The following is a 57671-nucleotide window of genomic DNA, read 5'->3' on the forward strand; positions in this document are numbered from 1 at the left end:
CGAAGATTGCTAGACCCTACACATTTGATTTGTCGAAACTTTGTTCAGTTTTCAAAGGTCTAATTTGTTGGTTGATTACCTCAACGCAACTTATTCATCATAGCATCTGAAGCACTTACTGTCAAATACTTTTTTCAAAGAATTCAACCGGCCTTTTCAACTATCGTTGCCGTTGCGGCAACAGAAACTATCATATCAATTACTGAAGAAGTTGTCAACAACTAATTTCAATAATCTTTTTCGTTTCATCAGCACTAAGCTGACCTGCCGTAGCAGCAACGTGTACTAATATACCAATTTGAAATGAAAGTGTCAACGTTTTTCAACATATTTTTTCACAATTATGAAATTCAGTGTAAAACTGAGTCAAAAGTTGCAATAGCTAAAAGCGGCCTAAATCCCTGCTGCTACTGACTTGATCGTTTAATTAAGTGTTCAAGGTCAATCGATTTCTTCTATTATAAAAAGCAATCCATCATCAACGACAGATTGCTTTATCTTTAAATTACTAGCTTCAGCTAAACTGTGTTTTAACACGATCCTTTAATTGCAAAACAGCCGGGAAGGCAATTACGCCTCCAATAACCGCTTGGACAAAGTTCATTGGAATACCAATTAGTCCAGTCGGTATCGCATATAGAATTGAATCGGAAACAAAGTAGCCCACCACCATCACGACACTACCAATCACTAATGCTATAATCTGTTGTCCTTTTGACTTATTAGCCCCAAACTGTCCCACTAGGAAGCCCTCTAAACCGTGAACAATTAATGAAAAGAACATGTACTGTGAATAGCCCAGAATCATATCCAACAAAAAGCCACTTGCACCGCCAACAATCGCACCGCCACGACGGCCGAATAATAATGCGGCAATAAAGATTCCTGCATCACAAAGATTCACATAACCGTGTGTCAATGGCACCGGAATATGTACAAACATTGAAAGTGCAACATCGACAGCAATTAATAATCCTAATGCAGCGACCATCCGCGTTGAAAAATGTGGTGATTGTTTACCTGCCATTGTGAATCACTACTCCTCTAATCTTTTTACGATTAACTGTCATGAACAACACCCCTGTTGGAATGATTTTACACCAATTTTCTGAAAACACCCAGAACTTAGGCACGAAAAAACTGACAGACGATAACGTCTGCCAGTTCGTTTGGTTACTGACTATTTAACCCGTGCTAAGAAGTACTTCTTTTTACCACGACGGACAATGACAAACTTGCCATCAAATGCCGCTTTAGGATCAATTTCAGCATCAACATCTGTGATCTTCTCACCGTTAATCCGAATGGCACCATTTTTAATATCTTCACGTGCTTGACGACGTGACCCTTCAAATTTAGTGGCATCAACCAACCATAACACAATGTTTTGTGTTTCAGCCGAGACATCCGCAGAAGGCACCCCTTTGAAACCTTGTTCGATTTCGTCCGCATTCAAGCTTTGAACTTCACCCGTGAATAAGGCTTTAGTAATATTTTCAGCTTCAACAACCGCATCCTTACCATGGACGAATTCAGTGACTTCTTCAGCTAAACACCGTTGGGCTTCCCGCTTCTCAGGAGCAGTCTTAACGGTTTCTGCCAATGTATCAATTTCTTCATGACTTAAGAATGTAAAGTATTTCAAATATTTGACCACATCACGGTCATCTTGGTTAATCCAGAATTGATAGAATTCGTAAGGTGACGTCTTTTCTGGGTTCAGCCAAACAGCACCACCTGCAGTCTTACCAAACTTCGTCCCATCAGCCTTCAATAATAATGGAATCGTTAGGCCATAAGCTTTGGCTTCATTACCTTCCAAACGATGAATTAAATCGGTTCCGGCAGTGATGTTCCCCCATTGATCGGCACCACCAATTTGCAATTGAACATGTTCTGCACGGTATAAATGCAAGAAATCAATTGACTGTAAAATTTGGTAAGTGAATTCCGTGTAGGAAATTCCAACTTCCAAACGACTGGCCACGACTTCTTTATTTAACATCGTGTTCACACTGAACAACTTCCCGTAATCACGTAAGAATTCTAACAATGACAGCTTTGATAACCAGTCATAGTTGTTCACAATTGAAAAGTTCTCATCTGAACCGAACAGCTTATGCATCTGCGCATTCAAGCCGTCTTCATTATGTTTAACTTGAGCCATCGTTTGTAAAACCCGTTCCGAATTTTTACCAGAAGGATCACCGATCGCTCCGGTCCCGCCACCAACAACCACGTATGGATGATGACCAGCTAATTGGAATCGTTTCAAGATCATGAAGGGAATCAAATGACCAATATGCATACTGTCACCAGTTGGGTCAATCCCACAGTACAATGACACAGACTGCTTTTCAGTCAATTCTTTCAAGCCGGCTTCATCAGTTTGCTGATTGATTGCACCGCGCCACTTTAAATCATCAATAATGTTCATCTATAGTCCTCCTAAGTTAAGGTCCGAGAAAATAAAAAGAACTCACCCCTGCTATTAACAGGGACGAGTTCTCGCGTTACCACCCAAGTTACCACTCTAAAAAAGAATGATCTCTCATTTATTGATAACGAAATAATCCGGCCGAATGGCAGTTCACTTCATGTAATTCATCATTGATCACAGCTCGGTTCACACCAACCACCGAGTCGCTTAACTGTTGGATCAATCACTACTAGTTAAAGGTCACTACTTTTAATTGTTTGTTAATATCATAAGCACTCGGCACCGAAATGTCAATCTCGTTTCCGAGTTCGCATTGCCAATGTCAGGACCACCAAATTAATCAGAATTAAAACCAGTAAAAAGCCAAAGCCCACTGTTGACCCTAAGGCCGTCCGCTGTGCTAAGGTGCCACTGGTGTGCGTCTGTACAAGTGTAATCAATACAGAAACAATTGACGTTCCGGTCGCGCCAGCAAATTGTTGCAAAGTATTAAACACCGCATTGCCATCCGCCTGTTGGTCCAAACTCAGCTGACTCAAGCCACTGGTCATCGTATTTCCCATGGTTAGCCCCATTCCAATCATTAACAAAATGTAAAACCACAAAATTAACATCCCAGTCAATCGTAGTCCAAACGCCGTAAATAACGCGATGGCAATTGCTAAAATGGTTGCTCCCGTCAAAATTGGCTTTACGGCACCAAAACGATCTAAGAGTCGACCACCTAATGGCGCAAAAGCTGCCCCAATTGCCGCCCCTGGTAGGACAAATAAGCCAGCCAAAAGCGCACTTTTTCCAGTAACAATCTGAATATAATTTGGCAGGATAAACGCCAATCCGAGTGCATTGATCTGAACTAAAAAGAACCCTAACAAATGCCAGTCAAAGGACCGCGCTTTAAAAATTCCCAGACTGATCAATGGTTGTGACGTCCGGCGCGTACGCTGCACAAACCCGATTAGCCCCAGCACACCAATGATTAATGCCCCGATGACAAGCCCAGGTTGCTGCGACAAATTTTGCAAATTGCTAAACGCTAACGTAAAGCCAACAAAAACCAGCATAATCATCAGCCAACCCAGCACATCAAAGCTCGTTTTGACAGTTGGTTCAGCCTGCCGAATCGCATAACACCCAAAGACAAGTGACACGATCAATAATGGTAAAAGTAAGATAAAGATCCAATGCCAGCCCAAGCTACTAATCACTAAACCTCCAAAAGTCGGCCCCAGTGCAGGTGCAATTGCCGTAATTAAGGTACCGACACCCATGAACATTCCTTTTTGCTGATCTGGAACCCAATCCAAGATAATATTGAACATTAGTGGTAATGCAATCCCAGTTCCTAAACCTTGAATGATTCGACCGAGTACCAAGCTATCAAAGTTAGCTGCACTAGCATCAATTAATAACCCAGCCATAAATAGCAGATTAGCCGTCACAAATAATGTTTTAGTCCGAAACCGACGTTTCAAAAATGATGAAATCGGCACAATAATTGCGACCACTAATAAATAGGCCGTTGTTAACCACTGCACGGTCGCCGTATTAATGCTAAATTGTCGCATTAATACCGGAAAGGTCACATTCATCGACGTTTCAACGATGACGCCACAAAATGAGAGCAACCCCGCGGCAATCACCGCTAAAATTAATTTTAAATCGACTTTTTTTGTCACTTAGTTAGCCTCCTAATCATATAGTTCGTATTCGAACTAACAAGTAGTTTATCACAATTCAATAGGATTTCAAATCTATATTCAAGTTGACATTTAAGACTTATTGACATAAACTGCCATTTAGTAAGAACACGAACTATTACGAGGAGGAGCTATGAAGAATTCACTTGGTATTGCCATCAAAAAAGCAAACAACGCGCTTGCTCGTGATTCAGATCGCTACGCAAAACAGCTTGGCTTAACCGGTATGCAAATCAGTGTCATTAATTTCATCGCCGGCCATGAAACCACGCAAGCAATCTTCCAGCGAGATTTAGAGCACGAATTCAATATCCGTAAGGCAACTGCCTCCAGTCTAGTTTCCACGATGGTTGAAAAACAGTTATTGATTCGGGTTCCCGCACCCAATGATGCCCGCTACAAACAACTGTTGTTAACGCCCAAAGCGCACCTGCTGGCCACGCAAATTGAGGCATTTTTCCAAGCAAGTGAACAACGAATTCAAACTATTTTGGGCAATCAGACAGCGTTAACTTATACAAGCTTAAATCAGATCAGTACCGCATTTACAGCCACCAACACGCCTAAACCATAGAAAGGACCTGAGCTAGTTCGCTCAGATCCTTTTTTGATGGCTATTATGTTGATCCTAATTCTTAACGGTTGGGCCTAACTTAGTCGGCCGCTGACTGGCTTGATGACTAGCAACCACAACGGGCCTGCCCAATGATGTTGCTGGCCGCAGGCGGTCTTGTTTTGTCAAAGCAACCGATACGGACTTTGGTACCGGACTTACCGTCGTAAATGACGCGCGAGTTGCTACCGACCGCGTTGAACGACTTTTTACTGATTTAGCCTGCTGACGAATTGCTTTGACAGTGATTGCGGTCTCAGAATTGCTAATCACGTTCACCTGGCCGTCTACTTGGTGAAAAATCTGATTCACTGACGGAGCTGCGACTAATCCTAGCGCTAGTGATCCTGTTACAATAAGAATGCCCAGTTTCATCTTCTGTTTAAAATTCATCACACCATGCCTTCCTCGTTCAACCTATTTTTTGACCCGCTTAATGTTGATCTCAGTGATCAGTCGGACCTTTAACAGTTATCATAAGCCAAATTTCTTGAAAAGCCACGGCATTCCGATTTCAATTAAGTTACAGTTTCTGGCAAGGCCGGAGTTGCTGAGGTTACCAGAAAAGCGACTGTTCAACCCATCAAAAAAGGCTCCTTAAGTCACAACTGACTCAAAGAACCTCTAGAAATTTTTAATTAACGTTTAGCAGTGAGCACAATGGCTTGTTTGCCCATCTGATTGTAGGCTCCTTGGAAATCGGACCAACTAACTGCTTGTTGTTTATAACCATAAGGATTATTAATATAAATCAGTTTCTTCGTGCGGTTGAACCCGACGATGACCACACTATGCATATCATAAGTGATCTTAACGTTACCTTGTGGCGTATGCCACGTCTTCATCGTGTCAACGGGCGCGAAAGTCCCCGTAGTAATTGTCCAAACTGGACGACCTAGTTCCAATTGCGCAATCACTTGATCAAAACTAGCCCCAGTCAAATCTTTAACCTGGCTCGTCTGAGTCTTGGCTAACTTAGCAATTGGCCCGTGATAAACGCCCAAGCCAGGATTAGCACCAGTCACATCACCGACAAAACCCACATTCGGATTACCATGTTCGCCATTCTCATCCGTCAATGGCACGCTATTCAACTTAGTGGCTAACTGATTCTTCGTCACATTGTAGTGATAATAGTTCAGCAACATGGTTAACGAGGTCACTTCACAGCCATTATAGAGCTGTGGATCTGTCATTTGATTAACCAACGGGACATCAAGTTTCACTTGATTAACTGCTTTCGCTTGAGGCGTAGCCGGTTTTGGATTAGCAGTAGTCTTTTTAGTCGTGAATGATGCTTCAGACCAATCTGAAACCTGAGTTGCAGACCACCCCACAGTTCCTAAGATGGCAATTAAAATGAGCACTTTTGGCCAGATACGCCGTCGCTTATAATGTCTTGGCACTATCCTAACTCCTTTCTTTTGCAAACTTTTTTGTTTAACTTACGCAATCAATTTAACACTTTCGTCCACCATCATACCATCAAATTATTAATAAAAACACTAAAAAAGTCACGCCACAAATGGCAATTTAAAATTGGGACTCAAATAATCGGTCAAAGCCAGTGGCCGCCGGGCTGGAACCGCTGTCGTCCATGTCTGACTCATCGCTTGATTATACACAGTAGTATCTGCAGCCGTGCTGCCCTGAATCAGGGTAAAGTTTAACTGACTTTGACCTAATAGTTGTTCGACTGTTCGAATGGCAACTAATTGCTGCCGTTGTTGGCGATGCTGATACCACTTAACCGGTTGTTGGGCAATCGTCAGCACACTCTGTGGCATGCTAAGAACCAACTGAGCCGTTGGACTTGCAGTCATTGCAGCGGTGATCGATTGAGTTTGTGCCACCAAGGCTCTAGACTCTAGTTGAACTAACACTAAATCTTGCGCCAACATCGCGGCTGCGAGACCAGCTGAATCCGTCAGCTCACCAATAATAACGTCAACCGCGGCTGGCCAAATCAACTGATCATTTGACGTATAGACCGTTAGTCGAACCGCTGGATAGTGCGCAGCGGCAGTGGTTAAGGCTTGCGCTTGTTCAGGTGTCAATCGACCTGCAACTAGAATATTTTGCATTTTTTCAGCCCACTTTCTCAATCAAAATTTTTCAATAGATTGAGTTTACTAGTTTCTAGTTACTGGAAGGCAAGCGCGATGACACATTATTTTGACAATTTTTTGATTTTTTTGTGGCATCGGTTTCAATTTGTTTTATGATAATAAGGTCAACTAACGAACTGTTTTACTCTAAAAATTATGATTATAATGAGGTGTTTAAATGGCAGCGCTATTGTACGCCCTCTCGTTACTCTCCGGAGGGTATGAAATGTTAATTATGATGATCGCATTTCGCGAATTTCTGACTTGGCGGCTCTCAACAGTATGGATCGCACTAGTCATCTTTTTCGGCGTCTTCGGTCAACTTGCGACCGCCCAATGGCCACAAGTCCCGCTCGTTTTCTTCTGGATTGTCCCAATTACCATCGTCAACACAATCATGAGTGCACGTTTACTCTATACAAAATGGCTTTTAACGTTGCCGATCGCGCTTTTCTTAAATGCCATCAAACGGTTGGTTGGCGGGATGGCTGGCAGCTTTCTAAAATGGATCATGTCCTCAGATGCGCCAATGCAACTCCGGCAAGCCATCGACATGCACAATTTATCCGCCAACATCAACCTATTCGGCGCTGTTATTATCTGTTTGCCCGTGATGTTAATTATTGGCTTAATTGCACACCATTTCATGGTTAAATCATCTGCCGCGGACTTTTTCCAACATGCCAAAATTGATCGCAGTGACTACTTACTGGTCTTGCTTTGCTACGCGTTGTATCTAGGTGCCTACGCCTATGTACTAGACTTGTCTGTCATTTCACAAACCTACGTAGCTAGTGCCTCCAGTCTGATTTTTGGTATCATTGTCTTCTATGTTGTTAGCAATAAAAACAGTCGCCTAACCGATGCTCAACTTCTGAGTGAAGTTTCTGATTACAACGAGTTACTAGGGCATCGCAACCAGCAATTACATTTGTTCAAACACGACTATCAAAATATTCTACTGAGCTTATCGCAATACATTCAAGACGAAGACCTCCCTGCCCTCAAAACTTACTTTGAAGATGAAGTCATGACCAGCGGCCAGAGTCTAAGTGTCGATGTCGGCCCAGAACAACTTCGCAACTTGCATGTTCCAGCCCTGAGTGGCTTAATCTATTCAAAATATGAAGCCGCCGCCAGTCGCCAGGTGGAACTCCAACTCACCGTCTTACAGACAATTGAATTGCCGGAAGCCGCCCGTGTCAACATTGTCCGCATTCTCGGCAACTTGTTAGACAATGCCATCGATGCCGCCGCTCAAGCTGACCGTCAAGTTCGCTTGAACGTGCAACAAACCAGTATGGGCCACGTCACATTCACGATTGAAAATAAAGTTCCGGCTGGCGAAACAATCGACCTAGCTCGGATTAAGAAAAGTCGCTTTACGACTAAACCAGGCCATTTAGGTTACGGTCTCAGTAGTATTGCCCAATTAGCTAGCAATAATGCGCAAGTCAGCTATCAGCTTCAAGAAAGCACGTTTATCGCGACATTAACCATTCATAAGGAAAACTAGCCTTTAGAAAATTTTAATTTGCTAAAATGAATTTCTTCACTACAATTAAAGTAAGACTTTGAGTGGTAGCGATTACTCACTCTTTGGAAAGGACTTGAATCCATGTCACAATCCGAAGACGAAATGGATAAACATTTACAATCAGCGATGTTTGGAACACCGGTCTTACATCCAGACGAACAACATCGCAACTTAGGCACTTTTCACGAACGCATTGATCTGGGCATTACCTTCACCCAAGCACTCTTGCGGGATTACTCTGCAGAACTGCAAACTGAGATTGCAGCTCATCCCGACTATCAACTGTTATTACACGGTTTGTTAGATCAAGATATTTTAGACCGTTATATCAAACTCGCTAATCAGACTAACCTCAAATTCGCGATTCGAACGGATTTGCTTTACCAACACGAACCAGATAGTCTCGCGATTGCACTGGCCGCGCCCAGTGCGATCAATCCAGATACGATTAACATCGATGATCGTTTCCCGTTACCACCTCTGGAAACCACGACGACCATCCCAAAGCAATTACTCGTCGAACGCATCTATCAACATTTGGAACACAATCGCCACGAGTACCATCTGCGTCACCACAATAATCAATAAACAACTAAAAAGAGTCACAAAAAAAGTCTGGTTTTTCCCCAGGCTTTTTTCGTTATTAACATACTTTTCTATAATTTTAGTGAAATAACTCCAAGATTCCAATCACAATCGGTGGGATCACTAACGACGGCAGCAAATTCAACGTATTGATCTTTTTAATGTTCAAGAGACCCAAGCCCGAACCCAAGATTAAAATTCCGCCGACAATCGTAATTTCGTTTAAAATCGGCGTACTCAACGCCCCTCGCAATACTAGCGCCAAAACATACAACGACCCCTGCCAAACAAACAACACACCTGCGGCAATCGCAATACCAAAACCAAATGTCGATGCGAGCACAATTGAAGTAATGCCGTCCAACATCCCGTTTGTGAACAAAAAGGTGTAGTCATGCTTTAGTGCGGCTTCAATTGGACCAAGAATTGAAAGCGATCCAATACAATAGAGTAAAATCGCGGTCGCTAGACCTTCCGACAAATTACCACCAGAGAAATGACCAACTAACTTGTCAAATCGACCTTGTAAATCTAGTGCTTGGCCAATTAGACCACCAACAGCCAAACTGACAATGAACAGCACGGGATATTTACTATGTGGCATCCGTTGCACGACCGCATTGATCCCAATCACAGTCGCCGCTAGTCCCAGTGCCTGCATCAAAATATTGTGATAGGCAGGCTTGATTCCCTTGCTAAATAGACTACCAATCGTGCAACCGATCAAAATCATGCCAACATTAAAAAGTGTCCCAATCATCTACTTACCCTCCAAAATTGAAAAGAGGACTGAGCTGGTCAGTCCTCTTCATGAAACTTAAGTTGTTTACTTTGTAATCGCGGCGGGATGATGACCTGCCTTAATCTCAGCCAAATAATCATCCGCCATTTTTGGATCAAATTCATGTTCCGATTTACCAATAATCACTGCTGCCAAGGAGTTCCCAACGACATTCACGACCGTTCGGCCCATATCAACTAACCGGTCAATACCGGCGATAAAGGCCAAGCCTTGGACCGGAACGCCGATTGTCGAAATCGTTGCGAGTAACACGACGAAGGATGCGCCTGGTACACCGGCAATTCCTTTAGACGTGATCATCAAGACGATTAACAACGTAATCTGTTGGCTCATCGATAAATGAATCCCGTAAGCCTGTGCTAAAAATAGCGCAGCTAATGATTGGTAAATGGCCGAACCATCTAGGTTGAACGTGTACCCCGTTGGCACAACGAAGGAAACGATCCCTTGACTGACACCATACTTTCCCATTTTATCAATAATGCGTGGTAGGGCAGCTTCAGAACTGGCAGTTGAAAAGCCGAGCACCATCTCATCACGAATCACGCGTAGTAAATGCCAAATACTCAGCCCAAACAAGCGAGCCACTAGCCCCATCACAACCACGATAAAAATCGCCATTGTCGCATAGGCCAAAATGATGAAATAACCCAATGGCGCTAAGGCTTTGAGTCCCATTTCCGCAACAGTCACCCCAATCAAGGCACAAACGCCAATCGGTGCGGTGTGCATGACCCAGTTGGTGACCTTAAACATCGCTTCAGCGACCGCATTCATGAAGTCCAAGATAATCTTACCCTGTTCCCCAATCGCAGCGGTGCCTAAGCCAAAGAATACCGCAAAGAAGATCACGGGAATCATATCCCCAGCAGCTAACGATTTGAACACGTTCGTTGGGATAATTCCCATTACCGTTGACCAAATTCCATTATGCGAGACGGTTTTCGCCGTCGCCACGTATTGACTAATATTCGACGAATGTAACTGGTGAATGTTGATGTAATCCCCAGGATGAAAAACATTCCCGATAATCAGCCCAAGGGCAATCGCAATGGTCGTCATCACTTCAAAATAAATAATCGTTTTCCCACCAATACGGCCAAGCTTCTTAAGATCGCCCATATTCGCAATCCCAGTAATCAAACAAGCCACCACAATTGGTAACACAATCATTTGAATTAAACTAATAAACATCGTCCCAATATTTTGCATCGCCGTAATAGCGGTTTGATTGCCATAGAAGACAACCCCTAAGATAATTCCTAAAACTAAGCCAACCAAGATTTGCCAACCTAGACTCAGGCGGAAATGATGCGTTGTTTTCAGTTGCGTTTCTTGCTTCAAAATCAATCGCTCCGTTCACATTTATAGCTGATTTCACTAAAATTAACACACAATATTAACATTTTAGCACAAATCATTCGTAAATGAGAAAAGAATTAGAAATCACTCATGAAATTATTGCTGAAAACGTGCCAACTTATTTCGTCGACTTTTGCTTAGCGGTTAAACGCTGATAAACCGTCGCACTGACCCAATCAGCCGTCCACATCCATAATACGTGACCAATCGCTTCTGAAATATGTTCTTCCGCTGGTTGATCCTTGGCACGTGGAATGGTCCCTAATGCTGGCAAAATCGTATGATGGAACGCCCCAAAAATACCGAGTCCAAATAAAGCACTACTACCGGCTTTAGCCTTGGGGTGCTTACGAGCCCACAAACTGTAAGCCACTGCAAAAGTTGTCGAAAAACCAAAATGCATCATATAACTCGTAATCGGTAATTCATGCCCCGAATACGTGTATGTTGCATGAGTCACACTTTCTGGGACCCCAATTTGTTGTAATAGCTGCTGTGGCGGATTCGTTTGATCCCGAGCCGCAGTCCGTGGGGGAAGAATGTTTTCCCAGCCTAACTTAACGAGTCCCGAGATAACGCCACCCGTAACACCCGCGATTAAAGCTGCACGATGATTGAAACTTTTATTTGCCATTTGTCCTAACCTGCCTCTCCATTCAATAAATTAATCATACCAGCCTTTCAGTAAGAACCGTAACGATTTAACCCAGATGCTGATATAAATAAAATAATATTAAAGCTTGCGCCGTTTTGAGTTTGATGCTATGATTTGACCATTCACTTATCACTCGATAAACGAAATTAAAAGGAGGCACCTCGCGTGTACTTAGGACTAAAAGAAATGCGTCATGAAAAACTGCGTTACAGCCTATTAAGTGGCGTTTTGTTATTAATTGCATTGGTCGTCTTCATGTTAGCTGGCCTAGCAAATGGGCTCTCCAATGGTAATCGAGAAGCCATTGATAATTGGCAAGCAACCGACGTCTATTTGAATCAGAATACCAACGAAACGTTATCCGCTTCACAACTGAAATTAGCTGATCAAAAATACATCAAGGGCGACCAGGTCACCCCGTTAGCCACGCTTTCAGGAACACTGCGTACCGATAAAAATCGGCATAAAACCACGATTAGTGCCCTTGCGACCAGTCGCAATAGCTTTATCATGCCTAAAGTTAATAGTGGGCATCGGATTAACGGTCGCAATCAGCTCCTTATTTCCGATAGCTTGAAGGCCGAGGGCTACAAACTTGGCCAAAATGTCCGCTTAGGCACGACCAAACGAACAGTTAAAATCGTTGGGACCTACACCAGTAGTACCTATATGATTTCACCAACGATTTACACCGATATTGCCACCTTGAATCGACTGAAGGACATGCCCGTGACCAGTGGCAATCAGCAAACCATTAACGGCTTTGTGACAAAAAATGGCCGCTTTAGCCATTCAAGTCACGGCAGTCTTCAGCATTTAACGATGACAACTTTCATCAACAAATTACCTGGTTACAGTGCCGAACAATTGACCTTGGATACGATGATCTATTTCTTATTCGCAATCGCGCTCGCCATTATCGGAATCTTCATGTTCGTCTTAACTTTACAAAAACAAGCCCTATTCGGCGTCTTGAAAGTTCAAGGTATCGGGACGAAACATATCCTAGCCGCCCTGCTGACCCAAAGTGTGGCGATGTCAGTCATCGGTATCGTCATTGGCCTTGGTATCACGGTCGGCCTGGCACAAATCATGCCCGCCGGCTTACCCTTTGTCATCAACTGGGGACAATTTGGCCTGTATAGTTTAGCCTTGCTGGCAGCTGCCGTTATCGGTGCGTTACTTTCATGGCGAACGGTCGCTAATATCGATCCCGCCGTTGCAATCGGCTAGAAGGAGGATAACTTATGACAGCAGTTTTAGCATTACAACAAATCAATAAACAGTTTGGTCACGGTCACACCGCCGTAACGGCCTTGAAAGACGCCAATTTTGAAGTGAGTGCCGGCCAATTTGTCGCCATCATTGGCCCCTCTGGTTCCGGCAAAAGTACCTTCTTAACGATTGCCGCTGGGCTACAGACACCCACTAGTGGTCAAGTTCTGTTAAATGGAACTGAATTAGCCACGCAATCTGAAAAGGCGCGGCTGGCATACCGTTTCAATGAAATCGGCTTTATTTTGCAAAGCTCGAATTTGATTCCATTTCTCACGGTCACGGAACAATTAAAGTTGGTCGACAAAATGTCTAAGCGTCCCTTTCAAAAAGAACGCGCCCAAACACTACTCCACGAACTTGCATTGAGTGAAGTCGCCACCGCCTATCCCAATGAATTATCTGGTGGGGAACGCCAACGCGTCGCTATTGTGCGAGCACTCTACAACGATCCAAGCGTCATTTTGGCTGATGAACCAACTGCCAGTTTAGATACGCCGCGCTCTATCGATGTGGTTAACCGCTTGGCAAAAGAAGCCCATCAACACAATAAAGCCATCGTGATGGTCACTCATGATCAGCGGTTGATTGGCAATTGCGACGTTGTTTACAAAATCGAAGATGGTGTCATGACAAAACAATAATTTAACTTGGATTGTCACCCCCTGTGCTATAAAAATAAGTACTAAAGATTGAAAATCACAACTTCTGCGCTCCGTCAGTCAAAATCGGTGTGCTGCGTGGGGACGACGCCAGCCACAGTACGGTCTGGTAGATTGGCGGTTTTGGCAAATTTTCCGGGCGAGGTTCAAGACGTTTTTGAGGCTTGAACCGGTCCCTCGTCCGCATGTTATCGGCAACAGCCGGAAGCACGTCAATAATTTTTAACTTGTAACTTTCAGATAAACACCAAAACAGCCAATAGGCACTCGTTTTGAGTGCCTATTGGCTGTTTTTTATCTATCAGTCGAATTGACTACCGCAAATTTTCTTGTCAGAACTGCCTTGTCGCTTGTCATTCCAAATACTAATTAGCAACGAGCAAAATCCGATCCTAAAAAACTCATTTAATCCTGTGCATAGTAATCGATGATTTGACAGAGCAATGCCGTTGCACCCTGTCCAGCACGATCATCATAGTAACTTTGGAATCGCTCATCCGCTTGATACATTGCCGCAAGATTACGGTGCATTGTCGCCGAAACTTTGGGCCAGTTATAACTTAGCCATTGCTTGTGAGCTTCGTAAATTCTTTTTGCGACTGGACCAGGAACAGCTGGCTGGGTCTTCAAATCTGCCAATAGTTGGGCTTCCATTGCTTGCATCGTCTGGTAATCCGTTTCAGATAAGTGTGCGAATCGCTGATTGGCCTTTTTTAGTGTTTCCGCGTCATACTTTTCCACCAATTCAGCCCCATAATTCTGTTCATTTTCAGTCAGTTTTTCCTGCTTAAATGCCGTAAATTTTTCACTATCAGTCATTTCATGTCCTCCTTGTTGCGTCTTAATCGTTGTCTTGACGAGAGCCAACAAGCCATCTAAGTGTTGCCGTTGAGCCAACAACTGTTGATACTGAGTTTGTAACGCCGTCACAACTTCTGCTGGCGATTGAGTCAACAATTGTTTGATTTCCACCAATGGGACTGACATGGCGCGGTATAAACAAATCTGTTGCAGTTGATCAACCTGCGCCGTTTCATAATACCGATACCCATTCTCACCAACATAAGCTGGTGGCAATAAGCCGATTTCATCATAATACCGTAGTGTTCGGACACTCACACCGGCTAACTCAGCCAACTGTTTAATTTGATAAGCCATATAGCTGCCTCCTTCCAACAAAATTAAGTCTAAAGGGTTACGCAACGAGAGGGTCAAGGATTAATTAAAAAAAGCGTCTCTTTTTATCGAGAACGCTTCTAAGTCTAATTTGCTTGCGGTAATTTATAGCGAATCGCCCGATAAACTAGCGCGACCACGTACACGGTTAAGAAACGATCGACATAGTCCGTCCCGATCTGAATCAGAAAGACTGCCAACGCTTTCGTCATACCGGTCCCTAACAATACTTGTACCAGCATGCTGGAACCCGACGAGGTAATACCGTGAAACAAGATGACAGTAATCATCGTACTAACGAGCGTCCCTGGGAGTGAAATTGCGAATGCCAACCACCAATTATTTTTAAAAGTTGCTGGTTTGAACCGATGATAAAGCAACCCGGCTACCAGCCCAGTTAAGAGCTGCACTGGCATGAAGAACAACGAATACAAATCTGTCGTCGCCATCAATAAGCCAGTGGCGCCCCCAGCTAGCATCCCGCCAAAGGGCCCAAAGACGGCCGCAGCTAAAACTGTCCCAATCGAATCCAAGTAAATTGGGAGTTTCAACATCAAGGCAATATTACCACCGACAACATTGAGTGCGATACAGAGTGCGAGTAACGCAACCGTACGAGTGCTGAATTTTTTCATGCGCCCACCACCAATAATTGATGCAAAACTGCTGTCAGATCAGGCTCGTTCGCACCGATCACCCGTGTCAAAAACTGGCGCCAAAAGGCCATCGTATCCACTTGTGTGGTGACAAAACTATTCGGGGCACGATGCCAGAAATCATGATCATCGACCATCGACTCACCACGGGCCAAATCATCCGTCGCAACTACCGTCGTATAAGCATCAAAACCAGTTAAAATTGTTGGATCTACAAAGTAAGCAACTGCCAACGGATCATTGATCACACAACCAATGACGCGCTCGTACTGCCAATGAAAATCGAAATAAAAGCGTGTAATTTTTTCAATAAAGCGACCCATTTCAGGGTTAATATCTTTCATATATTCTAACAAACTAGGTGTTAACACGATTTGACGTGTCACATCTAGGCCAACCATATGAATAGGAACTGGCATCAAGTCAAAAACCTGTTTAGCGGCATCTGGATCACACCAAAAGTTATATTCGGCGACTGGTGAACAGTTGCCGTGACTCTTATAATTGCCACCCATCAAAACAAATTGGTCAACCGCGGCAAACGCGGCCGTATCTCGCTGCAAGGCCTCTGCTAAATTGGTCAGCGGTCCTAATGCCAAAATCGACGTTGTCGGATCTTCATCTAGCGTCTCCAAAATAAAACTGACGGCATCTTGGGCCGGATGAACGGTAGTAACCTCAGGAATCTGACTATTGCCAAGTCCATCGTCACCATGGGTATCTTGGGCACTCACATAATCGACTTTCAATAGTCGATTGGCCCCCATATAAACTGGAACATCTAACCGATCAGCTAGTGCCAACACTTTCAGCGCATTAGCAGCGCCAATATGCGTTGGGACATTGCCACAAACGGTTGTAATACCGACCACATTTAGTTCCGGTGAATTTAACGCTAATAGCAGCGCCAAACTATCATCAATACCGGGATCACAATCGATGATGACATTTCTTGTTGCATCCATTTTCCTACCTCCGATTAATCGTGAAGTTCTTGGTTTTTTATCCTGGGAAGTTTACGAACCAGGCCAGCGGCACACCGCTGATTGCATAAATGCATGTCTAATTATAACGAACTGCCGCTTAAATTAACATCACTCACAAAAATTTCTCGTCGAAGATCCAAAAAGACGCTATAATAGGACGCATTGCAGTGTGATCACTGATTCGTTTCTGAGCATACCCAGCTATGACCCACCCAGAGTGGAGATCTCAATCAATCGAACTAATTCGCTTAGGAGGACTGTTTGTATGGCATCAAAAACCAAAGAAAAATTAGCAGCCGCCCTAGTGACTGAGCTACACCAAACCCCTGTCGATAAAATTACGATTCAGGCCATCGTTGATGACTGCGACCTCACCCGGCAAACTTTTTATAATCATTTTGCTGATATTTACGAACTCGTCGAGTGGACCGCAAAGGAAGCGACTGCCCGCGCACTCACAAATGTGGCCGATTATGACAACTGGCAACAAGGCTTCCTAAATATCATGGCAGATATTCAGGACAACCAATATTTGGTCATGAATACCTATCAGTCCGCTTACCGGGATCTATTAGAAAAATATATTTATACTGTGCTTTACGAATACATCATTAAAGTCGTCAATCGCCAAGCCATTGGCATGCGTGTCGCCGACAAACATAAACATTTCATTGCACACTTCTATACTCTGGCCTTCATTGCCTTGATTTTTGAATGGGTCAAAGACGGCTTTCAAGACGATCCCCATGAAATAGTCGAACAGACTGGTGTACTCGTTCAAGGCGATTTTCAAAAAGCTCTCAACACCTATGCCGAGTAATTTACAATTTTTGCGAACTGTCCAAATTTTGACAGTCCGCTTTTTTTGTCAATTGTTTCGTCCAAGAAACCGCTTTATTGTAATAACAAGCAATAAATCTATTTCATGAAGAAGGCCATTATTATGAACATTTATAAAACAATGTATCGCCCAGTAAAACCCGCCGGAATCGATGATCGTCGTGCTAATATCGTTGGTGGTGGGATTGCTGGTTTAGCCACTGCCGTTTTCTTAATTGATGACGCCAAGATGCCGGCTCGCAACGTCACGATTTATGAAAAGAAACCCGTCATGGGTGGTTCCATGGATGGGACCAAGCGTGCCGCTGGTTACCTTTGCCGGGCCGAACGTGAATTGGAACCTTACATGGAATGTCTCTGGTATCTCTGCAGCAAGATTCCATCATTAGAAAATGCTGGCCGTAGCGTTTTAGATGACGTGGTTGACTTCAACCGTGATGAACCAATTCACAGTGAAGCCCGGGTCATCATCAATCAAGGTGAGATCGACAGTCACTATCACGACTACAAGCTTGCGCCTCAATACGCTGAAGCAATGCGTCAAATCATCGCCTCCAGTGAGGAAGAACTGGCCGACAAGAGTTTGGATGACTTCTTCGACGCTGACTTTTTCAGAACCAACTTCTGGACTTGCTTCCACAGTCAACTAGCCTTCAAGGATTACCACAGTGTGATCGAATGTCGTCGTTACTGGCAACGCTTCACATTCATCACCCGTCATGAATATTTGGAAGGCTTTATTCATACTAAATATAACGAATATGATGCCATCATCTTACCAATCGAACGCTGGTTAATCGACCAAGGCGTCAGCTTCATCAACGACTTTGCCGTCACTGACTTGCAACTTGACGATGCCAACAACACGGTCACGGGCATCATCGCTAAACAACACGGCGAACCAACCACGGTCGGCGTCAACAGCCAAGACTTGGTCTTCGTTACCACCGGATCAATTAGTGAAAACAGTACCTTCGGCGACAATCATACGGTTGCCGAAACCAATCGTGACACCGAGGATATGGGGACTTTCACCATCTGGCAGAACCTCGCTAAAAGAGATGAAAAGTTCGGTCATCCCGAGAAATTCTTGGGTCAAATTGACAAGACTAAGTGGATTTCCTTCTTCCCAACAGTTAAAGGTTATCCAGAATTCTTCAAACGGATCGAGCGGCTCTCTGGTAGTCCTGCTGGGACTGGTGGCTTAATGACTTTCAAAGACTCTAACTGGGATCTGTCATTTGAAATTCATCACAAACCATTCTTCCCTTACCAAGCCAGCGATGAAGAAGTTGGTTGGGGCTATGGTCTCTATGGTGAAAATATCGGGAACTACATCAAGAAACGGATGTGGGATTGTACCGGTGACGAAATCATGACCGAATTGCTCTATCATTTGGGCATGCTCGATATTAAGGATGAAGTCTTGGCGCATACGTACATGTCAACCGCCATGATGCCATATTGTACCGCCCAGTTCATGCCACGTAAGCTCGGTGACCGTCCTAAGGTTATCCCAGCTGGCTGCACGAATTTAGCCTTACTTGGTCAATTCGTGGAAATTGACGATGACGTGGTCTTCACGGTTGAAACCTCTGTTCGAACTGGGATGGAAGCAGTCTATGGCCTCCTAAACTTGGAAAAGGATGTCCTTGAAGTTAATACTTCACGTTACGACATTCGCTACTTGCTCGAACGGGTTAAGCGCTTTGCTGGGATTCACGGTGAAATTAAAGCGAGTGACTTGCCACCATTGGATCCAGCAAAATTACCTGAACTTGAAGCCGGCTTGCTCAAGTTAATCAATGATGTGCCACCGTTCTATCAAATGTACCTTGGGCGCGACCAAACGATTCCAACCAAAAAGGCCGTCTTACACCCAGAAGCACCTCACAGTAAATAGTTAATCGTCCTGTTTTAACGCCTAAATATCATAATTAACTCCCCAAAAACGTGGGCTAACTTAGCAGTTGGCCTACGCTTTTTATGATAAACTAGCGCCGATTTTTCAAACTATTTTTATAATAATGATAGTATTTTGCCTTTAATGGGACTATTCTATGGATTGTAATTAGAAGTCTCGATTAGCTAAACTTAGTGTCCCAATTAATCGTTTGATATGTGACATTAAGTTAGTCCTTTCGATTCATAGGGGTGAAAAAGATGGGAAAATCTGGAATGACCACTGATGATTATGCAAAATTATCAGTTGACCAATTTTACCAAGCACTCAAGACCCAAGCGACCGGCCTGAGCGATACTGAAGCGACTAAACGTTTACAAGACGTTGGGCCTAACACGATCCAACAGACACAATCGCGGTCGCAGTTCAAAGCTTTTATCAAGAACTTCACTAGTCTGATGGCGCTATTGCTGTGGGTCAGCGGCTTCATTGCGATGTTTGTTGGCATGTTAGAACTCGGCATTGCCATTTGGGCTGTCAATATTATTAACGGTTGCTTCAGCTTTTGGCAAGAACACGCTGCTCAAAAAGCAACCGACTCCTTAAAAGAGATGTTGCCAACCTACACGCACGTTTGGCGTGATGGCAAAACCACCCAAATTAACGCAACCGACTTAGTTCCCGGCGACGTCTTCACGATTCAAGCCGGTAACAGTATCTCGGCAGATGCCCGCATCGTTCAGGGAACCGCCTTGCAAGTGGATGAATCCGCCTTAACTGGTGAATCCGTTGCCGTAGATAAAAAACCAACCTACGAAAAAGGTGACGGTCGGTTTTCGGAAGCTAACATCGTGTACGCCGGCACCGTCGCCGTCAATGGGACCGCCACCGCAGTCGCGATTCAAACTGGGATGCAGACCGAATTTGGTCAAATCGCCAGTTTAACACAGCACCAAAAAACGACGGTTTCACCATTAGCCACCGAACTGAACCACTTGACGCGGCAAATCTCCATGATTGCCATTTTGATTGGCTTGATTTTCTTTGTGGCGGCAATTTTCTTTGTCCATTATCCAATTGCGAAGTCCTTTATCTTCGCTTTAGGTATGATTGTGGCGTTTATTCCAGAAGGTCTCTTGCCGACCGTCACGTTATCGTTGGCGCAAGGAGTCACCCGGATGTCCAAGAAACACGCGCTCGTTAAAGAACTCAGCAGTGTGGAAACCTTGGGCGAAACTACGGTCATCTGTTCCGATAAAACTGGTACTTTGACCCAAAACCAAATGACGATCAACCATGTTTGGTTGCCACAACAACGGTATCAAGTTAGTGGTGAAGGCTACGTCAACAATGGCAAAGTCTTAGCTGCTAAACAGCCAGTTGTGCTAGACCAGCATCCTGATTTAGCTTTACTATTACGTATTTCTGCTCTGGACAACGATACAGAAATACAACCGGGAAAAACACCACAAGCTAAGCCAAAAATTATTGGGACACCAACCGAAGCCGCACATTTAATTTTGACAGAGAAATCCGGCCTAAATTTGGCTGACTTACGGCAATCCTATCCAAGAATCGGCGAGCTACCATTTGACTCTGATCGTAAACGGATGACCACGATCCATCAACAGCCGGACGGCAGTCAAGTCGTTTACGTCAAAGGAGCGCTTGATGGCATTTTAACCATTTGTGACACTATCCTTGATAACGGTCAAACACGACCACTCACTGATGCTGACAAAACCACTATTGATGCGGCCAATAAGCACTATGCGGCCGAAGGACTCCGTTCAATGGCGATGGCCTATCGGACTTACGCTGGCTTACCAACAGACCCAGCCGATTGTACGATTGAAAACACCGAACAACATTTAACCTTCGTGGGATTAACCGTCATGGCCGATCCTCCGCGCCCTGAAATTTACGATGCCGTTGAAAAATGTCATCGGGCGAACATCCGGATCATCATGGTTACAGGTGACAGTCCCCTGACCGCTAAGAGTGTGGCTGTTAAAATCGGGATCGATAGTGACCAGGTTCGCGTCATTACCGGTGATGAGCTCACTGCCATGAGTGACTCCGACTTGCAGGACGCCGTCAAAGGTGAAGTCATTTTTGCTCGGGTTGCCCCTGAACAAAAGTATCGGATCGTCAAAGCTAATCAGCACAACGGTGAAATCGTCGCAGCCACTGGTGATGGTGTCAATGATGCACCTGCTTTAAAACAAGCCGATATTGGGATTGCCATGGGAGTGACTGGGACCGATGTCGCCAAAGATGCCGCCGATATGATTTTAACGGATGACAACTTTGCTTCAATTGTTGCGGCCATTGAAGAAGGCCGAACCGTTTACAGTAACTTACAAAAGTTCTTACTCTATATTTTGAACAGTAACGTGCCCGAAGCGATTCCATCCGTGCTCTTCTTATTCTCACGAGGCTTGATTCCACTGCCGTTGACCGTTATGCAAATTTTAACCGTCGACTTAGGAACCGATATGTTACCTGCCCTTGGACTAGGTGCTGAAAAGAGTGAACCAGGTATCATGGACCAACCGCCCCGTGCGCGTAACGCGCATCTGTTAAATAAGACCATTGTCTGGAAGGCCTTTGGTTGGTACGGGATGATTGCGTCCTTGCTCTCAACCGTAGCCTACTTCTTCGTCAACTATTTACACGGCTGGCCAAACGTGGCGTTGGCTGCTAGCGGCGACACTTACGTGATGGCTACCACGATGACTTTAGCGGCCATCGTCTTCTGCCAGATTGCCGCAGCGATTAACTGCCGGACACAAGTCACATCAGTCTTCAAAATTGGCCTGTTCAGTAATCGCCGAATCTGGTGGGGGATTGGCTTTGAAATTGCCCTAATTGCGTTGTTGATGTATGTCCCTGTTCTCCAAGGTCTATTCAACACCGCCGCAATTAACGGCCGTGATTGGCTGCTCTTATTCAGTATTCCGATACCATTAATTTTGATTGAAGAGGCGCGGAAAGCCATTGTACGCCGACGCTTAAGCTAAAAGGTGGCAAATTGAAAATTACTAACGCCCAACCACTTCCTCAATAATTAGACAATGAAAAACGCGTCGATTACTTGCCGCTTCCGGTTGTTACTAATAACATGCGGACGAGGAACCGTACCTTGGCTGGCGCCGTCCTCCACAACACATCGACTCTGACTGACAGAGCACTAAATTTTGACAGAGCCACTTTACACGTGACCGAAGCTGGTAGTACACCTTTGTAAGGTTTTTAATTAATAACAAGCTTGAAATCAGGGGTATTACAACCCGAGATTTCAAGCTTGTTTTGCATTAACATTGTCGCCAACTATGATGCCTATTCCATAAGGCCTAAAAAGCGCTCTGCCACAACCAGTCCCGTCACTTTCAGGATTGTCTGCGGTAAAGCGCTTAAACATGCTACAATGTGAGTATTAATAAACTAAAAGCAGGTGTCGAATTATGCGCAAAGTTCAATTTTATGGTGCCGTATCCATGGATGGCTATTTAGCCACGACCGATGAACGGCTCGACTGGTTATTTCAAACTGAAGGTGCTGAAGAGGCGCCGACAGAAGCATTTATGGCACAAGTTGATACCGCCATTATGGGCCGCCACACATACGAATACACCATGGCGCAAACGACCGACCAACTGATAAACCCTTATAATCCCGACACACAGAGCATCGTGATGACCACGAAACCGCACGCTGGTGATGATCATACGACTTTTACGAATGCCGAACTACCAGCTCTAGTAAAGCAGTTACGCCAAGCCAGCGGTAAAAATATTTGGATTGTCGGTGGTGCTGGTGTCTTAATGCCACTTTTGACGGCTGACTTAATCGACGACCTCTATATTCAAATTGCGCCGGTCTTTTTAGGCGATGGCATTAGTCTATTCAATCATGCTGATTACCAGCGTCGCTTTAAACTGGCAGCAACGAACCAATATGGTCAATTAGCCGAAGTCCACTATACCCGCTAATTGATACCAAAAGCCGCATCATAGTGCAGTTTGCCATGATAATGTGTTAACGCATGGGGCGTCAATTCGTGTAACATAAAGTTTTCAGCCGGAACTTCAAACGGTGCTGTAATATTGAAGGCTGCCGCAGCAGTATAACCAAACCGTCCGTAATAACTAGGATCACCCAAGATACTAATCGCCGGATATCCGGCGATATGAGCACGCCGCTCTAACTCCCGAACCAGCGCACTCCCAACGCCTTGACCTTGATATGCTGGTAACACCGCTAAGGGTGCCAACACTAGCAACGGTTGGCCCGTCGCCGGTTGCTGATTGACCGTCGCTACCGATAACATCGCAAAACCAATCACTTCACCCGCCGCAGTGCTAGCCAACACGTCAAATGTTGGGTGGTATAGCGGCGATTTTCGTAACCGGCCAATTAACTGATGCTCATCATGATCCGTATATTCAATACCCGTAAATGCGGTTTCCACAACGGCCGCCGTGGTCGCATATTGTGATGGTAAGACCGTTTGTAACTTAATGGTCATGAACAGAACCCTCCAGCTTCTCTTTTTCTTGATGATGAATTGACTGCCGTAGCAACAATGGCGCAATTAATGTCGTCAATATGATAGCCGTAATGACCGCTGAATACCGGTCGGCGGATAACAACTTACCCTGATAACCAATCTGAGCAATAATTAGGGCCATTTCCCCACGGGAGACCATGCCAGCGCCAATTTCATAACCACTGGTCCAACTAAACCCAGCAATTTTGGCACCAATCCCAGCGCCTAGTAACTTCGTTGCAATCGCAGCCACCGTGATGACCACAATGAACCAGAAATCATTTAGGAACCCGTTGAATGACATGTTCAACCCAATACTAACAAAAAACACAGGGATAAAGACAGCATTTCCAATCGGCTGAATATGCCGATCAATGACTTCGTGATAATCCGTTTGACCAACCGCAATTCCAGCAAAGAATGCCCCAATCACGGCACTCAAGCCAATAAAGTCCGCTAAGTAAGCTAAGCCAAAACAAATGACCAACGACATTAACGTCACCGAAGTCGGCACAAGCAAAGCGTCCCCTATTTTCATCAACAGTGGCACTAACCATTTGACCACAACAAAGAGACTGACGAAGAACACCGCTTGAATGGCCAAAGTCAGGCCTAAATTAGTTGATTGTGAGGAACTCGTTCCCACTTGGCCGCCGAACAAGCTGACCATCAGGCTCAAAATCAAAACGGCCAAAACATCGTCAACTACGGCCGCCCCCAAGATTGTCGTGCCTTCCTTCCCGTCCAGCGCATTCAATTCCTTTAATACCGCGACTGAAATAGAGACCGAAGTCGCCGCAAAGGTCACCCCTAAAAACAAACTCTCAACGTTGCTCAAGTGAAACAACTGGCTGCACCAATCGATCACCCCAACAGGCAGAATGACCCCTAACACGGCCACTAACAAACTCGGTTTCCAATACTTTTTCAGTAATTGTAAGTCACTTTCTAAGCCAGCCATAAACATTAAAATGATGACACCCAGCTCAGCAAAGTCCTTAATGAACGGTGTCGCGGAGACCCATCCGAGTAGCGCGGGTCCTAACACAATCCCGCTAAGTAGTTGACCAATGACGGCTGGTAAGCCCATCCGGACACTGATATGCCCCGCCACTGCAGTCACAATCAAGATTAAACTTAAAGTTCCAATGTAGCCCATTTTTCCTCCTAAAAAAGGGCACGCCAAGAAAGCAACTGCCCAACCCAAAAGCAGTTCGAATTCTTGAAGTGTCCTTCAACCGAATGTATTTATCTGTGAAACCAGTATAGCATATTTTCATAGCACCCGACAGTAAGCGGTATCACAACGTTATCTAACCATCACTTCCAACTGTGTGATTCCCAATCACGGCACTAGCCAAAACCGGCACACAGTATAATTTTACGGCTAAGAACCGCTCATTGTATCGATTATTGCAACTAGAGTGGCAAAAAGTAATGACTTGGCTTTTTACGCAACTACATTCTCATAAAACCGGTATAATAACCGTATTGAGCTTTTTATTGGAAAGGACGATTATTCGTGACCCACATTGCTGATTTTCACCAACGTTTTTGGTTTTTAATATTTTCTATTTTCTTAAACTCGGCCGCCAACGCCCTGACCATTTCAACCAATCTCGGTAGCGCTGTTTGGACTGGGTCTAGTGTTAATCTGGCAAACTGGATTCATATTTCGCTTGGGACGACCCTGTTACTTTACGGCATTGCCGTCACCATCTTGAACCAGCTTATGCTCGGCCATTTTGATCGCCGTCGTTTTATTTCTAACTTGCTTTTCATCATACCGTTCAGTTACTTGGTTCAATTCATTGCGGTCTTTTGGAATTGGCTTGGCGTTCCGAATTTACCGGTTGCGATTCGCTTAATTGTTAATTTACTAGGCTTACTTGGTGTCGCCGCGGCCGTTTCAATTTATCAGCGTTGTAACCTCATTCAACATCCTAACGATGATTTGTCATACATCCTGCGCTTCCGATTCCTACACGGTTCCGCAATCATCGCGCAATGGACTAGTTATTTACCACCATTAACGATTACCGTGGTCGCCTTTCTAGTTACCGGACAACTCCGCGCCATCGGCATTGGTACCGTCTTTGCCCTGGTTGCACAAGGCGCTATCATGGGCTGGTCTGATACACACGTCTTCCCCAGTCTCAAACATCACATTGATGTCCCAACGGCTGAACACCATGCGGCTTAACTAAGAATCCGCCATTAAAACGGTTACATTTCAAAAACGCGTTGACATTGCATCAGTCTTATTCTCATAATGGCTTTAACCCTTATTAAATTCTAATTATTGGACTGATTATATGGACCTTGCGCAACTGACCAGTCAAATCATTTTAATGTTCATTTTGATGCTCGTTGGTTTAATGATCAACAAATTGGGCTTCATGCATGCACAAACTTCAACTGATTTGACCAATATTTTATTATATGTCGTCTCCCCATGCCTCATCATTAAAGCATTCGAACAGACCTTTTCCGCCAACCGCTTGCAAATGTTGGGCCGCGTCATTATCGCAATTGTCGTCATCTATGCGTTAATGATCATCATCACACAGCTCGCTTTCAAACACGTCAAAGATGACAATCTGCGTCGTATCATGCGTTATGGTTCCGTGTATTCGAATGCTGGCTTCATGGGAATTCCTCTGACCAGCTCACTTTTCGGGGCAACCGGTGTTTTCTACGCCGTTGCTTCGCTGGCAGCCTTCAATATTTTTAGTTGGACACATGGGATTTCCTTATTTACTGGCAAGCAAGGCAGTCGCCGCGATAACGTCAAACAAATTGTGCTGAATCCAAATATCATTGCAATTATTGCTGGTTTAATGATATTTATCACCTCGTTTCAGCTACCAACAATTGCCAATAGTGCCATTACATACGTGAGCTCGATCAACACGCCACTTTCCATGATTGTGATTGGGAATAGTTTGGCGGATGTCAAGCTCAATCGGGAAACTTTGGACAACCGACTCTGGTGGGTTCTCTTATTACGAAATCTGATTTTTCCTTATCTCGCCATTGTCGTTTTGCAGTTATTAGGAATCAGTGGCGTGCCGCTCTATACTACTGTGTTAATGGCCGCTTGCCCCGTTGCGGGAATCGTCGTCCTCTTCTCACTCAAAGTTCATGGAAACCCCGGTCCGGCAGTCGCATTAATGAGTATTTCAACAATTTTGAGTGTCATCACCATTCCGTTGGTCTTCGCACTCGTCAGTTTAAACTAAAATAACCAAGCAAGGCACCCTGAAAAAACTAGGTGGCTCGCTTGGTTATTTTAAACTACCTTGAAATAGCTCATCATGTGGCCCAATTCTAACTAGTCGAATAGTTAGATTTGACTTATGTGGTAAGTATAAAACTAGCACATCTACTTTTCCTTCAGCTAAGTGAAAGTCAAAATGGCCATTATAATTTCCACCCTCATTTACTAATATATGTGGCTTATATGTATTTGGTACCGATCCAAAACTGGCCAATTCATCTAAAGCCACCTCTAGTTCCGATACCAATTCCGGATACTGCCTTTTAAAAAGCTGATAGTCCTTAGAGAATTGAGCGTCATATTTTAGCCTATACATTAGAATCGTCACCATCTAAAGCTGCCAACAAAGCCTGCGCATTCTTAAAACTGGACGACTCATCGGGAATCAAACCTAATTCCTTGGCTTCTGCGAGGACCATTGCCCGTTTTGTCTTTGACGTTGGCTGATCTTTTTCTGGGACAATTACTTCAAATGGAATGCGATTTTGAATGACAAACTGTTTAGCCGCCATTGTAAAATAAGTATTTAGACTAATCCCAGCTGCATCCAAACGAGCATTTAATTCCTTTCTCAAATTATCATCTAATCTAATTGTTGTTGGTGTTGAACTCATTTGAATCACCTCTTTTCAACATCATAATAACATACATCCGATGTTAAGCTGGCATCATAAGTTCTCCATAAAAACGGCGATTAATCAATCGCGTCTGACGAACTCACCGCAACCAAACTTTAGCCGCAGTCAAATCAGACACCGTCTTAATTGGCCGTGCCGCCGGGTTCTTCTTGATCGCGATTGATCCAAATCTCATCGGCCAATTCAACTGCTCGGCCGGGACCACATCTGATTGATACCCGCGTGCAATATGCCAATGGTTGTCAGCGGTCAATCCCAATTGCTGTTCAGCTGCTTTGAAAAAGGTCAACTCTGGCTTATAGGCCTGCACATCTTCTGCCGTCAGCACTGTATCAAATGGCACCTGCCAAGCTGCCAAGTTGGCCGGCATAATATCCCAAGATGAATTGGACATGATTACTAACTGAAAGCCTTCTGCCTGCCACGCTTGTAATGTCGCCACCACCTCTGAAAACGGGAGTAAGTGCTGTTGAGCTTGTAAATAGTCGACATAGTGACTTTCAAAAAAATGAACCCGTTCAAACAATTGGTCTAAGTGTTTCAAATCTTCGCGTACTAAGGTTGCGTAATCCAGATAAGGTTGCACACTAACCGGATCATCCTTGTAACGCTCATATGCGGTCCGAACCTTTTTTGGATCAAGTCCCACTGAGAAGGCTAAATCCTCAAGCCACAATATAACGGCTCAGTATTAATCAAGGTGCCATAACAATCAAACGTTGGAATCTTAGTCATCATTTTTTATTGCATCCCACTAAACATCTTGATTATCGCCTATTTTCGCAATCGTTTACCCGATCAAAAAAGAACGCATCATCTCCGCAGACGAGTTGTTAGAATTGGTCTAATTTCAGTGCTATACTTATTAGTTATGTGATTTAATAATTTTTACACTTTAATTCAAGAACCAGAAAGGACTGTTTTAAGCATGCCGACACAAACTTCGGCTTTGCCACTCGATGCTGATGGCAAACCGTATCATCGAACTTGGCTAGTCCTGACTTTATTAGTTGGGACTTTTACAACATTCGTAACTCAAACACTGTTAACCACGGCATTTCCAACGCTAATGGCCTATTTCCATATTTCGGCCAATGCTGTTCAATGGTTAACCACTGGCTTCATGTTGATTATGGGAATCATGATTCCCGTTAGTGCCTGGATGCTAACCCGTATCAATTCAAAGATTTTGTACTTAACAGCCATGATTATTTTCGGCTTAGGAACGGTTCTCGCCTACTTCGCCGTCAATTTTCAAATGCTACTGATTGCGCGAATGATTCAGGCCATGGGGGTCGGCATCTCAGCGCCGGTCTTCCAAACGATCATGTCATCTGTTTATCCGCCTGAAAAACGTGGTTCAGCCATGGGAACGGCCGGAATTGTCATTGGACTAGCACCAGCCATTGGTCCGACCTTATCTGGTTGGATTATTGATAACTATAATTGGCGGGCCTTATTTCTCTTTATCCTGCCGATTAACTTACTCGTCATCCTAGTTTCGCTGTTCACATTACGTAAAGTATTACCCACATCTAAGCAACCGATCGACTGGTGGTCTGTTTTAATTTCTACCATCGGTTTTGGGAGTATGTTGTACGGCTTTTCTTCCGTTGGTGACGCTGGCTGGGGGGACCCAATCGTCTTAACAGCTTTAGTCGTTGGCGTTATTTTTATTGGCTTATTCGTCCATCGACAACTCCACATGACTCAGCCATTATTGGAATTACGTGTCTTCAAAATTCCTGCTTTTACGTTATCTGCTATTTTAACGGCTCTGGCCTACATGTCCATGATGGGCGTCGAGTTAATTCTACCAATGTACATTCAGACTGTGCTCGGCCGTTCAGCCATGGATTCTGGCTTAATTCTCTTACCTGGTGCGATTATGATGGGGATCATGAGTCCAATTACCGGGCGGATCTTTGACCATATCGGTGCCCGCCGCTTAGCCATGACTGGGATGTTACTCTTAACACTCGGAACAGCGTTCTTCCTATCCATCAGCGCAACGACGCCAATCTTATGGATTATCGTCGTCTACGCCATTCGGATGTTCGGCTTAACGATGGTTACCATGCCGGTCACAACGACTGGGATCAACGCCTTACCATTTAATCTTATTTCACATGGGACAGCGGCAAACAATACGTTACGTCAAGTCGCTGCTTCAATGGGAACGGCCGTCCTAATTAGTGTGTATTCCAGTGTTGCCAAGTGGCAGATGCCTGGTCACAATTTGTTAGCCCAAGCCCCATTAAAATATCAAACCGCGGCAACCAACGCCACACTGACAGGTTATCATATGGCGTTTATCGTTTCGCTAATCTTCTGTGCTTTTGGCTTTGGCCTGACCTTCTTCTTGAAGTCACACCATTCAGTTGCCGCACAGCAGGAGGATGACCGCGCATGATTATTAGTTTATTAATTTTAGCGACTTTCGTCTACGCTGGTGTCATGGTTTTTATGCCCAACAGTTTCAAACGGACCTTGCTGATTGCTGTCAGCTTTATTGTGATTGCTGGCAGTTTGAGCGCCCTCGTTTTAAATGACAATTACCACTGGGGGATGCGTCAAGTCAGCACCACCCGTACCGAAACTTTGCGACCATTGCAATCAAAACAACGAGCCCTCGGCATTAAGCATTTGGGTACCGGCACCGAACGCGTGATTTTATATCGCACTACCGCGTCCGCCAAGGTTCAAAAAACAACCACGGCCGCGACCACGACCAAACTGGCCACTGGTTCAACAGCACACGTTAAAACTACGACCACACGCTGGGTTTATCGCAATCAAACTACAAAAGTCTTATTTAACTTAGGCAAAACCAATCATCAATTTGCTAGTCGTCATTATACCTTTGTCTTACCGATAAAATGGCACTCAATGACCATTAAGACCACTAAATAGGACAAAAAACGGCAACCATCACCGGTTGCCGTTTTTTTGTCCTATTTTAAAAGTAAGTTAATTAAGATTAACGCCGTAACAACTTGAATCGTCACCACGCCTAAGCCATATAAAGCGAGCCGCTTACCGGCCTTCAAAAAGTTAACTAAGTTCAAACGCAACCCAATCGCCGCCAGGGCAATGATTTCAAACCAGCTACTAATAACATGGGCCGTTGCGCCGACAACAACTGGCAACGTCACCAAACTGTTTAAGGCACATAATATCAAAAAGCCCGCAACATACCATGGCAACCAATGACCAGTGCCATTACCACTGATCTCAGCCTCTTCAGCCAATTCTTTTTCCAGTGTCCGTTGATGTAGGCGACCAAAAATCAGTACCACGACCACCAGCATCATAATCCGCATAATTTTAAAAATCGTCGCAAATTGAACCGTCGCCTGATTGACCATGCTGGCCGCAGCCACCACTTGACCAACTGATTGCAACGTTCCCCCAATCAAGGCCCCTTTCAAAATCGTCTGACTCCCAAATAGGCTCATACCCAACCAGGGCAACGTTAGCATCAAGACCGTTCCCATCAAGTTAACCAACGTGATAACCGTCCCTTTGTCATCTTCATCGGCTTCAATCACTGGTGCAATTGACGCAATCGCGGATGACCCACAGACAGCATTCCCTCCGGCCATTAATAACCGCATGGACTGACTGAAACCGAGTCGCTTACCCAGCCACATCGCGCCGACGATCGTGACAGTCATTTGAATCAAGATAAAGCCAACGCCCCAGACCCCAATCTGACCAATCGTTTGGACAGTCATCGTTGCCCCCAACAGCATGACCGAATATTCCAACAGTTTGCTTTCCGCAAACTTGGTGCCTTTTGCCAATTGCGGTTGGCGTAAAACGGTGTTCCCCAATAAGATCCCTAGTAAAATCGCAATCGTGGCCGCCCCTAAAGCCGGAACCCGTTGCGCCAATAATTGACTAATAATTGCAATCGCCAAACTGGTCACTAACCCCGGTAAAATCACTTTTAACTTCATCTACTCAAACTCTCCTTGCCTTCTCAATAGATTTTATTATACCGGGCTAGTATTTATTTGAGAAATAAATTATTATGATAGTTATTATCAAGTTTATTAATTGAAAGGCGGCTCACCGATGCTCAAACAGTTGCAAACTTTTATCGCCGTTTATGAAACTCGTAACTTTTCACAGGCAGCAGAACAACTCTTCATTTCACAGCCCACTGTTTCGACGCAAATCAAACAACTGGAAGCGGACTTGGAAACCTCGCTATTTACCCGCAATGGTCGGCAAACAATCCAGCCAACAGTCAGCGGCAACTTGCTCTACCAACAAGCTCAGAAATTATTAGAAACCTGGATAGCCACTAAGGTCGCCATTCAAACCACCAGTGAGACTGCGCCAATACCTTGTCGGATAGGCGCATCGCATACCACGTCCAGCCTAATTTTGCCAGGACTTCTCACCCAATTGGCACCCCTGAGTCAGCAATTCAAATTTGAAATCACCCTCGCTAACTCCGCCGACATCTTGACGCAGATGACACAGCACCACTTGGACTTTGGTTTGGTTGAAAAACCATTGGTGACGGATCATTTAGACCGGCTAGCCTTTGGTCAAGACGAGCTCGTTCACGCTGGCCAACTAACCAGTCCACTGTGGTTATTACGCGAACCCAACTCTGGCGTACGTCACTATACCAATGCTTATCTCAAAGCACAGAATATCCAGCCGACACAAACAATGATTATTCACAGCAACCAATTAATTGCTGACTTACTAGCACAAGGCATTGGTCAGACCATTATTTCAAAGCATGTCTTAGCTCTCAACGTGCCTACTGTAAACTTAGGTCCTAATTACCAACGTCAATTTTTCATGTTAACACCAACCACTGTGAAGCCAGCGTTAGTTGGCATTCAAGCCAAGATTTCAAGCTATTTACAAAACTGGGCGTAACTTAAACTTGGCATTCTGGTCTGTATAATCGAACGCCAAAAAAGGACTGCTGAAACTAATCAGTAGTCCTTTTTGTCGTAAACTATTTAAGAATCTAAAAGTTGAAAGTCAAAAATTGCCGGTCTGCACGAGGACAACAACAATCAGGTCATGAAAACTAGTTGAATACTGCTGCTTCCGGTTGTTGCCGATAACATGCGGACGAGGGACCGGTTCAAGCCATAGAAACGTCTTGAACCTCGCCCAGGAACTTTGCCAAAATCGCAAATCTCCCGGACCGTCCGTGGTGTAAGGCCGGCAAAAGAACGCCGGTCAAACGCCACCTGCACGTCCGATGCTATCAGCAACAACCTCCAGCTAATCAGTGTTTTTGAGGGAATAAATCAGTTATTTATGCTTAGCGGAGTCAGTCAGAATTAGTGTACAGTGTCGGCAATATTAGTCCGCGTTCCTGGCCGACTAATATTGCGGGGCAATTCAAAGACGTGTTTTATCGGCTTTGAATTGAGGCGTCAGACCGTACTTTGGCTGGCGCCGTCCCCCACAGCACACCGATTCTGACTGATAGAGCACTGAATTTAGTTGAGTCCACTTTAGACGTACTGGTTATTAGTGCTACGACATTTATGACGTTTTTGAGTCTTTCAATCTTTAGTTAAGAATTTGTTGCCACTGTTGCCAAACCGCAGCGTCACCATAAGCTTCACTACTTTGATAGGCACCGTCGATTAATCGTTGCTGTCTCTTTGGATTTTCAATCGTCCGTAGTAAACCGGCCGCCAATTGATTGATGGCACCATCTTTGATCAGATAACCATTTTTACCATCCTTAATCACATCGCGTGGACCGTAATTCACATCATAAGCGACCACCGGCACACCATGCCCAATGGCTTCAATTAGTGACAACGGCTCTGCATCACTTTCACCAGCATAAACGTACGCGCCCGCTTGGTCATATACCTGAGTCAAATCAGGTTGATAGCCCGCAAAGGTCACACTATCACCCAGCTTCAACTCAGTGACTTGCGTTTTTAGCTGATCAATCGCACCACCGTAGCCATAAATAACTAGCGTTGCATCCGCCAAAGTTCGGTGAACTTGATTGAAAGCCGTGATAATTTGATCAACACGCCGGCCAGCATCAACACGCCCGGTATAAATAATTTGATGCGCCTGCCGCTCAGCTAATGATTTCTTCGGTCGAGCTGACTGCGCCGCCGAAACGACACCAGCAGAAATGGCATAGATTGGGCGTGCTGGTTGCCCACCTAACCATTTTGACAGATCACTGCGTTGTTGCGCGGTACTCGTAATCAAACCATCCAATGACGTCAAATATTGATGAATTCCATAGACGTACGCATTATTCAGATTGGAATAGACTTGGTCGCGTGGATCAATCGCATGTGGCGTTGGTAACCACAAGTATTTCTGCGCGGATGTCCGCATGTTGATTACTGGCCACTGTGCGGCTAATGGTCGATCAGCAATAAAGGTATTATGCTCACCATTTTGGCGATTTAATTCATCCAAAAAGAACCGATACCACTCTTGTTCACCATTAAAGTAATAATCTTGGCCTTCATAATCAATCAGTTTACAGAGTGTCACGACATTGGCACCCGCCGAATCATGCCCATAATAGGCTTCAGCAAAACGCGAGCCATCCGGCCGATAGTAAAGATCAGTGATAGCTTCTCCCGCGGGCGAATAAAATTCATCACGCGCCTTAAAGCCACGTTCATCGTAATCGGTTCGTTGAACCAGATTACCAAATGGATCAAAAATTTCAATAAAATAGACATGACCAACGGTGCTAGGCACGAAATGAACTTTGGCGACTAACCGGTCACCCTCTAGCACTTCGCTCACATTCGGATCGGGTTTGATATTAGTGACCCGCGGAAAATCCAAATCATCAATCTTGACAACTTTGCTTTTAAACGTCGTTGTGCCACGGAAAAAGTCGAATAAATTGGCCATCTGATCATCAGCTAACTGGAAGCGGCGCATATTTTGATGGAGTAACGCATCGAATTGACGAGTGACCATTTTGGCTGGCACCTTGTGGGCTTTAAATAATTGTAGCCGCTTGAATTCTGCATGTTCAACGCCTGAATTCATGGCCATTAAATATTGATTGACAAAGAAAATCATTTGCCCGCCCCACTTTCTGATTGATAGAACTTGGCGGCTGCTTGCATCAATGGTTGCCATTGTTCCCAAACTGCCGTCGTACTATACCGTTTGGCATCTTGATAAGCTTGTTTACTGTAAGCTTGCAACCGTTTAGGATCACTCAGTAGCTTCGTCATGGCTGTTGCAAGCGCGTCAATGTCATCGACCGGCACGAGCTCACCATCTTCACCCGCACGAATAATGTCACGGGGGCCATACTTCACATCATAGGCAATCTGTGGAATACCGTGGGACTGACCCTCTAACAGCGCTAAGGCAAAGCCTTCCGCTCGTGACGTCAGCATTGCCAATTGCGCATGATCATAAACCGGCGCAATATCCTGTGTATAATCATTAAAACGAACCGCATCCGTTAGTTTTAGTTCTTTAACCAGTTGCTTCAATTCTTTACCAGTATTCCCATTGGCATAGCCCCAGAAGTCCAAAGTCGTTGCCGGCAGCTGCGCATGAACTTGCTCAAATGCCCGTAAAACATGACTTTGTTGCTTTTCTTCGGATAGCCGCGCCACAAAGATAATCTTACCTGGCGTCCGACTTGACCAGCGTGGGTGCCGGGCCTTAAGCGTTTTATCTGACACAATCCCCACTGGAATCGTGAAAACTGGTGGCTGGCTGCCATAACGCGCCACAAAGTCGGTCGTTTGTTGCGCCGTTGCTGCAATGACGCCATTCCAGTCCGCCAAATTATTGATCGCATAAGCATAATTAAAGTTCAATGTCGCCGTTTTAGGATGCGCTGGGTCATTCACGTGATTACTATGCAAATGCATCACCTTGAACGCTGGCGTATGCATTTGCAACGCGGCATAAGCCAATTCATAAGTTCGATCAATGATAAAGACTGATGCCGGTGTTTCCCGATTCAACTCATCTAGGAAGAACGTGGTCATCTGTTGTTCACCAGTGAATGACCAGTCCTGTCCCTGATAATTAATAAAGCGATATAAGGAATTTTGCGTCACGTTACGTCGGTTCGGCATATGAAAAGTTTGGTAAACAACTTCCCCAGCCGGATTAAAGACTTGTTCACTAGCAACTTGGCCGTCAAAAGTGTAAAACTGTTCTAGCCCTTTAAACCCACGGGTATCATACCAATCCGTTTTGACAAGTTTGCCTGTTTGATCGTAAGTTTGTACGTTATTAATTTGCTTATAATCGGGCGCAAACGTATTCACCCGCATTAAGAGTTGCTTTTGCTGATAGACGGCAAAATTATGGCCTTCCGTTACCACCCGCAAATACTTGGGTAACTTTAAGTCGGCAATTGTTAACTTGACCGGCTTAAAGTCGGTTGATTTTTGAATAAAGTCAAATAAATTAATTTGATTATTTTCCGCAATTCCTGCCGATTTTAACGTTTGATGAAGGGACAGCGAAAAGAAGCGCGTCACAATTTTAGCTGGCTCTTCGTGCTGATTAAATAGTGCGAGCCGCTTCATTTCAGCATGTTCAATGCCGGACTTTTTCGGATTAATACTCGTATTCACAAAGTAATACATTCTCTCGCCCCTCAAATTTGTCATAGGTGTTACTGTGGTCGATTATACCAAACAGCATTTATTTTTTAAGGATTCTCACCACTAACTTAAAACTTTTCTACAATATTATTCAGCCAGTTTGATAACGAGTTGTCCTAAAGCAGTCTTTTTTAGATTTGAAAGTAATCAGTCAAACTTATTGATAAATTATTTAATAAATTGTGATGAAATTGTTAATTTGTTACAACAAGTTACAATCAGCGATTTTTATTACAAAACAGCCAAAAACTGTAACTTGGCGTTTATTGGATTGCAACACTGCGCGACTATACTAGGCACTGTTGTTTAGTTAATGCGTCTTAACGCCAATCACTAAACCTTTAATAACTAATGATCAGTTAATCAATCGCAAACCTATAGGAGTGAATTAATTTTTATGAAGATTAAAAACATTTTATTATCATCCGTCGCTGCCACTGGTTTATTTGCCATTGGTACCACCATTGCAAACGCCGATACGGTTACTGTTAAAGCTGGCGATACTGTCAGCGCCATTGCAGCCAACCACAAGACAACGGTCGCTGCCATCAAAAAGGCGAATAAATTGGCAAACGTTGATTTGATTTTCGTTGGTGACAAATTAGAAGTTAACGGCACACAAACTAACACAGTTACTGCAACGGTACCAACTAGCGCTGCTAGTCAAAGTAACGTTCAATCAGCAGCTTCAACATCAAGCACAAGTGCTACTAGCCAGAGTTCCGTTCAATCAGCAGCTTCAACGTCAACGACCAGTGCTGCTAGTCAAAGCAGTGTTCAGTCAGCTAGCTCAACACCACAAGCTGCTTCAAGTGCCGCTAGTCAAAGTACTGCTAGCACGAGTGTGGCTTCATCCGCATCAAGTTCAGCGGCTAGCCAATCATCATCAACGGCAACTTCCGCTGCAACGACGAATTTGAGCTACTCAACGAATGCAGCCAGCACGACAACGACCAGCAGATCAACGTCAACAACTTCTAGCTCTGAAGCTGCTGCTCAAGCTTGGATTGCCAGCAAAGAATCTGGTGGTTCTTACACGGCTTCCAATGGCAATTACTACGGTAAGTATCAATTAACGAAATCATTATTAAACGGTGATTTATCCGCTGCAAACCAAGAAGCCGTCGCGACCGCCTATGTAACTGCACGTTACGGATCATGGACAGCTGCCCAATCTTTCTGGGAAGCCAACGGTTACTATTAAAATTTAAAATTCAATTACTTAACAGTCGGACGATTCAGTTCGGCTGTTTTTTTTGCGAAATTCTCGTGGCGTCTGGTGTACGGCCTGCTTAAAAACGGTACTAAAATAGGCCGCCGACTGAAAACCACAGGCAGCGGCAATTGCAGTGATGCTCAGATTCGTTGTGCGTAACAGCCGAGTTGCATGCCGTAATCGAACCTGCTTTAAGGCCGCCATTGGCGTGCGGCCGGTCTGCTGTTGATAGACATGATGCAAATAATAAGGCGCACCATGAGCTAACTGTGCCAACAAATCCAGATCAAGTTTATCTTGATAGTGAGTCGCGATAATTTGATCAATTTCCGTCACCCACTCCGCCGTTGAGACGGCTTGTCCAGTTGGTCGACACCGTTTGCAAGGTCGATAGCCAGCTTGCATCGCTGCAGCGGGCGTCGTAAAGAGTTGCAAATTTTCCCGTTTGGGTAGGCGTGAATGACAACTAGGCCGACAGAAAATACCCGTACTGGTCACACCATAATAGAATAGACCGTCTTGTGTGGCGTCATTGGTTACAATCGCTTGCCAGCGTTGATCAGTTAGTTTCAGCATTTTGGCGCCCCCTTTAGTAAAATTATACGGCATTTTCAAGTCAGCCCGTCACGGCAACACTTAAAAAGCAAGATTTTAAAACTTTATGCCATCGATTTCTGCTATACTGACGCTAAAATCATACTTGGAGGACAGAAAAATGGACTTAACTTTAACGAAAATCACAATTGGACAACAAACCTTTTGGCTGGGATCAACAACTAAAGGACTTGCCTTCGTCGGCAGTGCGAATGGTCCCGATGATGAATGGCAACAATTTTATCCTGATGCGAATACTCATTTTGATGACACGGCTAATCAAATGACAGCACAGGCGCTCACGACTTACTTAAACGGTCAGAAAACTGAATTCGATCTCCCACTAGACCTCACTCACGGGACTACTTTTCAACAACAGGTCTGGGGAGGCCTCCGTCAGATTCCTTATAGTCAGACATGGACATACACCACTTTGGCTGAACGGTTAAACCGCCCAACCGCGACTCGGGCGATTGCTTCAGCCGTTGGGCGCAACCCGATTTTGATCATTGTGCCTTGTCATCGGGTGATTCGAAAAGATGGTCAATTGGGTGGTTACCGCGGCGGCCTTGCCATGAAACGACAATTACTACGTCTAGAACATGCCTAACAAACAGTCACCAGTTGCAACCACCCGTCAATTACGACATAATTAAGTTATTCTAATTTATTGGGGGCGGCACAATGTTAACGGTAGCACATATTAGCAAGAATTTTGGAACCCTCCACGCACTTAAAGACGTTTCCTTTGACGTTCATGACGGGGAAATCATGGGCTTAATTGGTCAAAACGGTGCTGGTAAATCCACAACGTTTCACAGTATTTTAAACTTCTTGAAATTTGACGGCGCGATCACTTGGAATGGTCAAGCGCTAACCGCCGAAGATTATAATCAAATCGGTTACTTACCAGAAGAACGCAGTCTGATGCCAAAATTAACCATTACACAACAAATTGTCTACTTAGCACGACTAAAAAATCAGCCGGCCAAAGTCATCAAACCAAAGGTCAATGATTGGATGCAGCGCTTTGCCGTTAAGGGTCAACCAACTGATAAAATCAGCAAGCTATCCAAAGGGAATCAACAAAAAGTTCAACTCATCTGTACGTTGATCCATGATCCCCAATTGATTATTTTGGACGAACCGTTTAGTGGTCTTGATCCAGTCAATTCAGATTTGTTGAAACAAGCAATTCTAGCAGCTAAGAAACGGGGCGCTGCAATTATTTTCTCGAGTCACGACATGAGTAACGTTGAAGAAGTTTGTGACTCACTCGTGATGCTCCGCAATGGTGAAGTTGTTCTAAAGGGCAAGATCAATGACGTTCGCAATCAATTCGGGCGTACTCGCTTATTCTTAACGACTGATTGGACCGCGGACCAATTAGCGGCATTGCCAAATGTGGCGGCAGTCAACGCACTCGGTGATCACCGGTATCGGTTGCAACTGACCGATGCTGAGGCGGGTCCTGCAATTTTTGATGCCGTGACAGCCGGCCACTATATTCAAGAATTTAGTCAACAGCCTCCGACCCTAGACGAAATTTTCCGGACGGAAGCGGGAGGGCTTGACCATGAATAAAACTTGGATTGTCACCAGTGAAACCTATCTGCGCCAGACTAAATCCTGGAGTTTTCTCTTATTAGTCCTCATGCCATTTCTATTTATCGGCATGACGTTTGGGATCTCTTACGTCGCGACACCAAATAAAAGTAAAAGTGACATTGCCGTTGTCAGCACTAATTCAGCGTTACGCACGAGTTTTATCAAACAAAGCGGTGTGGCGACAACTAAAAAGTATGCCAACACCAGTGCCGCGCAAAAAGCGACTAACCGTAGTGACATTAACGGCTATATCGTTTTAAAAGCAACTGGCAAACAAGTCAGTGCCACTTTTAACGGTCCAAATGAAATTAATAGTGGTGACCAGGCCAAGATTCAACGCTTTTTAGCCACGGCGCAAACTCAATTGAATGTCCAACAGGCTAAATTAACGCCAACGCAACAGCAAGCGTTAGCCATTCAACCGAAATTCAAACAACAGTTACAGAAAAAGACGGCTTCTGATAAAGCCGCCAAAACCATCTCGTTTTATATTCTGGTGTTCTTTGTCTACTTGATTCTAACGACCTATTCTTCCATCACGGCACAGGAAATTGCCGCGGAAAAAGGCACCAAGATTATGGAAGTCATTTTCTCCAGTACGACCCCACGAAAATACTTTAACGGTAAAGTCTACGGTGTCTTGCTCATGATTGTCACCCAACTTCTAGTTTACCTATTAGGCGGCGCATTAGTGGTTCAATTTGCCCAACACAGCCGAATCACTGCTGGTCTTTGGCAACAATACGCTAGCGTAATTGGCAAAGTCTTGCATAATTTGTTATCAATTAACTTATTATTCGCCCTAGCTGCCGTCCTGCTTTACACGGTCGTTTCAGCATTCTGCGGCGCACTTGTCACCCGAGTAGAAGATGCTGGGAAGGCGTCACAACCTGTTATCTATTTGAATTTACTCACCTTTGTCATGGCGATGGCCTTTCAAGGTAGCCCAAGTAGCGGCGTGGTTACGGTCTTCTCTTACATTCCATTCTTCTCGTCTTACTTAATGCCGTTGCGTTTGATCAATGGGACCGCAACCATGACCGAAGCGGTCATCTCAATGATTATCTTGTTAGCAACCGTGGTTGGCAGCATGTGGTACATCGGCAAAATCTATGGTGGCTTGATGCTGCAAACTGATGAACTTGGGTTCTGGGGTAACTTGAAGCGTGGCCTTAGTTTGAAATAAATTCCTGGAATTTTCCGCCTACCGGTTGGGAGCGCCTTGGATCTGTGATTCAAAACTAAATTAAACACTTAATACACAAAAAGACACGAGCAGATTCTCGTGTCTTTTTGTGGAACTATTTTTACTTATTGCTTGCTACCTAGATAGCTGAAACGTGCTTGCTCGGGCAGCGTCCTCCGCTTGCTACGCCAGTCAACAACTCGGAAAAAACACCGAGTAATTGGCTGGCTAGGCAATGCTCAGAAGCTCCCGCCCTCGCTCACACTCTAGGCTTGTTTGGTTGGATAAATCGTGAACTCGTTGACGTTCACGTCTTCCGGTTGATCGACTGCAAAGTTCACGACATTTGCCACCGCATCGGGACTAATCCCGACTTGCTTGTAGAATGCGTCCATCCCTTGCTTTGTGTCCTTGTCGGTAATTGTGTGTAACAATTCCGTATTGATTGCGGCGGGATAAAGGCTCGCCGTCCGAATATTAGTGTCTTCTTCGGCGCTCTCCATCCGAATAACTTCCATCAAGTTGCGAACCGCAAACTTCGTGGCGCCGTAGACCCCAGCACCAGCAAAACTCTTAATCCCAGCGACCGAAAAAGTCGTGATAATTTGACCGTGTTTTTGCGTAGTAAAGATTGGCATAACGGCCGCAACCCCATGTAAAACACCTTTCAAATTAATATCGACCATCGCATCCCATTCATCCGTATGCAAGGCACTGATTGGAGAACTCGGCATAATCCCAGCGTTGTTGAAGATCACATCCAAGCCGCCAAATTTAGTTTGAGCTAATTTGACCAAGCCAGCTACATCCGCTTGCTTAGTGACATCAGTTACTTGGTAGGCAGCGGTGCCACCAGCGGCTTCAATATCCTTAACAATCGCTTGTAGCCGGGCTTCACGCCGCGCACCCAAAACCACTTTAGCGCCATGTTTTGCTAATAATTTTGCTGAAGCTTCACCAATCCCAGATGAGGCTCCCGTAATCACGATTACTTTATTTTTAACCGTCATGTAATGCTCCTATTCTTCACCGAAAACTTCTTTAGCCACGCCCATGGCTGACCAAGCTTTGGCCAACCAGCGTAAAAGGCTAAGTGTGTAATTTCTTCGACAACTTCATCTTTGGTTAAGCCATTTTGCTTACCCATTTGCAAATGCGCCTTTAATTGTGGAAAAGCGCCACTAGTCATCAAACTAGCAATCGTAATCATACTGCGATCACGTAAACTCAGTTCCGATTCACGGGACCAAACTTCACCAAATAATACATCATCATTGAGGGCGGCGAACTTAGGGGCGAAATCGCCCAAATTATTGCGACCTGCGGTTTGTTTTTTAGCCATTCTTAATTCCTCCTAGCCTAATTTTGCGTATGCAACGTCATCAACAGGTTCAAGCCATTCGCTCGTGCCTTTCGTGATGGCAACGTGTGAGAACCAACTGTCTTTGGTCGCACCATGCCAATGTTTAATGCCTTCATGAATCGTGACGCTGTCGCCAGCATGTAACAATTGCGCTGGTTTGCCAGCTTCTTGATACCAACCTTCGCCACCAGTAACTAATAAAATTTGAAAACCATCATGATGGATGTGCCAGTTATTCCGGCAACCAGGTTCAAAAGTCACATTCGCCACATTGACATCAATCTCATCACCCGGTTCAGATAACCCTTGTAGATAACTTTGGCCAATAAAATACTTGGCATACGCCGTATTCTTTTCGCCTAAACCAAAAACGCCACTTTTACTCTCTGACATAAATAATTCCTCCTAAATTACTTGTTTTCCTTATCGATGAGTTCACTATATTACTTAAAGTGTACTTTAAGTCAATACCAAAGCACAAACTTGTTAAAATAATTTTTCGTGGTATCATCTTTCTTAAAGTAACTTGAAGAAAGGACGTCTTTGCATGCCTACTGAAACCAAAATTGAAACCCAATATTCAATTGGTGATTTTGCCAAAGCAGTTGGGTTAACCGCGCCAACCTTACGCTATTACGAAACGGAAGGCTTGATTGAGACACACCGACTAGCCAATGGTCGTCGCTATTATGAAGAAGCCGATATTAACTGGGTTAAATTCCTGCTACATTTAAAAGGAACCGGTATGAGCATCAGTGAGTTGAAGCAATACGTCATCTGGCGAGCAGCCGGTGATGACACGATTCCAGAGCGCCTCGACCTATTGAAAAAGGTTAAAGCTGACTTTCTTGTTCAATTTGATGAAGTCCAACATCATTTACAGATTCTTAATGACAAGATCAACTGGTACGAAGAAAAGGAAGCCGGCGTCACCAAAGACCCCGAAAGTTTCCGAGCTTACCTTGATCGCTTTGGTCACCACGAGTAAATGAAAAGGCGGCGTGCACAAATTGCACGCCGCCTTTTCATTATAGAATCAATAGCCAGTTCATTCACAAATAGATTTAGACATTACTTGCCCACAGCACAGGCTATCTAGCCATGAAGTCTGAACCTTTAACCGATTCTGGTTTTAAGTTCCTAATCTTTCTTAAATACGAGCCATTTTGATAAGAAGTAGTTTGCGACCAACGCAATCCCATGACCGATCACCTTAGTCATCGTCCCATTCACCGACAATACAGAAATGCCGAGCCATAAAATGACGGCTTCAATCAAATAAGTCGCGACCCGAGTACCATAAAAGGTGCCGACTTCTTTAACTAAGCTCTTCGTTTCATGTTGGAATACAAACATTTTGTTAACGACAAACGAGAACAAAACACTTAAAAACCAGTCAATTAAGTTTGCAATTTGGTATTCGATACCAAATGTATGATACAGCAAATAGAACAAGGCAACGTTAAAGACAACCGTAATGACGCCCCACAACGCATAGAGCTGTAACTCGTTATTGGCCTTTTCTTCAACTGCTTCTAATTCTTCTTCAAATTCTGCCTCAGTATGCGGTACTGGACGTTCCTTATCCTTGTCCATCTCTCAAAATACCCCCACTTATGCTAATAATTTTGTAAATAATTGTTCATATAACTTAATAAAGCGTTGATACATATCCAAATCAACATATTCATTGACCTGATGGGCAGTAATATTCCCTGGTCCAAAGACAATGATTTCCATATCTGGATTCTTAACGATGTAAGACGAAGCATCCGTCCCACCTGGTGCACCAAAATATGGTAAGGCCTGCGTCAAGACTTGTTCGCCAACTTGCTTAGCTAACTGAACTAAGTTTGCTTCAGCCGGTGTGTGCACTGGATAGAAGCTGTCTTGAACATTTAGTGTCAAATCAGCACCCGCAGCATTGCACTCGGCAATGAGTTTTTCCAAAGCAGCAATTATTTTATCATTGCGTAATTCTGGAATGGTCCGAACCTTGACCGACATGTCTGCACTAGCTGGCACCGTATTGATCTGTTCGCCACCATTGATGAGTGTCACTACTGGCACCGTGGCCCCTAAAACAGGATTAATCGTTGTTTTAAAGCTTTCAAAATAAGCGGTTTGTTTTTGATAAAACTGCATTAACATATCGATCGCATTTTTACCGATGGTTGGCATCGAGCTATGAGCCGCCACACCCTTGGCATGCACCGAATAAGTTAACGACCCTTTATGAGCTAATTCGATAAAATGTTGTTCCGTGGTCGGATTGGCAGCCATCATTTTTTCAGCAATCTCAGCATCAACACCCAACATCGCTTGAATTGGCTTTTGCGTGAGCAATTGCTTGTCCGCGCCACTAGGTTCACCAACGATCAAAGCATCAATGTCATCCGCATAGCCCATATCGACTAATTGTTCCGCACCCAAATGACCGTCTTCTTCGCCAACAGTCGCCATTAAACGCAAGGTCCCATGTAACGGCACATTGGCTTCTTTCAAGTTAATGAAGGCAAATACACCTGCCATTAAGCCGGCTTTCATATCCGTGGCACCACGGCCAAACAAGCGATTATCTTTAACCGCTGCGGACAAAGCTGGAACCGCCCACTTGCTCTCGTCGCCAAGCGCAACCGTATCTTCATGGCCATCAAAGCCCACGACTGGGCCATTACCGTCACCAATTTCAGCGACTAAACTCGTCCGATTGGGCGCATAGTCAATCAATTTAGCGTCGATACCATGTTGCTTAAGCAACTTGGCTAGGTAATCGGCCACTGGTTTTTCATTATCATTGACCGTATTCATTTTTACAATATCACTTAATGCTTGGATTGTTGCATCCATTTCCGTCACCCCGAGAACGTGTTTAACCTGATAAACACAATTTATACTGCAATTCGATTACATCACTTTTTAAGTCCCGGCGCAAGTCCTCACGTTCAATCCACTGATTTTAGTGCATCCAGCATGTTGACCCGTTTAAGCTTGCGATGCATCATCGCCATGACGATTAGACTAAATGCCACCGTTAGTAACGCCGAATAAACGTAACTCAGCGGATGGATTCCCGGTGAAAACATTAACGCGTTTGTTTCGGCCGTCTGCAGAATGTGGCTGTGCAGCCAATTACCTAGGAAACAGCCTAGAATAATTCCCAATCCCGTTAAAATTAAGTTTTCGCGGAAGATATACATCGTCACTTCGCCGTCATAAAAGCCTAAAACTTTAATCGTCGACAACTCGCGAATTCGTTCCGAAACATTGATATTCGTCAAATTGTACAACACAACCAGCGCAAGGGCGCCCGCTGAAATCACAAAGATCAGGACGACTAAGTTCATGCTATCGAACATCTTAAAGGTGGTCTTTCTTTCCGTTGCCATTAGAGTGACGTTCATAATTCCACGCTGACGCAACAGCTTGTTCGCATAAGCATTTTCTTGACGCTCACTCGTCTGGGTAAACTGAACATAATTACTATTGTAAATAGGCCGTTTACCAAACGTTTCGCGGTAATATGTCGGGCTTAAATAGACAAAGTGATTGACATAGTTTTCAGCGATTGCGGCAACTTTAACGCACTTCGTGGGTTGACCAGCTAATTTGAGTGCTAAGGTGTCGCCGACTTTAACGTGTGTCAGCTTGGCAAGCTTTTCATCGATAATGGCACCATGATTACCTAAATTATACCGTTGGTGGCTCTGACGTTGACGCAACGTAACAAATTGATTCAATCGTTGCGTCTCTACGGGAACCCCCAGTGTGACGGTCTGTTCCCCAACACCAGCTTGCTTAACCGTCGCTTGTGCTGACTTCAAAGCTAAACTAGACCGAGTTAATTTTTCATTGGCAATCGCCCGGCGTTGTGCAGCCGTTTCCGAACCGGTCCGGGTGATAATTGCGTCATAGTGCCATAAATCATTAAACTGCTTCGTCCCAATATCGCCAATCGAATCTTTAAGACCAAAACCAGTAATCATCATGGCCATGCAACCTGCAATCCCTAAAACTGTCATTAATAAGCGTTGTTTATAACGGAAGAGATTCCGCAACGTAATTTTATGATTAAAGCTAAGCCGATGCCACAAACCAGTCCAACGCTCCAACCAGAGGGTCTTACCCGCTTTGGGTGATTTTGGCTGTAACAATTGTGCTGGTAAACTACGCAAATCGACCCGTAAAACAATCAGCGCCGTCCCTAATGTGCACAATAACGCAATGACTAAGGCAATCAGGATATCTGACCAAATATACTGAACACCGATTGCTGGCAGGTTATACATACTCCCATAGGCTTGGGCAATGAACTGTGGAAAGAAATTGACACCGAATAAGACGCCCAAGCCAGTCCCAATTAAGGCAGCCAGACCGCCATAAATCATAAATTCGCTTCCAACGGCGGCATTGGAATAACCTAAAGCCTTCAATGTTCCCATTTGTAACCGCAGTTCTTCCACCATCCGCGTCATCGTGGTTAAACAGATCAGCGCGGCAATCGCAATAAAGAAGAGTGGAAAGACCGTTGACAGTGCAACAACCCGTTGTGTATTTTCGTGATACTCAGTATAACCCGGGTTATCAGCACGATTACTGTAAAGATAAGTTGGTTGCTTAATCGCCGCAACTTTGGCCTGTGCGTTTGTGAGTTGCGCTTGTAACTTAACCAATTGTGGCGTGTTCGCTGGGACTTGGGCAGCTAAACTGGTCACCGCTTGTGACAGTGGCGTTAACTGCTGCTGAGCTGCTTGCTGTAAACTCTGTTGCCGCTTTTTAGCTTGTGGGCGCAACCAACGCTTCAGTTTCGTCGTATTTGTGTGGTTTAACCGGTTGTATTTTGCCGTATATGGTTTCACGCCAATTAAGTTCTTAAATTGGACGTCAATTCGCGTGAATACCTTTAGCTTTAAGGTTTGCGGCCGGACATAGGCGACATAATCTAAGGTACCTTTACCAACCGTGGTCACACCCCGGGTAGTATTTTCCACATAGCGTGGTGAGTTCACAAAACCAACAACTTTAAACTGCCGCCGAGTAAACTTTTTATTCACGGCCTTACTACTAACGATTCGATAAGTCGATCCCAAGGTTAAACTTGGCTGAAGCACTTTAGCCTGCGAATCCAAAACAATTTCATTGGCTTTTTTTGGTAAGCGCCCACTGATGACCCGTAGCTGATTGAGTTTTTGGGTCGTCGGTAACTCAGCCACCCGAACGACGCGGTTGTTATTGAGCTGATTCACATCAAGATATTTCTCGGGTTGTATGATTAGTTCATCACGATGCTTCTGTAACGCTTTTATATCGGCAGTTGTTAGACCCAAGGTTGATTGCACACTATTTGTGGCTAGCCGTTGTTTAGCAAAATAATCATCCGCTGCCTGTAACATATCGGGTCCCGTGGCTCGAATCCCCGTGTAAAAAGCGACCCCCAAAAAGATAATCAACATAATCGAAAAGAAACGCGCTTTAGATCGCCAGATTTCACGGCGAATGGCTTTAAGATACGCTCTTGTCATGACTAAACACCTACCATTCAATCTCAGCCAATGGCGTCGGATGGTCATTGTAAACGACCGACTGGACCTTGGCATCATTAATTCGAATCACCTGATCCCCCAGCTGCGCAATCGCACTATTATGCGTCACGATAATAACCGTGGTCTGGGTTTCACGAGCCGCATCTTGAATCACTTGTAGAACCTGTTTGCCCGTTCGATAATCCAGAGCCCCAGTTGGTTCATCGCACAATAAAAGCTTAGGATTCTTCGCAACTGCGCGAGCGATGGCCACACGTTGCTGTTCCCCACCGGATAATTGTGCCGGAAAGTTACCCGCACGATCCGTCAAGCCCACTAGTTTTAAAGTTTCATCAACGTCACGGGCATTTTTCGTGATTTGTGACGCCAGTTCCACATTTTCTCTGGCCGTCAAATTAGGCACTAAATTGTAAAATTGAAAGACGAACCCAACCGCTTGGCGGCGATAAGTGGTCAATTGCTTGGGTGAAAACTGGGCAATATCCTCGCCATCAATCAAAACTTGTCCACTAGTCGGCGTATCCATTCCGCCCAATATATTTAATAATGTCGATTTACCAGCGCCGCTCGGTCCTAAAATAGTCACTACTGAACCTTGTGCAACTTCGAATGATAACGCCTGATTGGCAACGGTTCGCTGGTTTCCATTCCGAAACTCTCGGGTTTCTTTAATTACTTCGATATATGCCATGTTAAAGTCCTCCTATGTATTCGGTTACATTTATATCATACCTTAAAATCAGCCAACTCCGCTAATTTCAACAAACTTCTCTCAGCTTCACTGTGGATGCCACTTCCGGTTAACACTGATAGCGTGCGGTCGTGCCAACCTCCAGCGGCATAATCGTAGAAAATTAACACTATCTTTCAAAACCAATAACAATCTCAAAGACTAATCATAGCGGAGTCAGGCAGAATCGATGTGCTTTTTCACTTTAATAACCCAAACAAAAAATCAGTCAGCAACTGCTTTCACAGCACTAACTGACCTTAAATTCATTCACTAGAGGTTAAAAGCATCAAAAAATCACAACTATTTTATGACTTGCAACTGTTACATCTAAAGTGGACTCGCCAAAATTCAGCGCACCGTCAATCAAAATCAGTGTGCTGTGGGGGAACGGCGTCAATCAAAAAAGGACCCCGTCCTAAAGTGGACAAGGTCGCAGTGATAGCCTGCATGAATAAGACGGTCAAATGTCTGTTAGTCATGGTAAAGGCCAACCAAAAATATGATTACTCATATTACGGACTCGAGGTCCAATAAGATATCACTATCTTATGAGTACATTTTAACAGTCACACGCTGATTTTTACAGAGGTAACTCGTCCTACTCATCATCACGATCAGCGTAATAAGCTGCTTTTTGCTTGGCCCAATACTACTGGTCCTGTGCCGTGATTTGACGTAAAACGTGGCAGGGATTGCCAACCGCAACAACACCGTCCGGAATATCCTTCGTTACAATAGAACCAGAACCAATCACAACATTGCTCCCAATCGTGACACCGGGATTAACGACCACATTGCCACCAAACCAAACATTATCCCCAATCGTAATTGGATAACCATACTCCAATTGTTCGGCACGGATTTCAGCATCAATTGGATGTCCCGCTGTATATAATCCCACACGTGGCCCCATAAAGACATTATTACCAATCGTAATTGGCGCGACATCAATAAAAATGGCATCGTAATTGGCGTAGAAGTTATCCCCAATGGTAGTATTACGACCATAATCGGTATGAAATGGTGGTTCCAAATAACCATTCTTGCCAATTTTATTAAATAACTGCGTTAACAAGTCAGTCCGGGTTGCCCCTTCATCTTCAGTCGTTTGGCTATAAGCACGCGCCAACCGTTTACCTTCACGCATTTCACGAGATAATTCGGGATCATCAGCGATATAGAGTTCACCCGCCAACATCCGTTCCTTTTGTGTTTTCATAAGATAATCAATCCTCCACTTATTAAAAATTTGGCTACTGCTAAAGTTAACCATATCATGAAATCGATTTCAACGGCACTATGACCCATTTCTAAAAGCAAGTTGCCCCATTTGCCAACTCTCAATCAGAATTCATTCGGGCTTAGCAAATTTTTTAAGTTTTTTTATCCCCTCAATGCCGGGTAGTCGTATATAATAAGAGTTATACACACTTAAGGAGTAGAAAACTGTGAAAACATTTAAAAGTATTATGAGCTGGGTCATCCCAGTCGTGATTGGGCTTGGACTGGCACTACTAATCAAGCAGTTTTGGTTTACCATGGTTCGCGTTGATGGAACTTCCATGCAACCAAACTTACAAAATAACGAACGCGTCGTTGCATTTAAGACCAGCAAAATTAAAGCGGGGTCCGTCGTTGTCTTTGACGCTTATGGCCTAGATCCAGATCAAGCATCCAAAGATGCTGTTTACGTCAAGCGTGTCATCGGGATGCCTGGTGATACCGTTCGCTACACTAGCAGCGGTAAGCTATACGTCAACAATAAACTCGTTAAACAAACCTACTTAAAAAACAACATGCAACAAACCACCGGCTCATTCATGGCCAACAACCATAGCAAGTTCACCGGCTGGGATCTGAACAGTTTGAGCAACAACCAGGATGGCTGGCACACTAAAGTCACCACTAATAAGGTACCCAAGGGTTCTTACTTCGTTATGGGGGATCATCGGAGTGTTTCTAATGACGGTCGTTATTGGGGATTCGTTCCTAAGAGTAAAATGATTGGGGTCGTCAAAGCCTGGCCTTGGCAAAATCGCAAACAATATATCAATAGTTTTCAACCGTAATACTGATTGAATGAACAAAGCGCCGCCACTTTTAATGTGACGACGCTTTATTTTTATCCACAGTGGATAACTTTTTTAGTCAACTGGTTTACTTGTATGACGATCTTTAAACCAAAAGTATCCACAGACAACTGGACTAACTAAAATTAGAATCACAGCCATCAAAATATTTTTAAAGAAATTAATGAACTCATCCATAAAATCACTTTTAGCTTCAACTTGTGGTGTCAAAGAGGTGGGAACTGGCTTAGGCTTCGTGCGCTTAACCGGCGCAGACCAGGTACGACCAGAATCCTGAATAATTTGATCATCATCAGGTCGGGTTGATGGCGTTTCCTTAGACTTTCGCCGCCAGACTTTGAAAACTTTTGGCCAACGATATTTGATAATTGGAAACAAGATCAAGGCACAAATAATGCTGTAAATGACTAATGGATTAAATTCTAAAATGATTCGATTAACCGTTTGGCGCGCGGAAAAAAACATGATGATAAAGACCGCAATTGCCCCATAGAACCAACTACTAATTAAATTACCCGCTCGCCACATTTAACCTAACCACCCTTCACGTTTTGCGCTAAGCGCACCATACTTTTACACTGAATCCCATCTTCATAAATGGGTTCTGAGTAGTTATCCACAAAATAGTTCGCCCAAATAGTTGTCATTTCAAAACCAGCCCGCTGATACAAACCTAATTGCCGCAATGAGGAGTTACCAGTCCCGATTTCCAGCTGGTCACAGTTCGCATCCTGTTGACAACTTTTAATCGTGGCTGCTAACAAAGCTTTGGCGATTCCACGGTGTTGATAACTCGGATCAACGGCCACATTCATGATTTCTTTAGTCTTCGGCTTGGTCGTTTTCAACACCAAAACGCCCACAATTTGGTTGGCTAACTGATAACCATAAATTGTGGCGTGCACTAATGCTTGCTGAGCCCGGGTCCAATCTGGATCCGCTAGTAACAATAGTGCTTTGGGTGCCTGTTCCGCAGTGAGTCTAACAATCATCGGGAACTTCTCTTCGCCAAATGGTGCTGAAAACCATTGCCCCAGCAAACATATGGTACAACGACCGCAACAATGGCTAACGCGTAGTCCGCAACTGTTAAATTAGCAGCGTTCATGACGACTAAGTAGGCCAAAAAAACCGTCCAAAGTACCGGCACAATGCCACCAACCCAAAAATATCGACTGGCGGAGAAAACATATTCTTCTAAAATAAAAATGATGATGGCAATAATTCCAAGCATAACTAAATTCATGCCATAACCTCCCGATTACGCTAAACTTACTTTTGCTTCAGTTGTTTTAACATATCCACAAAGCGGCCAACTTGACAGTTTTCCACATCTTCATCTGAATAATAAATAATCATTTGTTCCCGTTGTTTTGCTGATAAATTAGCTTGTGAACCAAAATAAACTAAATAAACCGCATCGTCCGTTTTGGTCAAACTTTTTCCGTAATCAGTATCCAAAGTAACGGTGTAATCAGCATCTAGCTGATCACTTAACGCATCAATAAAACCCTGAATTGCCTTATTTGTAACTGTTTCTTGACCAGCAACAACACTGGTCACAACATAAACTTGCATAGTTAAAACCTCGTTATAATTAATTTTGTTTCTAGTTCCAAATTCATTATCCACATTATCGCAGATTTACAGCAATCGCAAGCACTGACTTATGCACAGCCCGCGGTAAAAGCTTAACGTAATGTTAGCTTATCCCCAGTCTTATCCACAATCGTCACGGTGCAAGGCGCAAGTTGCTGTTCAGTCGCCGGTTGCCCAGTAATTTCAAAGCGCAATTTACGCAAAATCACAGGATCCACAATAACTAATGCCCGACCATGATCTGGGGTTGCCGCAGCGACTTCTGCTAGTCCTGTTTGATATCGTTGCCAGAATTCATTCCCACTTTCGGCCAAACTATCAACATCATGATCATGGATCAAGTTCTGGATTTCAGTTGGGGTCTGGTCGGCTTCAAAAGCCGCAATCGTGGGATAGCCCAATTTAGTTGCAAAGCCTGACCAGACCGCCGCCCGTTCAAAGCCTTCAAAGCCACCGTAAAATGGTGCCCGTAGCGCCGTCTTTTGTTGCAGTTTTAGTGGACTCGCTTGCGCGGCAATAATTGCGCGACCCGTTTGTTCGGCACGACTCGCATCACTCGCGAACGCCGTCTCAAATTTAACGGTGGCTAACTGCCGACCAAGCGCTTGGCTGGCCTTTAAACCGGCCGAAGTCAGTGGTGTGCCGCTCCAGCCTTGAAAGCGATCAAGTTGATCAAAATAAGTTGTTCCGGACACAGCTAAGTACAAGGTGATAGTTTTCATGTTGTGGTCCCACTTCCGTTTATTTTATCTCCCAATCATAGCATAAAAGCAGCCCGCTCACCGGATTCCTTCACTTTAAACTAAAGTTGAAAGATAAAAATCGCTAGTAACTGCCATCATGTCAATAATTAGGGACTGGGTATTAAGTCACATTGCCGCTTCCGGTCGCCACTGATCACATGCGGTCGCGGGACCGGGGCAAGCCTGAGGAACGTCTTCCCCCTCGCCCAGAACCCTTGCACAAATCGCAAGTGTCCCGGGCCGTCCGTGGCGTAACGCCGGCAAAGATCATGCCGACCCAACGCCACCTTCACGACCGATGCTATCAGCGGCAACCTCCAGCTAATTTAACTGTTTTTAGGTTAGATTTGGCTTCTGCTTGTCGGAACTAAACCATGTGCCTAATCTGGAAGGGGCTGTTCCCTACATGACAGTATTTATGAACCTTTTTAGCTTTCAACTGAAGATATATGAATAGTGACCATCAATTTTAGTTTAACAGGATTGATAAGTGAAATATTAAACACGAACAGTCAATGAAAACAGCCAAGAAAGTTCAAAGCACTGCTAACTGTCGCTTTTATTTTAAGAATCAAATCAAACTTTTTTTACCTTTTTATACCCATTAACCTGGTTGGAGGGCGTCGCTGATTGCATCGGGCGTGAAGATCCCGTTAGAGTGGCGCTTTTTGCCGGTCTTACGGGACGGACCGCCCGAGACATTTGCGGCTTTTGCAAAGGTTTCGGGCGAAGGCCAAGACCGGTCTTCAGGCTTGGCCTGGTCCCACGTCCGCATGCAATCAGTGACGCCCGGAAACAACAACGCTGAGGCCTTTTCATCATCAATGTACTGTTAAGACGGCATTTATTAGTGATTTTCGTCTTTAAATTTTAGCCTTCAAATTAAAAATCGACAATGCGACCTGTAAGTCACACCATCGATGATTGATTTAACGAACCACTAAAACTGAAATTGGTGCATGTTTTGCCATATAAGCCGCTTGGGAACCGAAATACTTCCGAACCCCTTGTTTAGAAATGGACCCGATGACGAGTAAATCTGGTTTAATTGCTGGAATAATATCCTTCACAATCGTCTCACCAGGATCGCCTTCGTCCACAATCGAAGCCACGTCTTCGACACCAAATTGTTTGGCTAATTTTTCATATTGCAACACGTGTTGTTCCAAATCGGCACGCTGACCATGGACAAAATCCTTGCTCATCGCTTCATAGACGTTCATGTTATCCTGTTCCAAGATCGACACAATCGTCAACTTGGCATGATCTGTTTTAGCACGATTGATCGCATAGCGAAAGGCTAGCTGTGCATCATCTGAATCATCAACCCCGACTAAAATATGCTTAAATTCCTTAGGACTCATTTCTGACATAATCAATGTCCTCCCCAATTGGTTAAATTTTAGACTGATTACTTAATGATCAATTTCATTCTCAACGACTCTGATACACTTGTCAACTTAGGCGTTTGGTTTGTTTTCTTTCAGGACTCGAGCCGGATTACCAACCACGACCACGTTGTCAGGAAATGAATGCGTGACAACTGACCCGGCACCCACGACCACGTTATTTCCGAGCGTGACACCAGGCAAAATCATCGCGCTGCCGCCAATCCAACAATCATTACCGATTTTAATTGGTGCAGTCCGTTCAGCTTCTGTGCGGCGTACCGTTGGATCAAGTGGGTGCACTGGCGTATACAACCCAACTTTGGGGCCAAATTTACAATCATTACCAATAGTCACTTGACCTTCATCACAAATTTCAACGCCGTGGTTCGCGTAAAAATGATTACCAATTGTAATATTCACACCATAGCTGAATTCAAAGGTCGGTTCAACGAAGAAACGGTCCCCAACAGAGCGCAAGAGTGAAGCCATCCCGGCATTCCGCTCGTCGTTATCGGCAATTTGGTTATATTTCATAATCTTGCCACGGACATCGTTGCGTAACTTGAGTAACTTGGGTGATTCCATATACAATTCACCATTGATCATTTGTTGATAAGCTGGGTCATTATCGATTTCCATACTGAACTTCCTTTTAACTATATTTTAGTTTGTAAACTTATTGCCGCCTGCCGGCTAAATTGTCACTCTAATCAGTTGACTGATTTCATGCTTTAAATTTTCTGCCATAGCTCGGAGCAATAGCGACAAACAATGCCACTGTCTTGGTAACTGTCACTCGTTACCTGACTATTCTTTCTATTTAAGGATACCACACTAAGCAAAGTTGCTGTATGATGACCTTATCAAGGAGGTCCTTCATTTGAACGAAGCAACTTTAGAACGACAAAATCATGATAATCATCAAAAAACAATCACGGCTGAACAATTGGCCGCAGAACGCACACGGACTGAAAATTTCCCATTAAACTCAGGTGAAACCGCTAAACTTTACATTCACGAACCCAACTATGTGCCTTCAAAAGGCATCATTATTGATTTCCATGGCAGTGGTTTTGTGCATTTACACAACGACCATGACAGCTATTTCTGTAAGCGAATTGGCATTGCAACCCAATATACCGTACTCGATTTCGACTATCCATTAGCGCCAGAACATCCTTTCCCAGCCGCATTAGACGCTTGCGATGAACTCGTACAAACGGTCCAAGCACATTACTCAGATTATTGCGCGGCAACCCCACAGAAACTCATTCTCATTGGCCACAGTGCTGGTGGTAATTTAGTTGCCGGCACTCAAATGCGAGCGCTCAAGGCTGGTCGACCAGTCGCAGATCTAGCTGTTTTAGACTACCCTGCGTTAGATTTAGATACTGACCCGGACGATCTGACCTATCCAACTGGCGCCGTTATTTCCGCTGAACAAGCGAAACGGTTTAATCGGTTCTATCGTGCGAACACGCCATTAGGTAATCCAGAAGTGTCACCAGTATTAGCCTCAGTTTCATCACTAGTTGGTTTCCCACAGACGGTCATTCACACGGCTGATCATGACACGCTGGCGCCTGAAGGTGAAACCTTTGGACATCATCTAACTTTGGCACATACTCCGGTCACGACTAAACGCTATGCCAACTCACTGCATGGCTTTACCGTCTCATTGACCGGTGCTTATCAGGAATCATTTAACGACATGGTCCAACAAATTCAACGCCTCGTGTAGAAAAGAGTTATCCACATGCTAAAATACGTTATTTTTGATTTAGACGATACGCTACTCGATTTTAGTCGTGGGGAACAGGAAGGCATTCTTGACCTGTTGAAAAAGTATGGTATCACTGATTTGCAACACGGCCTTCAAGTTTACCAAGCCCATAATCACTGGGTTTGGTCACAAATTGAACACGGTGCGGATCCAGAGCCACTACTGAATCAACGATTTGCCGTTGTCTTTCAGCGGCTCGGTGTGATGGTAAACGGCCCTGCCTTGCAACATGAATACAGCACCATCTTGGATCATAACTTTTACATTTTACCCGGTGCCACTACTTTATTAACCGATTTACAACAAGCCGGACTTAACTTAATTGTTGGCACCAATGGCGTGAAAACGACCCAACTAAGCCGTTTACAAGGCTCTGGCTTGGCCCAGTATTTTCCACAGGTCTTTATTTCAGCTGACTTAGGTGTGGCGAAACCAGATCCACGATTCTTTACCGCAATTTTTGACCGTAATCCGGCCATGACGCATAGTAACACCATCATGGTTGGGGATAACTTGGGCTCAGATATTAGCGGTGCCATCCACGCACAACTCAAAAATATTTGGTTTAATCCACATCATCGTCCAAATGATAAAAGTTATCAACCGACTTATACTGTGGATAACTTTCAACAACTGGAAAAAATATTACTGCACTAAAAAAAGACGTCATCATGACGTCTTTTTTACACTCCCAATTAATGACACTACTCTTCAATTTGAACAAAATGCGTGTTGCCTAAACCGCCACCGACTTGCATCACGCTGCCACCATGTCGCAACTTGCCTAAGTTAATGGGACGAAAGTTCAACGGTCGTACCAGTTCAGCAAAAGTCTTCTTAGCAACAATATCGTCACCAGCATAAAATAACACCCGCCGACCCTCGCCGCTCACGTGACCATCCATAAATTCTGGTGGCAACGTGTTAAAAGCCTTAATGACTCGCGCATTATTTGCGGCAGCAGCAATCACTTCACTGCCAGTCAAAGGCGCCGTTTTTATTTTCTTGAAGTCCGCTGTAAACTGATTCGTCACATCGACAACAATCCGCTGATCATAATCTGCGACTTGCCGCAGGACAGCTGGCGCCTGTTCAAACGGGACGGCAATGATAACTAACGGTTGTTGTAACGCCACGCTAACTTCAACAAATACGACATTGGCGGCAAATTCGTCTCGCCGCGGCGCTAAACTTGCCGCACCACTATGTCGGCTGAGCTTTACTTGATTGTCACCACGCGCAAAGGTTTGCGCCAAAACGGTACCAACAGTCCCAGCACCAACAATTCCAATTTCCATGAACTCACCTACTTAACCATGATTTAATGAGTCCATTTTAGCGAAAAGTGCACTCAAAGGGAAATATTAAGAGAATCACCCGTCTAAATTGAGCAAAAAAATTCACCAATTAAAATGGCACGCAAGTTAT

Annotated in this window: 58 protein-coding genes, 1 pseudogene, 1 riboswitch and 1 other annotated feature; of the genes and pseudogenes, 22 read left to right on the forward strand and 37 right to left on the reverse strand. The window is 44.4% G+C overall.

Going from position 1 to position 57671, the window contains the following annotated elements; genetic code table 11:
• Positions 1 to 514 precede the first annotated feature (514 nt).
• The 3 genes from FFM64_RS11005 to FFM64_RS11015 all read right to left on the reverse strand — a co-directional run bounded on the left by FFM64_RS11005 (position 515) and on the right by FFM64_RS11015 (position 4119).
• On the reverse strand, positions 515 to 1027 hold the full coding sequence (locus FFM64_RS11005) for an ECF transporter S component (RefSeq protein ID WP_137608082.1): 513 nt from the start codon (positions 1025 to 1027) through the stop codon (positions 515 to 517).
• 153 nt (positions 1028 to 1180) lie between these two features.
• Complete coding sequence (tyrS, locus tag FFM64_RS11010; protein ID WP_137608083.1) at positions 1181 to 2437, reverse strand: tyrosine--tRNA ligase; 1257 nt, start codon at positions 2435 to 2437, stop codon at positions 1181 to 1183.
• Positions 2438 to 2493: 56 nt separating this feature from the next.
• Positions 2494 to 2693 (reverse strand) — a binding site (T-box leader).
• A gap of 37 nt (positions 2694 to 2730) precedes the next feature.
• A complete protein-coding gene (locus FFM64_RS11015) occupies positions 2731 to 4119 on the reverse strand; it encodes a DHA2 family efflux MFS transporter permease subunit (protein ID WP_137608084.1) in 1389 nt (462 codons plus the stop codon).
• Between the two features lie 154 nt (positions 4120 to 4273).
• On the opposite strand from FFM64_RS11015, the gene FFM64_RS11020 reads away from it, so the two are divergent.
• The gene (locus FFM64_RS11020) at positions 4274 to 4714 is read left to right on the forward strand and encodes a MarR family winged helix-turn-helix transcriptional regulator (protein WP_137608085.1); all 441 of its coding nucleotides are present in this window, start codon (positions 4274 to 4276) and stop codon (positions 4712 to 4714) included.
• A 54-nt stretch (positions 4715 to 4768) separates the two neighbouring features.
• Here the strand turns inward: FFM64_RS11020 and FFM64_RS11025 are convergent, their stop codons facing one another.
• The 3 genes from FFM64_RS11025 to FFM64_RS11035 form a co-directional block, all read right to left on the reverse strand.
• Positions 4769 to 5146 (reverse strand): hypothetical protein, encoded by a 378-nt coding sequence (locus tag FFM64_RS11025; protein WP_137608086.1) that lies wholly within the window; start codon positions 5144 to 5146, stop codon positions 4769 to 4771.
• Positions 5147 to 5391: 245 nt separating this feature from the next.
• Positions 5392 to 6159 (reverse strand): C39 family peptidase, encoded by a 768-nt coding sequence (locus tag FFM64_RS11030; RefSeq protein WP_137608087.1) that lies wholly within the window; start codon positions 6157 to 6159, stop codon positions 5392 to 5394.
• Positions 6160 to 6267: 108 nt separating this feature from the next.
• Complete coding sequence (locus tag FFM64_RS11035) at positions 6268 to 6837, reverse strand: NAD(P)H-binding protein (RefSeq protein WP_137608088.1); 570 nt, start codon at positions 6835 to 6837, stop codon at positions 6268 to 6270.
• A gap of 250 nt (positions 6838 to 7087) precedes the next feature.
• Between FFM64_RS11035 and FFM64_RS11040 the strand changes: the two genes are divergently transcribed.
• Complete coding sequence (locus FFM64_RS11040) at positions 7088 to 8377, forward strand: sensor histidine kinase (protein ID WP_223876956.1); 1290 nt, start codon at positions 7088 to 7090, stop codon at positions 8375 to 8377.
• A gap of 102 nt (positions 8378 to 8479) precedes the next feature.
• Entirely contained in the window at positions 8480 to 8986 is a 507-nt protein-coding gene (locus tag FFM64_RS11045) for a YueI family protein (protein WP_137608089.1), read from the forward strand.
• Positions 8987 to 9062: 76 nt separating this feature from the next.
• On the opposite strand, the gene FFM64_RS11050 is transcribed toward FFM64_RS11045, so the two are convergent.
• From FFM64_RS11050 to FFM64_RS11060, 3 genes are all read right to left on the reverse strand, one after another.
• Positions 9063 to 9743 (reverse strand): DUF554 domain-containing protein, encoded by a 681-nt coding sequence (locus FFM64_RS11050; RefSeq protein WP_137608090.1) that lies wholly within the window; start codon positions 9741 to 9743, stop codon positions 9063 to 9065.
• Positions 9744 to 9809: 66 nt separating this feature from the next.
• On the reverse strand, positions 9810 to 11129 hold the full coding sequence (locus FFM64_RS11055; RefSeq protein ID WP_171000394.1) for a cation:dicarboxylate symporter family transporter: 1320 nt from the start codon (positions 11127 to 11129) through the stop codon (positions 9810 to 9812).
• Between the two features lie 136 nt (positions 11130 to 11265).
• Positions 11266 to 11781, reverse strand: coding sequence for a YagU family protein (locus FFM64_RS11060; protein WP_137608091.1), 516 nt, complete (start codon positions 11779 to 11781; stop codon positions 11266 to 11268).
• A 186-nt stretch (positions 11782 to 11967) separates the two neighbouring features.
• Here FFM64_RS11060 and FFM64_RS11065 point away from each other — a divergent pair, with 186 nt between their 5' ends.
• Together FFM64_RS11065 and FFM64_RS11070 are read left to right on the forward strand one after the other, a co-directional pair.
• The gene (locus FFM64_RS11065; RefSeq protein WP_137608092.1) at positions 11968 to 13035 is read left to right on the forward strand and encodes an ABC transporter permease; all 1068 of its coding nucleotides are present in this window, start codon (positions 11968 to 11970) and stop codon (positions 13033 to 13035) included.
• Positions 13036 to 13049: 14 nt separating this feature from the next.
• Positions 13050 to 13721: an ABC transporter ATP-binding protein gene (locus FFM64_RS11070; RefSeq protein WP_137608093.1), complete on the forward strand. Its 672-nt coding sequence runs from the start codon at positions 13050 to 13052 to the stop codon at positions 13719 to 13721.
• 423 nt (positions 13722 to 14144) lie between these two features.
• Here the strand turns inward: FFM64_RS11070 and FFM64_RS11075 are convergent, their stop codons facing one another.
• From FFM64_RS11075 to FFM64_RS11085, 3 genes are all read right to left on the reverse strand, one after another.
• On the reverse strand, positions 14145 to 14897 hold the full coding sequence (locus FFM64_RS11075; protein ID WP_137608094.1) for a MerR family transcriptional regulator: 753 nt from the start codon (positions 14895 to 14897) through the stop codon (positions 14145 to 14147).
• Between the two features lie 104 nt (positions 14898 to 15001).
• A complete protein-coding gene (locus FFM64_RS11080; RefSeq protein WP_137608095.1) occupies positions 15002 to 15550 on the reverse strand; it encodes an ECF transporter S component in 549 nt (182 codons plus the stop codon).
• Complete coding sequence (locus FFM64_RS11085; RefSeq protein ID WP_137608096.1) at positions 15547 to 16536, reverse strand: nucleoside hydrolase; 990 nt, start codon at positions 16534 to 16536, stop codon at positions 15547 to 15549. The genes FFM64_RS11080 and FFM64_RS11085 overlap by 4 nt, the downstream gene beginning before the upstream one ends.
• Positions 16537 to 16559: 23 nt before the next feature.
• Positions 16560 to 16604: riboswitch (PreQ1 riboswitch) on the reverse strand.
• A gap of 218 nt (positions 16605 to 16822) precedes the next feature.
• Here FFM64_RS11085 and FFM64_RS11090 point away from each other — a divergent pair.
• From FFM64_RS11090 to FFM64_RS11105, 4 genes are all read left to right on the forward strand, one after another.
• A complete protein-coding gene (locus FFM64_RS11090; RefSeq protein WP_137608097.1) occupies positions 16823 to 17377 on the forward strand; it encodes a TetR/AcrR family transcriptional regulator in 555 nt (184 codons plus the stop codon).
• A 123-nt stretch (positions 17378 to 17500) separates the two neighbouring features.
• Positions 17501 to 19300: an oleate hydratase gene (locus tag FFM64_RS11095; RefSeq protein ID WP_137608098.1), complete on the forward strand. Its 1800-nt coding sequence runs from the start codon at positions 17501 to 17503 to the stop codon at positions 19298 to 19300.
• A 260-nt stretch (positions 19301 to 19560) separates the two neighbouring features.
• The gene (locus tag FFM64_RS11100; protein WP_137608099.1) at positions 19561 to 22323 is read left to right on the forward strand and encodes a cation-translocating P-type ATPase; all 2763 of its coding nucleotides are present in this window, start codon (positions 19561 to 19563) and stop codon (positions 22321 to 22323) included.
• Between the two features lie 444 nt (positions 22324 to 22767).
• The gene (locus FFM64_RS11105; protein ID WP_137608100.1) at positions 22768 to 23295 is read left to right on the forward strand and encodes a dihydrofolate reductase family protein; all 528 of its coding nucleotides are present in this window, start codon (positions 22768 to 22770) and stop codon (positions 23293 to 23295) included.
• On the opposite strand, the gene FFM64_RS11110 is transcribed toward FFM64_RS11105, so the two are convergent.
• Both FFM64_RS11110 and FFM64_RS11115 read right to left on the reverse strand, forming a co-directional pair.
• On the reverse strand, positions 23292 to 23831 hold the full coding sequence (locus tag FFM64_RS11110; RefSeq protein ID WP_137608101.1) for a GNAT family N-acetyltransferase: 540 nt from the start codon (positions 23829 to 23831) through the stop codon (positions 23292 to 23294). The two genes, FFM64_RS11105 and FFM64_RS11110, sit on opposite strands and share 4 nt — an antisense overlap.
• Positions 23821 to 25011, reverse strand: a complete 1191-nt coding sequence (locus FFM64_RS11115) for a cation:proton antiporter (RefSeq protein ID WP_137608102.1) — start codon at positions 25009 to 25011, stop codon at positions 23821 to 23823. The genes FFM64_RS11110 and FFM64_RS11115 overlap by 11 nt, the downstream gene beginning before the upstream one ends.
• A 363-nt stretch (positions 25012 to 25374) precedes the next feature.
• Between FFM64_RS11115 and FFM64_RS11120 the strand changes: the two genes are divergently transcribed.
• On the forward strand, positions 25375 to 26055 hold the full coding sequence (locus FFM64_RS11120) for a YczE/YyaS/YitT family protein (protein ID WP_137608103.1): 681 nt from the start codon (positions 25375 to 25377) through the stop codon (positions 26053 to 26055).
• Positions 26056 to 26167: 112 nt separating this feature from the next.
• Positions 26168 to 27094, forward strand: coding sequence for an AEC family transporter (locus FFM64_RS11125; RefSeq protein WP_137608104.1), 927 nt, complete (start codon positions 26168 to 26170; stop codon positions 27092 to 27094).
• A 45-nt stretch (positions 27095 to 27139) separates the two neighbouring features.
• On the opposite strand, the gene FFM64_RS11130 is transcribed toward FFM64_RS11125, so the two are convergent.
• The 3 genes from FFM64_RS11130 to FFM64_RS11140 form a co-directional block, all read right to left on the reverse strand.
• On the reverse strand, positions 27140 to 27463 hold the full coding sequence (locus FFM64_RS11130; protein ID WP_307722843.1) for a type II toxin-antitoxin system RelE/ParE family toxin: 324 nt from the start codon (positions 27461 to 27463) through the stop codon (positions 27140 to 27142).
• Complete coding sequence (locus FFM64_RS11135; RefSeq protein ID WP_137608106.1) at positions 27441 to 27746, reverse strand: type II toxin-antitoxin system RelB/DinJ family antitoxin; 306 nt, start codon at positions 27744 to 27746, stop codon at positions 27441 to 27443. The genes FFM64_RS11130 and FFM64_RS11135 overlap by 23 nt, the downstream gene beginning before the upstream one ends.
• 103 nt (positions 27747 to 27849) lie before the next feature.
• On the reverse strand, positions 27850 to 28419 hold the full coding sequence (locus tag FFM64_RS11140; protein WP_223876957.1) for an HAD family hydrolase: 570 nt from the start codon (positions 28417 to 28419) through the stop codon (positions 27850 to 27852).
• A gap of 279 nt (positions 28420 to 28698) precedes the next feature.
• Here FFM64_RS11140 and FFM64_RS11145 point away from each other — a divergent pair, with 279 nt between their 5' ends.
• Positions 28699 to 30183, forward strand: a complete 1485-nt coding sequence (locus FFM64_RS11145; RefSeq protein WP_137608107.1) for an MDR family MFS transporter — start codon at positions 28699 to 28701, stop codon at positions 30181 to 30183.
• Positions 30180 to 30683 (forward strand): DUF4811 domain-containing protein, encoded by a 504-nt coding sequence (locus FFM64_RS11150; RefSeq protein ID WP_137608108.1) that lies wholly within the window; start codon positions 30180 to 30182, stop codon positions 30681 to 30683. The genes FFM64_RS11145 and FFM64_RS11150 overlap by 4 nt, the downstream gene beginning before the upstream one ends.
• 41 nt (positions 30684 to 30724) lie before the next feature.
• On the opposite strand, the gene FFM64_RS11155 is transcribed toward FFM64_RS11150, so the two are convergent.
• Positions 30725 to 31732, reverse strand: coding sequence for a YeiH family protein (locus FFM64_RS11155; RefSeq protein ID WP_137608109.1), 1008 nt, complete (start codon positions 31730 to 31732; stop codon positions 30725 to 30727).
• A gap of 118 nt (positions 31733 to 31850) precedes the next feature.
• Here FFM64_RS11155 and FFM64_RS11160 point away from each other — a divergent pair, with 118 nt between their 5' ends.
• Complete coding sequence (locus FFM64_RS11160; RefSeq protein WP_137608110.1) at positions 31851 to 32675, forward strand: LysR family transcriptional regulator; 825 nt, start codon at positions 31851 to 31853, stop codon at positions 32673 to 32675.
• A gap of 651 nt (positions 32676 to 33326) precedes the next feature.
• On the opposite strand, the gene asp1 is transcribed toward FFM64_RS11160, so the two are convergent.
• Together asp1 and FFM64_RS11170 are read right to left on the reverse strand one after the other, a co-directional pair.
• A complete protein-coding gene (gene asp1, locus FFM64_RS11165) occupies positions 33327 to 34835 on the reverse strand; it encodes an accessory Sec system glycosyltransferase Asp1 (RefSeq protein ID WP_137608111.1) in 1509 nt (502 codons plus the stop codon).
• A complete protein-coding gene (locus FFM64_RS11170; protein WP_137608112.1) occupies positions 34832 to 36376 on the reverse strand; it encodes a glycosyltransferase in 1545 nt (514 codons plus the stop codon). The genes asp1 and FFM64_RS11170 overlap by 4 nt, the downstream gene beginning before the upstream one ends.
• A gap of 415 nt (positions 36377 to 36791) precedes the next feature.
• Between FFM64_RS11170 and apf the strand changes: the two genes are divergently transcribed.
• Positions 36792 to 37598, forward strand: a complete 807-nt coding sequence (gene apf, locus FFM64_RS11175; RefSeq protein ID WP_137608113.1) for an aggregation-promoting factor — start codon at positions 36792 to 36794, stop codon at positions 37596 to 37598.
• An 18-nt stretch (positions 37599 to 37616) separates the two neighbouring features.
• Here apf and FFM64_RS11180 read toward each other — a convergent pair whose 3' ends face one another.
• The gene (locus FFM64_RS11180; RefSeq protein WP_137608114.1) at positions 37617 to 38186 is read right to left on the reverse strand and encodes a bifunctional transcriptional activator/DNA repair enzyme AdaA; all 570 of its coding nucleotides are present in this window, start codon (positions 38184 to 38186) and stop codon (positions 37617 to 37619) included.
• A 139-nt stretch (positions 38187 to 38325) separates the two neighbouring features.
• Here FFM64_RS11180 and FFM64_RS11185 point away from each other — a divergent pair, with 139 nt between their 5' ends.
• The 3 genes from FFM64_RS11185 to FFM64_RS11195 all read left to right on the forward strand — a co-directional run bounded on the left by FFM64_RS11185 (position 38326) and on the right by FFM64_RS11195 (position 40998).
• A complete protein-coding gene (locus tag FFM64_RS11185) occupies positions 38326 to 38814 on the forward strand; it encodes a methylated-DNA--[protein]-cysteine S-methyltransferase (protein ID WP_137608115.1) in 489 nt (162 codons plus the stop codon).
• Between the two features lie 74 nt (positions 38815 to 38888).
• Positions 38889 to 39788, forward strand: a complete 900-nt coding sequence (locus FFM64_RS11190; protein WP_137608116.1) for an ABC transporter ATP-binding protein — start codon at positions 38889 to 38891, stop codon at positions 39786 to 39788.
• Positions 39781 to 40998 (forward strand): ABC transporter permease, encoded by a 1218-nt coding sequence (locus tag FFM64_RS11195; RefSeq protein ID WP_137608117.1) that lies wholly within the window; start codon positions 39781 to 39783, stop codon positions 40996 to 40998. The genes FFM64_RS11190 and FFM64_RS11195 overlap by 8 nt, the downstream gene beginning before the upstream one ends.
• 266 nt (positions 40999 to 41264) lie before the next feature.
• Here FFM64_RS11195 and FFM64_RS11200 read toward each other — a convergent pair whose 3' ends face one another.
• The 3 genes and pseudogenes from FFM64_RS11200 to FFM64_RS11210 all read right to left on the reverse strand — a co-directional run bounded on the left by FFM64_RS11200 (position 41265) and on the right by FFM64_RS11210 (position 42754).
• Positions 41265 to 42008: an SDR family oxidoreductase gene (locus FFM64_RS11200; protein WP_137608118.1), complete on the reverse strand. Its 744-nt coding sequence runs from the start codon at positions 42006 to 42008 to the stop codon at positions 41265 to 41267.
• A gap of 9 nt (positions 42009 to 42017) precedes the next feature.
• Positions 42018 to 42340, reverse strand: a pseudogene (locus FFM64_RS11205) (carboxymuconolactone decarboxylase family protein).
• A 12-nt stretch (positions 42341 to 42352) separates the two neighbouring features.
• The gene (locus tag FFM64_RS11210; protein WP_137608119.1) at positions 42353 to 42754 is read right to left on the reverse strand and encodes a cupin domain-containing protein; all 402 of its coding nucleotides are present in this window, start codon (positions 42752 to 42754) and stop codon (positions 42353 to 42355) included.
• A gap of 154 nt (positions 42755 to 42908) precedes the next feature.
• Between FFM64_RS11210 and FFM64_RS11215 the strand changes: the two genes are divergently transcribed.
• A complete protein-coding gene (locus tag FFM64_RS11215; RefSeq protein WP_137608120.1) occupies positions 42909 to 43349 on the forward strand; it encodes a MerR family transcriptional regulator in 441 nt (146 codons plus the stop codon).
• A 152-nt stretch (positions 43350 to 43501) separates the two neighbouring features.
• On the opposite strand, the gene FFM64_RS11220 is transcribed toward FFM64_RS11215, so the two are convergent.
• From FFM64_RS11220 to FFM64_RS11240, 5 genes are all read right to left on the reverse strand, one after another.
• Positions 43502 to 43957 (reverse strand): GtrA family protein, encoded by a 456-nt coding sequence (locus FFM64_RS11220; protein WP_137608121.1) that lies wholly within the window; start codon positions 43955 to 43957, stop codon positions 43502 to 43504.
• Between the two features lie 18 nt (positions 43958 to 43975).
• The gene (locus FFM64_RS11225) at positions 43976 to 45211 is read right to left on the reverse strand and encodes an ArgE/DapE family deacylase (protein ID WP_137608122.1); all 1236 of its coding nucleotides are present in this window, start codon (positions 45209 to 45211) and stop codon (positions 43976 to 43978) included.
• 95 nt (positions 45212 to 45306) lie between these two features.
• Positions 45307 to 47883: an ABC transporter permease gene (locus tag FFM64_RS11230; protein ID WP_137608123.1), complete on the reverse strand. Its 2577-nt coding sequence runs from the start codon at positions 47881 to 47883 to the stop codon at positions 45307 to 45309.
• A gap of 10 nt (positions 47884 to 47893) precedes the next feature.
• The gene (locus tag FFM64_RS11235) at positions 47894 to 48595 is read right to left on the reverse strand and encodes an ABC transporter ATP-binding protein (RefSeq protein ID WP_137608124.1); all 702 of its coding nucleotides are present in this window, start codon (positions 48593 to 48595) and stop codon (positions 47894 to 47896) included.
• Positions 48596 to 49286: 691 nt separating this feature from the next.
• Entirely contained in the window at positions 49287 to 49856 is a 570-nt protein-coding gene (locus FFM64_RS11240; protein WP_137608125.1) for a sugar O-acetyltransferase, read from the reverse strand.
• Between the two features lie 229 nt (positions 49857 to 50085).
• Here FFM64_RS11240 and lepB point away from each other — a divergent pair, with 229 nt between their 5' ends.
• A complete protein-coding gene (gene lepB, locus FFM64_RS11245) occupies positions 50086 to 50706 on the forward strand; it encodes a signal peptidase I (protein WP_137608126.1) in 621 nt (206 codons plus the stop codon).
• A 75-nt stretch (positions 50707 to 50781) separates the two neighbouring features.
• Here the strand turns inward: lepB and FFM64_RS11250 are convergent, their stop codons facing one another.
• The 7 genes from FFM64_RS11250 to FFM64_RS11280 form a co-directional block, all read right to left on the reverse strand.
• Positions 50782 to 51255 carry a hypothetical protein gene (locus FFM64_RS11250; protein WP_137608127.1) on the reverse strand — a complete coding sequence of 158 codons (474 nt, stop codon included), beginning with the start codon at positions 51253 to 51255 and terminating at the stop codon, positions 50782 to 50784.
• Between the two features lie 5 nt (positions 51256 to 51260).
• Positions 51261 to 51719: a GNAT family N-acetyltransferase gene (locus FFM64_RS11255; protein WP_137608128.1), complete on the reverse strand. Its 459-nt coding sequence runs from the start codon at positions 51717 to 51719 to the stop codon at positions 51261 to 51263.
• A complete protein-coding gene (locus FFM64_RS11260; RefSeq protein ID WP_137608129.1) occupies positions 51716 to 51973 on the reverse strand; it encodes a hypothetical protein in 258 nt (85 codons plus the stop codon). Before FFM64_RS11260 ends, FFM64_RS11255 begins: the two co-directional genes overlap by 4 nt.
• Positions 51974 to 51999: 26 nt before the next feature.
• Positions 52000 to 52305 (reverse strand): hypothetical protein, encoded by a 306-nt coding sequence (locus FFM64_RS11265; protein ID WP_137608130.1) that lies wholly within the window; start codon positions 52303 to 52305, stop codon positions 52000 to 52002.
• 113 nt (positions 52306 to 52418) lie between these two features.
• Entirely contained in the window at positions 52419 to 53048 is a 630-nt protein-coding gene (locus FFM64_RS11270; RefSeq protein ID WP_137608131.1) for a histidine phosphatase family protein, read from the reverse strand.
• 950 nt (positions 53049 to 53998) lie between these two features.
• Positions 53999 to 54442 carry a universal stress protein gene (locus FFM64_RS11275; RefSeq protein ID WP_137608132.1) on the reverse strand — a complete coding sequence of 148 codons (444 nt, stop codon included), beginning with the start codon at positions 54440 to 54442 and terminating at the stop codon, positions 53999 to 54001.
• An 87-nt stretch (positions 54443 to 54529) separates the two neighbouring features.
• A complete protein-coding gene (locus tag FFM64_RS11280; RefSeq protein ID WP_137608133.1) occupies positions 54530 to 55099 on the reverse strand; it encodes a sugar O-acetyltransferase in 570 nt (189 codons plus the stop codon).
• A gap of 241 nt (positions 55100 to 55340) precedes the next feature.
• Between FFM64_RS11280 and FFM64_RS11285 the strand changes: the two genes are divergently transcribed.
• Positions 55341 to 56201, forward strand: coding sequence for an alpha/beta hydrolase fold domain-containing protein (locus FFM64_RS11285; RefSeq protein ID WP_171000395.1), 861 nt, complete (start codon positions 55341 to 55343; stop codon positions 56199 to 56201).
• 15 nt (positions 56202 to 56216) lie between these two features.
• Complete coding sequence (locus FFM64_RS11290; RefSeq protein ID WP_137608135.1) at positions 56217 to 56900, forward strand: YjjG family noncanonical pyrimidine nucleotidase; 684 nt, start codon at positions 56217 to 56219, stop codon at positions 56898 to 56900.
• A 47-nt stretch (positions 56901 to 56947) separates the two neighbouring features.
• Here the strand turns inward: FFM64_RS11290 and FFM64_RS11295 are convergent, their stop codons facing one another.
• Complete coding sequence (locus FFM64_RS11295) at positions 56948 to 57541, reverse strand: NADPH-dependent F420 reductase (protein WP_137608136.1); 594 nt, start codon at positions 57539 to 57541, stop codon at positions 56948 to 56950.
• Positions 57542 to 57671: the final 130 nt, after the last annotated feature.

It is taken from the genome of Lactiplantibacillus daoliensis, assembly GCF_005405005.1.
Taxonomy (GTDB): domain Bacteria; phylum Bacillota; class Bacilli; order Lactobacillales; family Lactobacillaceae; genus Lactiplantibacillus; species Lactiplantibacillus daoliensis.

Excerpts from the sequence above, each read along its gene's own strand:
- FFM64_RS11145 (WP_137608107.1), top strand. The coding sequence starts at position 28,699 with ATGCCGACACAAACTTCGGCTTTGCCACTCGATGCTGATGGCAAACCG.
- FFM64_RS11110 (WP_137608101.1), bottom strand. The coding sequence starts at position 23,831 with ATGACCATTAAGTTACAAACGGTCTTACCATCACAATATGCGACCACG.
- FFM64_RS11050 (WP_137608090.1), bottom strand. The coding sequence starts at position 9,743 with ATGATTGGGACACTTTTTAATGTTGGCATGATTTTGATCGGTTGCACG.
- FFM64_RS11225 (WP_137608122.1), bottom strand. The coding sequence starts at position 45,211 with ATGGATGCAACAATCCAAGCATTAAGTGATATTGTAAAAATGAATACG.
- FFM64_RS11135 (WP_137608106.1), bottom strand. The coding sequence starts at position 27,746 with ATGAGTTCAACACCAACAACAATTAGATTAGATGATAATTTGAGAAAG.
- FFM64_RS11005 (WP_137608082.1), bottom strand. The coding sequence starts at position 1,027 with ATGGCAGGTAAACAATCACCACATTTTTCAACGCGGATGGTCGCTGCA.
- asp1 (WP_137608111.1), bottom strand. The coding sequence starts at position 34,835 with ATGATTTTCTTTGTCAATCAATATTTAATGGCCATGAATTCAGGCGTT.
- FFM64_RS11235 (WP_137608124.1), bottom strand. The coding sequence starts at position 48,595 with ATGGCATATATCGAAGTAATTAAAGAAACCCGAGAGTTTCGGAATGGA.
- FFM64_RS11265 (WP_137608130.1), bottom strand. The coding sequence starts at position 52,305 with ATGCAAGTTTATGTTGTGACCAGTGTTGTTGCTGGTCAAGAAACAGTT.
- FFM64_RS11085 (WP_137608096.1), bottom strand. The coding sequence starts at position 16,536 with ATGGATGCAACAAGAAATGTCATCATCGATTGTGATCCCGGTATTGAT.
- FFM64_RS11270 (WP_137608131.1), bottom strand. The coding sequence starts at position 53,048 with ATGAAAACTATCACCTTGTACTTAGCTGTGTCCGGAACAACTTATTTT.
- apf (WP_137608113.1), top strand. The coding sequence starts at position 36,792 with ATGAAGATTAAAAACATTTTATTATCATCCGTCGCTGCCACTGGTTTA.
- FFM64_RS11260 (WP_137608129.1), bottom strand. The coding sequence starts at position 51,973 with ATGAATTTAGTTATGCTTGGAATTATTGCCATCATCATTTTTATTTTA.
- FFM64_RS11160 (WP_137608110.1), top strand. The coding sequence starts at position 31,851 with ATGCTCAAACAGTTGCAAACTTTTATCGCCGTTTATGAAACTCGTAAC.
- FFM64_RS11070 (WP_137608093.1), top strand. The coding sequence starts at position 13,050 with ATGACAGCAGTTTTAGCATTACAACAAATCAATAAACAGTTTGGTCAC.
- FFM64_RS11080 (WP_137608095.1), bottom strand. The coding sequence starts at position 15,550 with ATGAAAAAATTCAGCACTCGTACGGTTGCGTTACTCGCACTCTGTATC.
- FFM64_RS11020 (WP_137608085.1), top strand. The coding sequence starts at position 4,274 with ATGAAGAATTCACTTGGTATTGCCATCAAAAAAGCAAACAACGCGCTT.
- FFM64_RS11295 (WP_137608136.1), bottom strand. The coding sequence starts at position 57,541 with ATGGAAATTGGAATTGTTGGTGCTGGGACTGTTGGTACCGTTTTGGCG.
- FFM64_RS11100 (WP_137608099.1), top strand. The coding sequence starts at position 19,561 with ATGGGAAAATCTGGAATGACCACTGATGATTATGCAAAATTATCAGTT.
- FFM64_RS11095 (WP_137608098.1), top strand. The coding sequence starts at position 17,501 with ATGAACATTTATAAAACAATGTATCGCCCAGTAAAACCCGCCGGAATC.
- FFM64_RS11250 (WP_137608127.1), bottom strand. The coding sequence starts at position 51,255 with ATGTGGCGAGCGGGTAATTTAATTAGTAGTTGGTTCTATGGGGCAATT.
- FFM64_RS11150 (WP_137608108.1), top strand. The coding sequence starts at position 30,180 with ATGATTATTAGTTTATTAATTTTAGCGACTTTCGTCTACGCTGGTGTC.
- FFM64_RS11190 (WP_137608116.1), top strand. The coding sequence starts at position 38,889 with ATGTTAACGGTAGCACATATTAGCAAGAATTTTGGAACCCTCCACGCA.
- FFM64_RS11220 (WP_137608121.1), bottom strand. The coding sequence starts at position 43,957 with ATGGACAAGGATAAGGAACGTCCAGTACCGCATACTGAGGCAGAATTT.
- FFM64_RS11025 (WP_137608086.1), bottom strand. The coding sequence starts at position 5,146 with ATGAATTTTAAACAGAAGATGAAACTGGGCATTCTTATTGTAACAGGA.
- FFM64_RS11130 (WP_307722843.1), bottom strand. The coding sequence starts at position 27,463 with ATGGTGACGATTCTAATGTATAGGCTAAAATATGACGCTCAATTCTCT.
- FFM64_RS11090 (WP_137608097.1), top strand. The coding sequence starts at position 16,823 with ATGGCATCAAAAACCAAAGAAAAATTAGCAGCCGCCCTAGTGACTGAG.
- FFM64_RS11275 (WP_137608132.1), bottom strand. The coding sequence starts at position 54,442 with ATGTCAGAAATGAGTCCTAAGGAATTTAAGCATATTTTAGTCGGGGTT.
- tyrS (WP_137608083.1), bottom strand. The coding sequence starts at position 2,437 with ATGAACATTATTGATGATTTAAAGTGGCGCGGTGCAATCAATCAGCAA.
- FFM64_RS11075 (WP_137608094.1), bottom strand. The coding sequence starts at position 14,897 with ATGGCTTATCAAATTAAACAGTTGGCTGAGTTAGCCGGTGTGAGTGTC.
- FFM64_RS11280 (WP_137608133.1), bottom strand. The coding sequence starts at position 55,099 with ATGGAAATCGATAATGACCCAGCTTATCAACAAATGATCAATGGTGAA.
- FFM64_RS11045 (WP_137608089.1), top strand. The coding sequence starts at position 8,480 with ATGTCACAATCCGAAGACGAAATGGATAAACATTTACAATCAGCGATG.
- FFM64_RS11255 (WP_137608128.1), bottom strand. The coding sequence starts at position 51,719 with ATGATTGTTAGACTCACTGCGGAACAGGCACCCAAAGCACTATTGTTA.
- FFM64_RS11105 (WP_137608100.1), top strand. The coding sequence starts at position 22,768 with ATGCGCAAAGTTCAATTTTATGGTGCCGTATCCATGGATGGCTATTTA.
- FFM64_RS11180 (WP_137608114.1), bottom strand. The coding sequence starts at position 38,186 with ATGCTGAAACTAACTGATCAACGCTGGCAAGCGATTGTAACCAATGAC.
- FFM64_RS11195 (WP_137608117.1), top strand. The coding sequence starts at position 39,781 with ATGAATAAAACTTGGATTGTCACCAGTGAAACCTATCTGCGCCAGACT.
- FFM64_RS11210 (WP_137608119.1), bottom strand. The coding sequence starts at position 42,754 with ATGTCAGAGAGTAAAAGTGGCGTTTTTGGTTTAGGCGAAAAGAATACG.
- FFM64_RS11230 (WP_137608123.1), bottom strand. The coding sequence starts at position 47,883 with ATGACAAGAGCGTATCTTAAAGCCATTCGCCGTGAAATCTGGCGATCT.
- FFM64_RS11290 (WP_137608135.1), top strand. The coding sequence starts at position 56,217 with ATGCTAAAATACGTTATTTTTGATTTAGACGATACGCTACTCGATTTT.
- FFM64_RS11185 (WP_137608115.1), top strand. The coding sequence starts at position 38,326 with ATGGACTTAACTTTAACGAAAATCACAATTGGACAACAAACCTTTTGG.
- FFM64_RS11170 (WP_137608112.1), bottom strand. The coding sequence starts at position 36,376 with ATGTATTACTTTGTGAATACGAGTATTAATCCGAAAAAGTCCGGCATT.
- FFM64_RS11155 (WP_137608109.1), bottom strand. The coding sequence starts at position 31,732 with ATGAAGTTAAAAGTGATTTTACCGGGGTTAGTGACCAGTTTGGCGATT.
- FFM64_RS11200 (WP_137608118.1), bottom strand. The coding sequence starts at position 42,008 with ATGACGGTTAAAAATAAAGTAATCGTGATTACGGGAGCCTCATCTGGG.
- FFM64_RS11115 (WP_137608102.1), bottom strand. The coding sequence starts at position 25,011 with ATGGGCTACATTGGAACTTTAAGTTTAATCTTGATTGTGACTGCAGTG.
- FFM64_RS11040 (WP_223876956.1), top strand. The coding sequence starts at position 7,088 with ATGTTAATTATGATGATCGCATTTCGCGAATTTCTGACTTGGCGGCTC.
- FFM64_RS11215 (WP_137608120.1), top strand. The coding sequence starts at position 42,909 with ATGCCTACTGAAACCAAAATTGAAACCCAATATTCAATTGGTGATTTT.
- FFM64_RS11060 (WP_137608091.1), bottom strand. The coding sequence starts at position 11,781 with ATGGCAAATAAAAGTTTCAATCATCGTGCAGCTTTAATCGCGGGTGTT.
- FFM64_RS11125 (WP_137608104.1), top strand. The coding sequence starts at position 26,168 with ATGGACCTTGCGCAACTGACCAGTCAAATCATTTTAATGTTCATTTTG.
- FFM64_RS11035 (WP_137608088.1), bottom strand. The coding sequence starts at position 6,837 with ATGCAAAATATTCTAGTTGCAGGTCGATTGACACCTGAACAAGCGCAA.
- FFM64_RS11240 (WP_137608125.1), bottom strand. The coding sequence starts at position 49,856 with ATGAAAACACAAAAGGAACGGATGTTGGCGGGTGAACTCTATATCGCT.